The 43,730-nt window shown below is 53.8% G+C and carries 52 protein-coding genes (1 of these 52 running past the window's edge); 22 read left to right on the top strand and 30 right to left on the bottom strand.

Annotated features, from left to right (window positions below):
• The 3 genes from ABWV33_RS20985 to ABWV33_RS20975 all read right to left on the bottom strand — a co-directional run.
• Positions 1–183: GTP-binding protein (locus ABWV33_RS20985; RefSeq protein WP_353332348.1), on the bottom strand; the 183-nt coding region annotated here is incomplete at its 3' end.
• Between the two features lie 130 nt (positions 184–313).
• Positions 314–889, bottom strand: coding sequence for a hypothetical protein (locus ABWV33_RS20980; protein ID WP_353333559.1), 576 nt, complete (start codon positions 887–889; stop codon positions 314–316).
• Positions 890–990: 101 nt separating this feature from the next.
• On the bottom strand, positions 991–3,339 hold the full coding sequence (locus ABWV33_RS20975; RefSeq protein WP_113825713.1) for a DNA topoisomerase IV subunit A: 2,349 nt from the start codon (positions 3,337–3,339) through the stop codon (positions 991–993).
• A gap of 207 nt (positions 3,340–3,546) precedes the next feature.
• On the opposite strand from ABWV33_RS20975, the gene ABWV33_RS20970 reads away from it, so the two are divergent.
• The 6 genes from ABWV33_RS20970 to ABWV33_RS20945 all read left to right on the top strand — a co-directional run bounded on the left by ABWV33_RS20970 (position 3,547) and on the right by ABWV33_RS20945 (position 7,848).
• Entirely contained in the window at positions 3,547–4,182 is a 636-nt protein-coding gene (locus ABWV33_RS20970) for an SH3 domain-containing protein (RefSeq protein ID WP_353333557.1), read from the top strand.
• Between the two features lie 68 nt (positions 4,183–4,250).
• Positions 4,251–5,078 (top strand): SDR family NAD(P)-dependent oxidoreductase, encoded by an 828-nt coding sequence (locus ABWV33_RS20965; protein WP_113825711.1) that lies wholly within the window; start codon positions 4,251–4,253, stop codon positions 5,076–5,078.
• A 74-nt stretch (positions 5,079–5,152) separates the two neighbouring features.
• Entirely contained in the window at positions 5,153–5,359 is a 207-nt protein-coding gene (locus tag ABWV33_RS20960) for a twin transmembrane helix small protein (RefSeq protein WP_113825710.1), read from the top strand.
• Positions 5,359–5,931, top strand: coding sequence for a cob(I)yrinic acid a,c-diamide adenosyltransferase (locus ABWV33_RS20955; RefSeq protein WP_353333554.1), 573 nt, complete (start codon positions 5,359–5,361; stop codon positions 5,929–5,931). The genes ABWV33_RS20960 and ABWV33_RS20955 overlap by 1 nt, the downstream gene beginning before the upstream one ends.
• A gap of 229 nt (positions 5,932–6,160) precedes the next feature.
• On the top strand, positions 6,161–6,919 hold the full coding sequence (locus tag ABWV33_RS20950) for an electron transfer flavoprotein subunit beta/FixA family protein (RefSeq protein ID WP_164621698.1): 759 nt from the start codon (positions 6,161–6,163) through the stop codon (positions 6,917–6,919).
• Entirely contained in the window at positions 6,919–7,848 is a 930-nt protein-coding gene (locus tag ABWV33_RS20945) for an electron transfer flavoprotein subunit alpha/FixB family protein (RefSeq protein ID WP_113825707.1), read from the top strand. Before ABWV33_RS20950 ends, ABWV33_RS20945 begins: the two co-directional genes overlap by 1 nt.
• A 62-nt stretch (positions 7,849–7,910) precedes the next feature.
• Here ABWV33_RS20945 and ABWV33_RS20940 read toward each other — a convergent pair whose 3' ends face one another.
• Entirely contained in the window at positions 7,911–8,741 is an 831-nt protein-coding gene (locus tag ABWV33_RS20940; protein ID WP_113825723.1) for a DUF6473 family protein, read from the bottom strand.
• Positions 8,742–8,907: 166 nt separating this feature from the next.
• On the opposite strand from ABWV33_RS20940, the gene ABWV33_RS20935 reads away from it, so the two are divergent.
• The gene (locus ABWV33_RS20935; RefSeq protein ID WP_215193620.1) at positions 8,908–9,783 is read left to right on the top strand and encodes a 3-hydroxybutyryl-CoA dehydrogenase; all 876 of its coding nucleotides are present in this window, start codon (positions 8,908–8,910) and stop codon (positions 9,781–9,783) included.
• Positions 9,784–10,130: 347 nt separating this feature from the next.
• Here the strand turns inward: ABWV33_RS20935 and ABWV33_RS20930 are convergent, their stop codons facing one another.
• From ABWV33_RS20930 to ABWV33_RS20900, 7 genes are read right to left on the bottom strand one after another with little or no spacing between them, the layout of a single operon-like run.
• Positions 10,131–11,012 (bottom strand): lysophospholipid acyltransferase family protein, encoded by an 882-nt coding sequence (locus ABWV33_RS20930; protein ID WP_113825722.1) that lies wholly within the window; start codon positions 11,010–11,012, stop codon positions 10,131–10,133.
• A gap of 56 nt (positions 11,013–11,068) precedes the next feature.
• Complete coding sequence (locus tag ABWV33_RS20925) at positions 11,069–11,338, bottom strand: HPr family phosphocarrier protein (protein ID WP_113825705.1); 270 nt, start codon at positions 11,336–11,338, stop codon at positions 11,069–11,071.
• 14 nt (positions 11,339–11,352) lie between these two features.
• Entirely contained in the window at positions 11,353–11,745 is a 393-nt protein-coding gene (locus tag ABWV33_RS20920; RefSeq protein ID WP_113825704.1) for a PTS sugar transporter subunit IIA, read from the bottom strand.
• Complete coding sequence (rapZ, locus tag ABWV33_RS20915) at positions 11,742–12,632, bottom strand: RNase adapter RapZ (RefSeq protein WP_251134279.1); 891 nt, start codon at positions 12,630–12,632, stop codon at positions 11,742–11,744. Before rapZ ends, ABWV33_RS20920 begins: the two co-directional genes overlap by 4 nt.
• Positions 12,617–13,087 (bottom strand): HPr kinase/phosphorylase, encoded by a 471-nt coding sequence (locus ABWV33_RS20910; RefSeq protein ID WP_502930927.1) that lies wholly within the window; start codon positions 13,085–13,087, stop codon positions 12,617–12,619. Before ABWV33_RS20910 ends, rapZ begins: the two co-directional genes overlap by 16 nt.
• 7 nt (positions 13,088–13,094) lie before the next feature.
• Complete coding sequence (locus tag ABWV33_RS20905; protein ID WP_113825701.1) at positions 13,095–14,804, bottom strand: sensor histidine kinase; 1,710 nt, start codon at positions 14,802–14,804, stop codon at positions 13,095–13,097.
• Between the two features lie 33 nt (positions 14,805–14,837).
• On the bottom strand, positions 14,838–15,545 hold the full coding sequence (locus ABWV33_RS20900) for a response regulator transcription factor (RefSeq protein WP_113825700.1): 708 nt from the start codon (positions 15,543–15,545) through the stop codon (positions 14,838–14,840).
• Between the two features lie 339 nt (positions 15,546–15,884).
• Here ABWV33_RS20900 and ABWV33_RS20895 point away from each other — a divergent pair, with 339 nt between their 5' ends.
• The 4 genes from ABWV33_RS20895 to ABWV33_RS20880 all read left to right on the top strand — a co-directional run bounded on the left by ABWV33_RS20895 (position 15,885) and on the right by ABWV33_RS20880 (position 20,436).
• Positions 15,885–17,483 carry a phosphoenolpyruvate carboxykinase gene (locus tag ABWV33_RS20895; RefSeq protein ID WP_113825699.1) on the top strand — a complete coding sequence of 533 codons (1,599 nt, stop codon included), beginning with the start codon at positions 15,885–15,887 and terminating at the stop codon, positions 17,481–17,483.
• A gap of 405 nt (positions 17,484–17,888) precedes the next feature.
• A complete protein-coding gene (locus tag ABWV33_RS20890; protein ID WP_353333548.1) occupies positions 17,889–18,227 on the top strand; it encodes a hypothetical protein in 339 nt (112 codons plus the stop codon).
• Between the two features lie 31 nt (positions 18,228–18,258).
• Entirely contained in the window at positions 18,259–18,801 is a 543-nt protein-coding gene (locus ABWV33_RS20885) for a hypothetical protein (protein WP_353333546.1), read from the top strand.
• Between the two features lie 117 nt (positions 18,802–18,918).
• A complete protein-coding gene (locus ABWV33_RS20880) occupies positions 18,919–20,436 on the top strand; it encodes a trimethylamine methyltransferase family protein (protein WP_353333544.1) in 1,518 nt (505 codons plus the stop codon).
• 17 nt (positions 20,437–20,453) lie between these two features.
• On the opposite strand, the gene ABWV33_RS20875 is transcribed toward ABWV33_RS20880, so the two are convergent.
• A complete protein-coding gene (locus tag ABWV33_RS20875; RefSeq protein WP_353333542.1) occupies positions 20,454–21,221 on the bottom strand; it encodes a sulfite exporter TauE/SafE family protein in 768 nt (255 codons plus the stop codon).
• 143 nt (positions 21,222–21,364) lie between these two features.
• Between ABWV33_RS20875 and ABWV33_RS20870 the strand changes: the two genes are divergently transcribed.
• A complete protein-coding gene (locus tag ABWV33_RS20870; protein WP_353333540.1) occupies positions 21,365–23,056 on the top strand; it encodes an acyl-CoA dehydrogenase family protein in 1,692 nt (563 codons plus the stop codon).
• Positions 23,057–23,138: 82 nt separating this feature from the next.
• On the opposite strand, the gene ABWV33_RS20865 is transcribed toward ABWV33_RS20870, so the two are convergent.
• Positions 23,139–24,044 (bottom strand): AraC family transcriptional regulator, encoded by a 906-nt coding sequence (locus ABWV33_RS20865; protein ID WP_353333538.1) that lies wholly within the window; start codon positions 24,042–24,044, stop codon positions 23,139–23,141.
• 224 nt (positions 24,045–24,268) lie between these two features.
• Between ABWV33_RS20865 and ABWV33_RS20860 the strand changes: the two genes are divergently transcribed.
• From ABWV33_RS20860 to ABWV33_RS20845, 4 genes are read left to right on the top strand one after another with little or no spacing between them, the layout of a single operon-like run.
• The gene (locus ABWV33_RS20860) at positions 24,269–24,730 is read left to right on the top strand and encodes a cupin domain-containing protein (RefSeq protein ID WP_353333536.1); all 462 of its coding nucleotides are present in this window, start codon (positions 24,269–24,271) and stop codon (positions 24,728–24,730) included.
• A 10-nt stretch (positions 24,731–24,740) separates the two neighbouring features.
• Positions 24,741–26,228: a flavin-containing monooxygenase gene (locus ABWV33_RS20855; protein ID WP_353333534.1), complete on the top strand. Its 1,488-nt coding sequence runs from the start codon at positions 24,741–24,743 to the stop codon at positions 26,226–26,228.
• Between the two features lie 27 nt (positions 26,229–26,255).
• Positions 26,256–27,059 (top strand): hormone-sensitive lipase, encoded by an 804-nt coding sequence (locus tag ABWV33_RS20850; RefSeq protein ID WP_353333532.1) that lies wholly within the window; start codon positions 26,256–26,258, stop codon positions 27,057–27,059.
• A gap of 54 nt (positions 27,060–27,113) precedes the next feature.
• Positions 27,114–27,506 carry an META domain-containing protein gene (locus ABWV33_RS20845; protein ID WP_121998760.1) on the top strand — a complete coding sequence of 131 codons (393 nt, stop codon included), beginning with the start codon at positions 27,114–27,116 and terminating at the stop codon, positions 27,504–27,506.
• On the opposite strand, the gene recO is transcribed toward ABWV33_RS20845, so the two are convergent.
• The 12 genes from recO to folK all read right to left on the bottom strand — a co-directional run bounded on the left by recO (position 27,490) and on the right by folK (position 36,806).
• Entirely contained in the window at positions 27,490–28,215 is a 726-nt protein-coding gene (gene recO / locus ABWV33_RS20840; protein ID WP_353333530.1) for a DNA repair protein RecO, read from the bottom strand. The genes ABWV33_RS20845 and recO overlap by 17 nt on opposite strands.
• A gap of 92 nt (positions 28,216–28,307) precedes the next feature.
• A complete protein-coding gene (locus ABWV33_RS20835) occupies positions 28,308–28,637 on the bottom strand; it encodes a DUF1491 family protein (protein WP_121998140.1) in 330 nt (109 codons plus the stop codon).
• Complete coding sequence (gene era, locus ABWV33_RS20830; protein WP_113825689.1) at positions 28,634–29,542, bottom strand: GTPase Era; 909 nt, start codon at positions 29,540–29,542, stop codon at positions 28,634–28,636. The genes ABWV33_RS20835 and era overlap by 4 nt, the downstream gene beginning before the upstream one ends.
• Positions 29,539–30,225: a ribonuclease III gene (gene rnc, locus ABWV33_RS20825; protein ID WP_121998139.1), complete on the bottom strand. Its 687-nt coding sequence runs from the start codon at positions 30,223–30,225 to the stop codon at positions 29,539–29,541. The genes era and rnc overlap by 4 nt, the downstream gene beginning before the upstream one ends.
• Positions 30,225–31,058, bottom strand: a complete 834-nt coding sequence (gene lepB / locus ABWV33_RS20820; RefSeq protein WP_113825687.1) for a signal peptidase I — start codon at positions 31,056–31,058, stop codon at positions 30,225–30,227. Before lepB ends, rnc begins: the two co-directional genes overlap by 1 nt.
• Before the next feature lie 31 nt (positions 31,059–31,089).
• Positions 31,090–31,536: a holo-ACP synthase gene (acpS, locus tag ABWV33_RS20815; protein WP_353333526.1), complete on the bottom strand. Its 447-nt coding sequence runs from the start codon at positions 31,534–31,536 to the stop codon at positions 31,090–31,092.
• Positions 31,533–32,165 (bottom strand): LysE family translocator, encoded by a 633-nt coding sequence (locus ABWV33_RS20810; protein ID WP_353333524.1) that lies wholly within the window; start codon positions 32,163–32,165, stop codon positions 31,533–31,535. Before ABWV33_RS20810 ends, acpS begins: the two co-directional genes overlap by 4 nt.
• Positions 32,162–32,908 carry a pyridoxine 5'-phosphate synthase gene (locus tag ABWV33_RS20805; RefSeq protein ID WP_353333522.1) on the bottom strand — a complete coding sequence of 249 codons (747 nt, stop codon included), beginning with the start codon at positions 32,906–32,908 and terminating at the stop codon, positions 32,162–32,164. Before ABWV33_RS20805 ends, ABWV33_RS20810 begins: the two co-directional genes overlap by 4 nt.
• Before the next feature lie 33 nt (positions 32,909–32,941).
• Positions 32,942–33,595, bottom strand: a complete 654-nt coding sequence (locus ABWV33_RS20800) for a DUF2062 domain-containing protein (protein ID WP_113825683.1) — start codon at positions 33,593–33,595, stop codon at positions 32,942–32,944.
• 35 nt (positions 33,596–33,630) lie between these two features.
• Positions 33,631–35,763 (bottom strand): RelA/SpoT family protein, encoded by a 2,133-nt coding sequence (locus tag ABWV33_RS20795; RefSeq protein WP_353333520.1) that lies wholly within the window; start codon positions 35,761–35,763, stop codon positions 33,631–33,633.
• Between the two features lie 26 nt (positions 35,764–35,789).
• Complete coding sequence (rpoZ, locus tag ABWV33_RS20790; protein WP_113825681.1) at positions 35,790–36,143, bottom strand: DNA-directed RNA polymerase subunit omega; 354 nt, start codon at positions 36,141–36,143, stop codon at positions 35,790–35,792.
• A 93-nt stretch (positions 36,144–36,236) separates the two neighbouring features.
• A complete protein-coding gene (gene folK / locus ABWV33_RS20785; RefSeq protein WP_353333518.1) occupies positions 36,237–36,806 on the bottom strand; it encodes a 2-amino-4-hydroxy-6-hydroxymethyldihydropteridine diphosphokinase in 570 nt (189 codons plus the stop codon).
• Positions 36,807–36,939: 133 nt separating this feature from the next.
• On the opposite strand from folK, the gene ABWV33_RS20780 reads away from it, so the two are divergent.
• The 5 genes from ABWV33_RS20780 (at position 36,940) to ABWV33_RS20760 (ending at position 40,406) form a co-directional block, all read left to right on the top strand.
• Entirely contained in the window at positions 36,940–37,512 is a 573-nt protein-coding gene (locus tag ABWV33_RS20780) for a LabA-like NYN domain-containing protein (RefSeq protein ID WP_113825679.1), read from the top strand.
• A 208-nt stretch (positions 37,513–37,720) separates the two neighbouring features.
• The gene (gene ispH, locus ABWV33_RS20775; RefSeq protein ID WP_353333516.1) at positions 37,721–38,671 is read left to right on the top strand and encodes a 4-hydroxy-3-methylbut-2-enyl diphosphate reductase; all 951 of its coding nucleotides are present in this window, start codon (positions 37,721–37,723) and stop codon (positions 38,669–38,671) included.
• A 61-nt stretch (positions 38,672–38,732) separates the two neighbouring features.
• Complete coding sequence (locus ABWV33_RS20770) at positions 38,733–39,326, top strand: class I SAM-dependent methyltransferase (RefSeq protein WP_353333514.1); 594 nt, start codon at positions 38,733–38,735, stop codon at positions 39,324–39,326.
• The gene (rnhA, locus tag ABWV33_RS20765; protein ID WP_121998130.1) at positions 39,319–39,786 is read left to right on the top strand and encodes a ribonuclease HI; all 468 of its coding nucleotides are present in this window, start codon (positions 39,319–39,321) and stop codon (positions 39,784–39,786) included. The genes ABWV33_RS20770 and rnhA overlap by 8 nt, the downstream gene beginning before the upstream one ends.
• Complete coding sequence (locus ABWV33_RS20760; RefSeq protein ID WP_113825675.1) at positions 39,783–40,406, top strand: trimeric intracellular cation channel family protein; 624 nt, start codon at positions 39,783–39,785, stop codon at positions 40,404–40,406. Before rnhA ends, ABWV33_RS20760 begins: the two co-directional genes overlap by 4 nt.
• On the opposite strand, the gene ABWV33_RS20755 is transcribed toward ABWV33_RS20760, so the two are convergent.
• From ABWV33_RS20755 to def (ABWV33_RS20735), 5 genes are read right to left on the bottom strand one after another with little or no spacing between them, the layout of a single operon-like run.
• A complete protein-coding gene (locus tag ABWV33_RS20755) occupies positions 40,407–40,643 on the bottom strand; it encodes a hypothetical protein (RefSeq protein WP_113825674.1) in 237 nt (78 codons plus the stop codon).
• Between the two features lie 10 nt (positions 40,644–40,653).
• Complete coding sequence (fmt, locus tag ABWV33_RS20750; RefSeq protein ID WP_353333511.1) at positions 40,654–41,562, bottom strand: methionyl-tRNA formyltransferase; 909 nt, start codon at positions 41,560–41,562, stop codon at positions 40,654–40,656.
• Positions 41,563–41,573: 11 nt separating this feature from the next.
• Positions 41,574–42,071, bottom strand: coding sequence for a peptide deformylase (def, locus tag ABWV33_RS20745; protein ID WP_113825672.1), 498 nt, complete (start codon positions 42,069–42,071; stop codon positions 41,574–41,576).
• Positions 42,068–42,562, bottom strand: coding sequence for a peptide deformylase (gene def, locus ABWV33_RS20740; RefSeq protein ID WP_353333509.1), 495 nt, complete (start codon positions 42,560–42,562; stop codon positions 42,068–42,070). Before def (ABWV33_RS20740) ends, def (ABWV33_RS20745) begins: the two co-directional genes overlap by 4 nt.
• Positions 42,563–43,081 (bottom strand): peptide deformylase, encoded by a 519-nt coding sequence (gene def / locus ABWV33_RS20735; RefSeq protein WP_113825670.1) that lies wholly within the window; start codon positions 43,079–43,081, stop codon positions 42,563–42,565.
• A 109-nt stretch (positions 43,082–43,190) separates the two neighbouring features.
• Between def (ABWV33_RS20735) and ABWV33_RS20730 the strand changes: the two genes are divergently transcribed.
• Positions 43,191–43,730: the 5' portion of a MalY/PatB family protein gene (locus tag ABWV33_RS20730; RefSeq protein ID WP_353333506.1), read on the top strand. Its footprint extends 633 nt past the window's final position; 540 of the gene's 1,173 nt are visible here — the first part of the coding sequence; its start codon is at positions 43,191–43,193; the stop codon falls past the right edge of the window.

The following is a 43,730-nucleotide window of genomic DNA, read 5'->3' as shown; positions in this document are numbered from 1 at the left end:
GGCTGTTGAGATGGTGATGCCGCGGGCTTTTTCTTCGGGTGCGCCGTCGATCTGGTCGTAGGCTTTGAAGTCACCAAAGTATTTGGTGATCGCTGCGGTCAGCGTGGTCTTACCGTGGTCAACGTGGCCGATTGTGCCGATGTTGACGTGCGGTTTATTGCGTTCAAACTTTTCCTTAGCCATGCCTCAGGCACCCTTTTGCAATTTGGGGGACCTCGGGTCCCGGTTGTACGTCTGCGCGCGCGAGATATTTGGTTTGGAAACAAAAATCAAGAGCATCCTGCGCATTCTCTCGGCTCTGGGTTTGTTTCGCTTATTCAGCTGCGGCTTCCGCATCCAGAACGGTATCGGGTCGCTTGTCGAACCAGCCGTTTTCCTTGTGCTCTTCGGCCATCCATTCCTCGATCTTGTCGGCAATGTTCAGCGACAGGCCCGCGATCTGTTCTTCTTTGGTGCGACTATGGCCCGAGCCCAGAATCGCACTCTGGCCTGTGGTGTCCTCGTAGACCTCCATCTGCACCTTGCGGGCCAGATATTCTTTACGGGCCACATCATAGACAAATACATTCACAACCACGACGCTTTTGGGATTAACCAGAACTGGAATACCCGGAGGGGCTAGCAAGAAGCCCTCGAGCGAAACAGCCACATCATATTCCTGCGCACCATCATACCGTCGCAGGCGTGTTTCCATCGCGCGCTCCATCGGCGCGTTCCATTCTGACGCCTCTGCATCTCGCGACAGAGGCCATTTCAGCGCCTTGTCCGTAAAGACGTGCACGACCCGGGCACGAAAAGCGCCCATGTCTTCGGGTGCTTCGTTCAGTTGTGTTTCCCCACAAGCTGCCAGAAACAACGCAACCGTCAAGGTCGTAAGAATTCGGAACATGTATCAGATCTCGATAAGCTTCTTTGTTCCGGGGTGTATCCCAGCATCAACGCCGATGCCAAGAAGCATCGGCGCGTTTCAGTTCGATCGCGGCACATGTGTCACGCAAATTTATAATCCCGCGGGAAGCCATATGGTGGGCGTTTGCCGACTGTGGCGCGTTTTGCCAACCACGGCGACAGATCCGTCTCATGGCGGGTTTTATCCCCGCCCATGGGCCAGCTCAGTCCCTCTTCCCACTTAAAGGTCGTGATATCAGACAGACCGCCATCCAGCTCCAACGCACCCTGCTTACCCCGGGCCATGTTGTACTTCTGGATCTTCACGCCCTTACCGCGCCCCATCTCGGGGAGCTCTTCAACCGGGAACACAAGGAACTTACCGTTCTGCGAAACCACAGCCACGTGGTCGCCCGAAACCGGCTTACAGATCATTGCGCGTTCGTCACCTTTGACGTTGAGCACCTGTTTACCTGTGCGGGTTTGGGCCAGCACGTCATTTTCAGGCACCACGAACCCATTGCCCGTACTTGAGGCAACCAGAAGCTTGCGATCAGGAGCATGTATAAAGAGATCCACGATCTCCACATCGTTTGGCAGATCCACCATCAGACGCAGTGGTTCCCCCATCCCGCGTCCACCGGGTAGGGTCGAAGCACTCAAGGTATAGAAACGACCGTTGTTTCCGAAAACCAGCAGCCTGTCCGTGGTTTCCGCATGGAAAATAAAACGTGGTCCATCGCCATCTTTGAACTTCAGCTCGCGGTTCAGATCAATATGGCCCGTCATGGCCCGAATCCAACCCATTTGAGAACAGACAACCGTAATCGGTTCTCGATCGATCATCGCCTCCAAGGGCACCTCTTCGACTTCGCCAGCTTCGGCAAATCGGGTCCGACGAGCGCCGCCTTCGTAGTTCTTTCCGAATGTCTTTTTGGTATCTTTCAGCTGATCTGAGATTTTGGCCCACTGGAGTTCTGGATCTGAAATCAGGTCCTCCAACTCAGCCCGCTCCAACATCAGCGCATCACGCTCGCGGTTCAGCTCAATTTCTTCAAGGCGTCGCAAACTGCGCAGACGCATGTTCAAAATAGCATCAACCTGAACTTCGGACAGCTCCCCCTCGCCCGGTTTGGGCGAAACATAATCGGCCTCGTCCATGGCGCGCGGATGTGAGAGCCCCCAATCCTCGCGCATCAAAGCGGCTTTGGGATCTTCGTCATAGCGAATGATATCGATCACACGGTCCAAGTTCAGGAAGGCAATGATAAAGCCTTCGAGCACTTCGAGACGGTGATCAATTTTGCCCAGACGATGACGCGAGCGGCGCAACAACACCTCTTGGCGATGATCAAGAAAGGCGCGCAGCACCTCTTTCATCGAGCACACTTTGGGTGTCAGCCCATCAATCAACACATTCATGTTGAGCGAGAACCGCACCTCAAGGTCGGAACTGCGGTACAGCATGCTCATCAGAACTTCGGGTTCGACGTTCTTGGAACGCGGTTCCAGTACAATGCGTACGTCATCCGCGGATTCATCACGAATATCCCCCAGAATAGGGATCTTCTTGTTTTGGATCAGCTCGGCGATCTTTTCGATCAGTTTGGATTTCTGAACCTGATACGGGATCTCGGTGACAATGATCTGCCACTGCCCACGCCCAAGATCTTCGATCTCATATTTACAGCGCAACCGGAACGACCCACGCCCAGTGCGATAGGCCTGTGCGATGTTTTCCGGTGGTTCGACGATAATGCCGCCCGTCGGGAAATCAGGCCCCGGCACATAATTCAGCAACGTATCGTCGCGCGCGTCCGGCACTTTGATCAGATGGAGGCAGGCATCGCAAAGCTCAGCGATATTGTGCGGCGGAATGTTTGTCGCCATCCCAACCGCGATCCCGCTTGAGCCATTGGCCAGCAGGTTCGGGAATTGGGCTGGCAACACCACCGGTTCGGTCAGCGTTCCGTCATAGTTTTCACGAAAATCAACGGCATCTTCGTTCAACCCATCGAGCAAAGCTTCGGCAACGATGGTCATGCGCGCTTCGGTATATCGTGCCGCAGCCGGATTATCGCCGTCGATGTTGCCAAAATTCCCCTGACCATCAACCAGCGGGAAACGGACATTAAAGTCCTGCGCCAGACGCGCCATGGCATCATAAATCGCAGCGTCGCCGTGCGGGTGATAGTTACCCATCACATCGCCTGAGATCTTAGCCGACTTGCGGAATCCCCCTGTCGCACTCAAGCGGAGTTCGCGCATTGCATAGAGAATCCGCCTGTGTACTGGCTTCAAGCCATCACGTGCATCCGGCAGCGCCCGATGCATAATCGTTGATAGCGCGTAGGTCAGGTAACGCTCGCCAATGGCACGGCGCAGCGGCTCTGCTACTTCAGTACCCGGCTCTGGGGGCTTCATGTTGGGGTCATCGATGGTATCCGTCATAGATCATGTGATACGCCGCCCAGACGCTTGGGTAAAGCAAGCGAAGAAATTTTGCTGGGGGTAAGTCGCAGAAAGGCACCCCAGAAAGGGGGGCAATCGCGCGGACATTCCCCGTGTTTAGACAAAATTCAGAAAATATGATATGTTGAAATTGGCTAGTTTTCTGCCGATTCCATTTCACCACTGTGCTGTCCGGGGGGCGCTACAATGCGCTTTGTCTTACTTTCTTTTGCTGTGCTTAGTTTTGCTTTTTATGAGCTGAGCGGGGGTGCCGATTTCGAACCTCGTGGCGTTCGCCCCCCCAAACCCGAGCGAATCGCGCAACCTCAAAAGACCAACACCGATTCAATTTCCACCCAGATAGTCGCAACAACACTGGTGGCCAAACCAGCAATCGCCCGCCGCAAAGCCCCGGTTGTAAAGACCCCGGAGCCCAAACCGGAACTGACAGCCGAACAAGAAGCCGCTGGCCTTGCGCAGATCAGCGCCAGCCTTGCAACCAACGGCAACGTTATTCAACCGACGGCAACACAGACCTTTAGCCTTGCGTCTCTTGAACAGGGGGCTGCCTCGATCACAGCGGTCGAGCCCACCGAACCTGCCGCAGCGACGCCCGCTCCTGAATATGTAGAGCCAAAGCCAGATATCCGCGAGGTCATGGGCACGCGCGTCAACATGCGCGATGGGCCTGGCACCATTTACCCAGTTGTTGCCCGCCTCAACATTGGACATCAGGTCGAGGTGCTCAGTGAATCCGGAACCGGTTGGTTGCGCCTGAGAGTGTTGCCAGAAAGACAAACTGGCTGGGTCGCCGCGTCACTTATCACAAAAAAAACACGCTAAAGCTCACTCTGCGTTGCGCCCGGATTCGTCTGTTGGCATAGCTGTGCTCAGGTCAGTCAAAGGGCGTCATGCAAAAATCTATTTTGATCACCGGCTGCTCATCGGGCATCGGCCTTGATGCAGCCCACGGCATGCGCGCCAAGGGATGGCGTGTCTTTGCATCATGCCGGCAGCAACGCGATTGCGACCGCCTCAGGGCTCAAGGCTTTGAAAGCCCCCGCATTGACTATACCGATTCTGCCAGCATCACCTCTGGTTTGGGCGAAGTCCTAGCTGCGACCGGTGGCACCCTGGACGCCTTGTTCAACAATGGCGCACACGGGTTGCCCGGTGCCGTGGAAGATGTCTCGACTGATGGATTGCGCCACATCTTTGAGACCAATGTTTTTGGCTGGCACGAACTCACCCGACAGATCATCCCCGTGATGCGCGCACAAGGACATGGGCGCATTGTGCAATGCTCGTCCGTTCTTGGCCTAGTGTCGTTTCGTTGGCGCGGGGCGTATGTTGCGACAAAATTCGCGCTCGAAGGGCTGTCTGATACACTGCGCCTAGAACTTAGCGATACGGACATCCGCGTCGTTTTGATCGAACCCGGCCCAATCACATCCAAGTTGCGGGAAAAAGCGATCCCTCACTTTGAACAATTCGTTGATTGGAAAAACTCGGCTCTGCGCCCTTTGTACGAGACATCTTTGTTGAAACGTCTCTACGAAAACACAGGGACGGACACCTTTGAGCTGCCTGCTTCGGCAGTGACCGCTAGATTGGTCTCTGCTGTAACAGCTAAAAATCCACGCCCCCGCTATTACGTAACCACGCCGACCTATATCGCGGGTTATCTGCGTCGAATTCTGTCGACGCGGGCAATTGACCGCATCTTGCGTCGCCTCTGAGACAAAAAACCAGTTCGCTTTTTCGCATCGGCCCGCTAGATCAAATGTAGTCGAACCAAACCTGCGAGGCCCCCATGGGCGATATTGTTTATGTTGTAATGATACTAGCCATGGCAGCCGTTGTTGTTGTGCTGGCAATCGGCCTAGGCGGGTTTGCAGGCGGCGGAGCCTTTAACGCTAAGCACGGCAATAAGATGATGCGTCTTCGATTGCTGTTCCAGTTTATCGCCGTCGTTTTGATCGTGCTTTACGTCTATCTACGCGGCCAAGGAGGCCAGTAATGGTTGTTCTGAATAAAATTTACACCCGCACTGGTGATGGTGGAACAACGGCACTGGGCAATGGGGATCGCGTTGCAAAATATGCGGATCGCGTGGCCGCCTATGGCACCACAGACGAATTGAACTCATTTGTTGGAGTGGCAAGGCTGTCTGCAAAAGGCGATATCGATGCAGCCCTGTCCCGGATCCAGAATGATCTCTTCGATCTTGGCGCCGACCTATGTCGCCCTGACATGGAAAAGGATGCTGATTCTGAATACCCGCCGCTCCGGATCGCCACGGCACAGGTTGATCGTCTCGAAGCAGAGATTGATGTCATGAATGTAGATCTCGAACCGCTCCGCAGCTTTATCCTATCAGGCGGGTCGGCCCTTGCCGCCCAGCTGCATGTCTGCCGTACAGTGTCCCGTCGCGCAGAGCGGTTGACGGTTGAATTGGCAGGGGTCGAATCTGTGAACGGCGCAGCCATCAAATACCTTAATCGCCTTAGCGATTGGTTCTTTGTCGCTGCGCGTACCGCAAATAACGGCGGAAAAGACGACGTTCTTTGGGTTCCCGGCGCAAATCGCTAACAATCCTGATAAACCCCAGTTTTTTGGGTCATTTCCAACGCGCTCAGCACCATCGTCCACGAAATATTCTTGCGCGTAGTTAGGAAAAAAAGACAAAACGCGACGTCGATAGGGCATGACGTGACGATTTTGCCCTGTTCCACGCCGCACCGACTCGCTATCTACCCCGTGAGAGCATTGGTGGAGTCGCCTGGCGGCTTGCCGTTTTTGTTAAGGAGCATACGCAAAAATGAAGGTACTCGTGCCTGTCAAGCGCGTGATTGACTACAACGTAAAAGTTCGTGTGAAAGCGGATGGAAGCGGTGTTGATCTCGCCAATGTAAAAATGTCGATGAACCCCTTCGACGAGATTGCAGTAGAAGAGGCCATCCGCCTCAAAGAAGCCGGGAAGGCCGACGAAATCGTCGCCGTATCCATTGGCGTCAAGCAAAGCCAGGAAACCCTGCGCACAGCATTGGCCATGGGCGCAGACCGCGCGATCCTGGTTGTTGCTGCTGATGATGTTCACACAGACATCGAGCCTCTGGCCGTCGCCAAAATCTTGGCGAAAATTGTCGAAGAAGAGCAGCCCGGCATCGTTTTGGCCGGTAAGCAAGCCATCGACAACGACATGAATGCCACCGGTCAGATGCTGTCAGCACTGCTGGGTTGGTCTCAGGGTACGTTTGCTTCTGAGCTTGACGTTGATGGTGACAAAGCCGTTGTGACCCGCGAAGTAGACGGTGGTCTGCAGACCATCAACGTGAAGATGCCCGCCATCATCACCGTTGACTTGCGTCTGAACGAACCACGCTATGCGTCGCTGCCCAACATCATGAAGGCGAAGAAAAAGCCTCTGGATGAGAAAACCGCCGCCGACTATGGCGTCGACGTCACGCCGCGCCTCGAAGTCGTCAAGACCGAAGAGCCCGCAGCACGCGCCGCTGGTATCATCGTCGGTTCGGTTGACGAACTGGTCGAGAAACTCAAAGAAGCGGGGGCTGTGTAATGGCTGTTCTTCTCCTTGCCGAAGTGAACGGTGGCGAACTTGCGTTTGACGCAACTGCCAAAGCCGTAACCGCTGCAAAGCAACTGGGTGACGTGACCGCATTGTGCGCTGGTGCATCTGCTGCTGCCGCTGGCGAAGCTGCTGCAAAAATCGACGGCGTTTCCAAGGTGCTTGTTGCCGAAGACGCGTCGCTGGGTCACCGTCTGGCTGAAACCACTGCGGCCCTGATCGCCTCTCTGGCTGGCGACTATGAGCACATCGTTGCGCCCGCGACCACCGACGCCAAGAACGTGATGCCTCGCGTCGCGGCCTTGTTGGACGTTATGGTGATTTCGGATGCTTCCGGTGTTGTTGATGGTTCGACGTTCGAGCGCCCCATCTACGCAGGTAACGCAATCCAGACCGTTAAGTCGAATGACGCCAAGAAAGTCATCACCTTCCGGACGTCAACGTTCGACGCGGCAGGCGAAGGCGGATCCGCTTCGGTTGAAGCGATCTCGGCTGTTGAAAATGCTGGTCTATCTGAGTGGGTTGAAGACAAAGTTGCGGCAAGCGACCGTCCTGAACTGACGTCGGCTGGCGTTGTTGTTTCAGGTGGCCGCGGCGTTGGTTCTGAGGAAGACTTCAAACTGATCGAAGGTCTGGCAGACAAATTGGGCGCCGCCGTTGGTGCCTCTCGCGCTGCTGTTGACTCGGGCTATGCACCGAACGACTGGCAGGTTGGTCAGACAGGTAAAGTTGTTGCGCCTGAGCTTTATGTTGCCGTTGGTATCTCGGGTGCGATCCAGCACCTCGCCGGCATGAAAGACTCTAAGATCATCGTCGCAATCAACAAAGACGAAGAAGCACCTATTTTCCAGGTTGCTGACTTTGGTCTGGTTGCTGACCTCTTTGCGGCAGTTCCCGAACTGACCGAAAAGTTGGGCTAAGCCTACGAGGCAATCTTATCGCTAAAACTTGAAAGGCCCGCCAGATTGGCGGGCCTTTTTTGTTATTCATCCAAATCTCGTAATGCTCGATAGACTTTATCGGCAACAATCTGATGCGTCGCCGGGCCCATCATATGTTCGGCAGCTGGTTCCTGCATCGTTCCAAAGATCATGTCTTCAAGTTCATCTGACGCTCCGGCAGGCTGTACTGACACCTCGACGATCGTAGAGACGTCATTGCGCAGTTTTTCCACCATGTCGGACGTTATCAGCCAAGGGTCTGCCCCCATACCACTTTCTGCAACATCCTCTTCCTGGCCATCATAGCGCAACCAGAGCAAGGCGATGACCCCGTCCATCTGAGACACCAGCAAACGCATACGTGCCAGCCAAGCCTGTTGCAGTTCACGTTTCACCAGAGAGAAGCGATCCGCCCCAAATGCAAGCAAATGATTCAGCAGGTGCTTGTTGAAATGAAACTCCGTGAAATCCACCTCTGGATAAAGGCCTGCCAGTGTTTCAGAGGCCTGCAAGAACCGATCATTTCGTCTGGGATGAACCCGATACAATCTATTGGACAGATTGTGTGCCCCGGGCAGCTGCAGAATGCTGATGTCCGCCTTATGCGCCATCCTTAAAAGCTCGGGATCCTGTATCACCGTATCCAGCCCACCGTTAATACATCCCAGATTAACGCACACTTCGCCTAATCTACGTTCCAGCACCGCAGGAAATGGATCGGGCACAAAGCGCCCAAATGTTTCTGTACCACCAATACATGCCACGTAAGGGACATCCAGGGGCCGTTTCGGCCCACGGAAGTGCAATTTGGAAGCCCCATACTGACACGTTTGATCCCCTGGCGTGTCTACGCCCGGCCTTTCATAACTCATGTCACCCACCAATGTGTTTTCGTCACCCAAAACCACATTGCGGCCCAATTCGTAGCGATTCTCTTAACGCGCAAATTTGACGCGAATTGCACAGTCCCTCGCCTCTTGCTGTTCGCCCCATGGTGCAGATAAGGTTCTTGCAACACGCAATGAGAGGCACAATGGAATGAGCATTCAAACAGTAGGCGTGATTGGCGCAGGGCAAATGGGAAACGGGATTGCCCACGTTCTCGCCGTTGCCGGATATGACGTACTGATGACTGATATCAGTCAAGACGCGCTTGATGCTTCTCAAAAAATCATTGCGGCAAATCTTGGCCGTCAGGCCAGCCGTGGAAAAATCAGCGACGAAGATATGCACAGTGCCTTGGGGCGCATCACCACGACGCTAAAACTGCCAGATCTAGGGAACAGCGATCTTGTAATCGAAGCCGCAACCGAGCGGGAGCCGATCAAGCAAGCCATTTTCGATGAACTTCAACCTCATCTGGCGCCACATACCATTCTAACGTCCAACACCTCGTCAATCTCGATCACACGGCTTGCTAGCCGAACGGACCGCCCAGAACGATTCATGGGTTTTCATTTCATGAATCCCGTTCCTGTGATGCAGTTGGTAGAATTGATCCGAGGCATCGCCACGGATGAACCCACTTATGCCGCTTGCAAAGACGTGGTCGACAAACTGGGGAAAACTGCGGCCAGTGCAGAAGATTTCCCTGCATTTATCGTTAACAGAATTCTGATGCCGATGATCAACGAGGCTGTTTACACGCTGTATGAAGGCGTCGGAAATGTCCAATCCATTGACCAATCCATGAAACTTGGGGCCAATCACCCAATGGGTCCATTGGAACTGGCTGATTTCATTGGCTTGGATACCTGCTTGGCGATCATGAACGTCTTGCACGAAGGACTGGCAGATACAAAATACCGCCCTTGCCCCCTACTTACCAAATACGTCGAGGCCGGATGGTTAGGTCGAAAAACCAATCGTGGGTTCTATGATTATCGCGGCGATGCGCCCGTACCAACACGGTAGAAACAACGCGCCGCACAAACCGATCCTAGGCCTGTACATGTTGAAGCCTCGATCCATGTGATCGTGGCTTTTCATTCTAAGATCGATGTTGGTATATTCTTTAGATGACCCGTCTATTCGAATTTACTGAAAAGCTCTCTATCATGTAGAAACACGTGCACCCCGTCCTGTGAAGCAAAGAAGCCATGCTGCCTGGTCGCGCCCAAACGCCATCAAGCAGAGGAATATAGAATGAGTTCAAGCGGATGATTGGTCACATTTATAAACAACCACTGCTCTCATTCTAATATTTGCCGACAGAACTAGAAAAGAAGTCGGGTTCCTTTTGCACGCCTCAGCTTTCGAAGTTAACTTCGTTTCCCTAAAGCAAGCGTATGGTTTCGCAACCAGGCCATAAAGCCACGAGGGTCTTTTTCCAGCAGTTTCATATCCTGATCTGAAATGGGCTCCCCAATGACCGGAGCTTGGGGTTTGTTGCAGGAGCGCACAATTTCATGCAGCAGTAGGCCCTGCCGCAAAATCGGTGAGACCCGGTTTGCGATCTGATACCATCTTGAGTTGCAGCCCGGAAAGAAGATCGGGACCACTGTTGCTCCGGAGCGGCGGATCATTTTGGCCGTGAAAACATTCCACTCCTGCTCAATCGCAGGACCAAACATGCTGTCCGAAGACATAACGACCCCAGACGGGAACAAGGCCACGACGCCACCTTCCTTGAGATGGGTCATTGTTTTCGCACGCATTTCCATCATTTTCGCCTGCGCTTCAGGGTCATGAGGAAAGGGAACAGGGATCATGAAAGAGGTCGCAGCCTCATCCAGACCAGTTAAAACCGAGCGTGTGAGAATGCGGTAATCCTGACGAACACGTCCGATCAGATCAGCAAAAATCATACCATCAACCATGCCATGGGGATGGTTTGCCACAACAACCACTGGGCCGTCTTTAGGTATGCGCGCAATCTGCTCTTCTGGGGTTAAAAGGTCGACCCCCATCACATTCAGCGCGCCACGCCAGAATTTCTGCCCGCGATGCTGCTCGTTGATTTTTTCGAATTTCTTGACCATACGCAGGATCGTCAGCTTACCTGTGCACCACTCGACGATCTTGATCAGAGTAGATGTCCAGACGTCATCAAACGAGTTCGCATACGTCAGCGTACGGCGGTCATAGACCTCTCCCTCAGACGCATCCGTCTCAGGCGATTGAGAAATCTTGTCTTTTTGCACGGTGTTATCCGTCACCTTAAGATCTTTCCGTTCTACACGATGTCAGACGGGATTGATCAGAATCCTTCGCCAAACTTATCGGCTACCAAAGCTTCAAGCGCTTCTGCCAACGCCTCAGCATCCGGTCCAGACGTCTCGACGTCAATAGAGGTTCCGCGAGAGGCTGCCAACATCAAAAGGCCCATAATACTATCACCTCCAGCAGAAAGCCCGTCTTTGGACACTTCGGCAGAGGCATCGAAACCTTCGACAACCTCAACCAGCTTGGCTGAAGCGCGAGCGTGCAGGCCCTTTTCGTTAACAATTTTCAAGGTGCGTTGGGTCATACGGTTCCGCTTATTCACTCAATTGATACGTTTTGCGTGTTAATGTACTTTTTTCCCGCTTCCATTGCGTTGCGCACGGCATCGGCGATCGGCAGGTGACGACTTTTGGCAAGCTTGATTAACATAGGTAGGTTCGCACCGTACAAAATACGGCGGTCAGCCGGTGTACAAGCCTTCAGGCTGAGGTTCGAAGGGGATCCTCCAAAGAGGTCAGTAACCACGACAACGCCCTGTCCAGCATCAACTTTATCAGCCGCTGCACAAATCTCACGTTGCTTAAGATCGCGATCATGTTCAGCTTCTATAGCAATAGCAATCAAACCTACTTGCTGCCCGATTACATGCTGCATGGCTGCCAGATACTCTCTGGCCAGCCCACCATGCGCAACAATCACTATCCCGATCAAACTGGCCTCGCATCCTTGAAACGGCGCTCCATCACCCGGTGCCTAGTTGACACCTGCTGACCGTCAGCTGCAAGAGCATTTGCCATTGATTCCGCCAAAGTTACGGATCGATGTTGTCCCCCGGTACATCCAAACCCGATGGAGAGGTGCGTTTTCCCTTCGGCCTTAAACCCAGGAATGAGAAGTTGGATCAAATCGAGAACTCGCGAAAAAAACGGCTGATACTGAGCATCCGATTTCACATATTCGGAAACGGATTGATCCCGCCCGTCCAAATGCCGCAATGACGGCTTCCAATGAGGGTTCGCCAGAAAACGGCAATCAAACACCATATCCAAACCTCGGGGGACCCCCGTTTTATAGGAAAATGATTCTACCGAAATCGACAAGGCTCGACCCTCGCGAGGGGCAAACCATTTTTCCACCTCTCGCCGTAGCTGATGCACATTCAAATCAGAGGTATCGATATAAAAATCCGCCCTCTCCTTGATCATCGTCAGCAACTTTTTTTCATGCGCAATCCCCTCTTCAACACTTCGCGCCGCAGCTAGGTGATGACGTCGTCGCGTTTCGGAAAAACGGTGCAACAGAACATTGGCACTACAATCCAAATATAGAGTATGGCATTTGATTTCTTGGTTTTGCTTCAACTTGGAAACAAGCCCCAAGAACCCTTCGGTAGAAAAGTCCCGGTTTCTGGAGTCCAACCCCAACGCAAGCGGACCGTCTTTCGTTTCATTTTCCAAGAAGGTTTCCGAAAGACCCATGGGAAGATTGTCAATTGCTTCGAATTCAAGGTCTTCAAGAATGTTTATTGCCGTTGAGCGCCCTGCCCCAGAAGGCCCAGTAACCAACACTACCTGCTTCTTCGTCATCGGTGCACCCATTCAGAGCTAACCAGCCCCCTCTTTAAAAATTGAATGATCGCTGCACCAAAATGTGGGGTGGCGACGTTGTAAAACAAGGGAACGATCTGATTAAGCACCTGAACCTCGCGTGGTTCGGGCAAACGCTGTGTTTCTGTATTGCTCAGATCAACAACTGCAGCCAGCGATGCTTCTTGTGCAGCAGAAGCCCGGAGTATCCCCATACCACGTGCTTCGATAAGACCCGAAATAGCCTCTGGAGCGGAGACATTTGTTCTGCTCCCAGACGCCGCCAATATCACCTTGTCATCGGCAACCAATTCAGCCCCATAAGCCATCAATTGCAATGACAGGTTTGATTTCCCGGACCCCGACGGCCCAACGATAAGCACGGCTCGCCCTCCGATCGCGACACTGTTGGCGTGAATCACTGCCCTATCCTGTCCGAGCACTGACTCTAAGGCTTTTAGCGTCATCTATGACTTACACCGGCAAACCAACAACAAATCTTGCACCAAGAGGGTCAGACGTAATATCGGCCTCTGTTGGACGAATGTTTTCAGCCCAGACCACACCACCATGCGCCTCAACAATTTGCTTGGAGATTGCCAAGCCTAGGCCTGAGTTGTTGCCGAAATGCTCTTCTGGCCTTTGAGAATAGAACCGTTTGAAGATCTTTTGGAGCGCCTCTTCGGGAATACCCGGGCCCGTGTCCTCGACGACAACCAACACCCGATTTGACCGCCTCCGCGCCCACACACGAATGGCATCGCCATCTTCACAGAAAGACACTGCATTTGTTATGAGGTTCACAAAAACCTGAGCCAACCGCGCTTCAAGTCCATGAATAATAATAGGGTCTGGCGGTAGATCCGCAATATAATCGATACCCTTGCTTCGAGCATCTTCACCCAGATACTGGTTTAGGTTAGCCAGCATATTTAACAGATCAAAGCTCTCTTCTTCTTCTTTTACCAACTCTGCATCCAATCGGGACGCATTGGAAATATCACTGACGAGCCGATCCAGCCGCCGAACGTCATGCTCAATCACATCCATCAACTTATTTCGCTGATCATCTCTTTTGACCATACGCAGTGTTCCAACCGCCGATTGCAGGCTCGCAAGAGGGTTTTTGATTTCGTGCGCAACATCGGCCGCAAATTGTTCGTTCCCGTCAATCCGGTTATACAGCGCTGAAACCATTCCGCGGAGTGCACGGCTCAGGTGGCCAATTTCGTCGGGCCTTGCGGTCAGATCTGGGATCCGAATACGCCCTGGATTCACGCGACGCGTATGACGATCCCGGCCAAGTTCTGCGGCCTCAGCCAAGTCGGCCAACGGATTGGCTATTGTTGATGCGAGCACAAGGCTCAGGCCGACAGAAACCAACAAAGCGACAACAAAGACTTGCAGAACACTTTCGCGTTCACGGCGCGCCAGTGAGTCAATCTCGCCAGCGGGGCTGGCCATCGCGACAACCCCAATTGGGTTTCCATTCTGCAGGATTGGTGTTGCCGCCGCAAAGATGGTCCCGCCCGTCGAATCAACCACGGTTTCGACTCGCGCTCCTCCCGCCAAAGCGGCAGGCACGAGCCCCTTTACTTGGTCTTCGAGAACCGGGGGCACAACATTGGCGGGCGTGGCGAAAACCGAAGATACGGCAGACCACATCGCTGTTAGGCCGTCACTAATGACCGTTTTTCCAGCATCACCACCTTCGAGTGCAGCAATCGCATCACTTTGCTCACGCCCTTTGACTTGCCCGATCAGGTTTTCAGCCCCGTCAAAAACAAAAACTTCGACGCCAGATCTGAGACTTAGCCCCTCCAACGTTTCACTAACGTCAATACCATCCCCAGTTGCTAGATTTACTGGGGTACCTGATGACAACTGTGCCTCAAAAACGTCTGCAACGAGCTGTGATTCACCAACCAATGCGCCCGCTCGCTGAAGGACAAGACCATCGCGAGAGTCGTTGAGATACAGGATCCCAGAGACCAGAATAATTAAAGCAATCAAATTGAAGGTAACGATCTTGCGTGTCAGCGGAGACCCTCGCAAAGAGAACAGGCTGCGACGCGCGCGTTTGACCCGCAGTTCCTGCGACACGGTGCTTTGAGGGGCAACCCAATCGTCGCCCAGCACCACATCGCCACTCCGATCAGTCTGAGATGTACCGGTATCGCGCACGAAAGCCTCTTTTCGACTGCCTAAAATGGCAGATTACTCCTCGTTATACCTATACCCGATCCCATACAGCGTCTCAATCGCTGCAAAATCTGGATCTGCGCTGCGCATTTTCTTGCGGAGCCGCTTGATGTGACTGTCGATTGTCCGATCATCAACGTATACTTGATCATCGTAAGCCACATCCATCAGTTGGTCCCGGCTTTTTACAAACCCTGGGCGCTGTGCAAGCGCTTGTAGCAACAGAAACTCCGTCACTGTCAGCGAGACATCTTTGCCCCTCCAACTGACCGCGTGGCGCAGCGGGTCCATTCGCAAATCCCCGCGCTCCATCACCTTGGTTTCACCGCCATTAGTGGTACCGGCCTCATCTCCGGCGATCGCATCTTGGCGACGTAACAACGCCCTAATGCGTTCCACAAGCAGACGCTGCGAGAACGGCTTTTTAACATAGTCGTCAGCGCCCATCCGAAGACCAAGCACTTCGTCGATCTCATCATCCTTTGATGTCAGGAAGATAACCGGCATCTGTGTTTTCTGGCGCAGACGCTGCAACAGGTCCATTCCATCCATCCGCGGCATCTTGATGTCCAACACTGCCATATCGGGTAGCTTTTTGTTGAATGCGTCAAGCGCGGCCTGTCCATCGTTATACGTTTCGACCTCAAAACCTTCGGCTTCGAGAGTCATGGAAACCGACGTCAGGATATTCCTGTCGTCGTCCACCAAAGCAATCTTTGACATATGAATGCCCCTATGCTGCTCATTATTGCCTTATTTTTTTCTTATTCATCGCTGCTTTCCCCCCGCGAATCAATCGATAACTACGTCCCCGCGGTCCATTTCCTCTGATTAGAGGCAAAAATGCCTTACCGATGGTTAATTCGTAGCCGATAGGAACCGCTGGATTTTGATGGTTGCGCTAAACATCGCCTTGGTTGCGCTAACTGCGTTAAAGCGTCCTGTTCACGCCCCAAATCGTCATGCTAAGACCCGCCTCAACCGACATTTAGTCGGCTCAACGCCCCCCACGGTAAACGGGCGCCTTATTGGCGCTCAACGCCGCCACAGGAGAAGACACACATGACATCTGGACGGGTTAACCCGCAATTCCGCCTCGAAGATCAGGGCATCGAGGGTCTGGGCAATGTCTATTACAACTTTATGGAACCGGCGCTGATCGAAGCCGCGCTCAAGCGGAACGAAGGCACGCTCGGCAACGGCGGCGCGTTTCTGGTTACCACCGGCAAATTCACTGGCCGATCGCCCAAAGACAAACACGTCGTCAAAACTGACAGCGTGAAAGACACCATTTGGTGGGAAAACAACGCCGAGATGAGCCCAGAGGGTTTCGACGCGCTTCATGCCGATATGCTCGAGCATATGAAGGGTGGCGACTACTTTGTTCAGGATCTGGTAGGCGGTTCCGACCCAGCGCATTCAATCAATGTGCGTATGGTGACTGAACTCGCCTGGCATAACCTGTTTATTCGCCATCTGCTGCGTCGCCCAGCGCGCGACGAACTGAACGAGTTCATCGCGGATTTCACTGTGATCAACTGCCCCAGCTTCCAAGCAGATCCGGCGAAACACAATTGCCGCTCAGAAACCGTAATCGCGATGAACTTTGACAAAAAGATCATCTTGATTGGCGGTACAGAGTACGCGGGTGAAAACAAAAAATCAGTCTTCTCGCTGTTGAATTACCTGCTGCCCGAAAAAGGCATCATGCCGATGCACTGCTCGGCCAACCACGCGCACGGCAACCCTGTCGACTCAGCTGTGTTCTTTGGCTTGTCAGGCACTGGCAAAACAACGCTATCGGCAGACCCCTCGCGCACTTTGATTGGTGACGATGAACATGGCTGGTCAGATCAGGGCACCTTCAACTTCGAAGGGGGTTGCTATGCCAAAACCATCAACCTCAACCCTGAAGCTGAACCAGAAATCTATGCGACCACGTCCAAATTCGGCACTGTGATCGAGAACATGATCTTTGACGAAGAAACCAAAGAGTTGGACTTCGACGACGATTCCCTGACAGCCAACATGCGTTGCGCTTACCCGCTCGAATACATCTCGAACGCGTCAACTTCGGCCCGTGGTGGTCACCCAAAGAACATCATCATGCTGACTTGTGATGCATTTGGGGTTCTGCCTCCGATCGCACGCCTGACACCCGCTCAGGCCATGTATCACTTCCTGTCAGGCTTCACGTCTAAAGTGGCCGGAACAGAGCGCGGTGTGACAGAACCACAGCCCACCTTCTCGACCTGCTTTGGAGCGCCCTTTATGCCGCGTCGTCCCGAAGTTTATGGCAACCTGCTGCGCGACAAGATTGCTCAGCACGGCGCAACCTGCTGGCTGGTGAACACTGGCTGGACTGGTGGTGCTTATGGTGTTGGATCGCGGATGCCCATCCGTGCAACCCGTGCGCTGCTGACTGCAGCCCTTGATGGTTCCTTGGCCGAAGCAGAGTTCCGCAAAGACTCTAACTTTGGTTTTGATGTTCCTGTCTCTGTACCCGGAGTTGCCGAAGTTCTGCTGGACCCTCGTCGCACGTGGGATGATCAGGAAGCCTTTGATAAGCAAGCTGCAAAATTGGTTCAGATGTTCTCGGACAACTTCGAACAATACATCCCCTATATCGATGAAGACGTGAAAGCCGTCGCCATCGGTTAATCCGAGCACACATATGCAAAGGGGCTTTCAAAACCTCTTTCTAAAGCCCGGTGCATGTTTTGTGCCGGGCTTTTGCGTCAATAGGAGAGAGCACCTGATCGCCTATCCGCTGAAACGTCGAACGATTGGGTGCTTACACGAAAAAATTATGCCCGAAAGCAAATGCCTTACAGCAATTCGGAAACGCTTCACTCAAAAGCAATTGCTGAACAACACAGGATAAGATATGTATGATGCTATAAAGAATAGGTTCGACGCCAATTAGCGTCGAACCAGAGCGTTTAAAATGCTAGCAGCTACCACCACTCACTCAAGGGCAGCCTAAATATCCTGTAAGTTTATTAACTTGACCACTTGTGTCAATATGAGACAAATCAGGGCGCTGTGGCTTATTGACCCAGCGCGATGGCAAACAACTTTGGCAACAATCAGCTTGGGCAATTCGCAACGATGATGGAAATATCCAAATTAGCAGAACTCAGAAAACTAATGATGAGCATGGAGCGTTCCTTGGGGCTGCAGGACCTCTCCGCAGTTGAACGTGATATCTATTATGCTGCGAGCGAGCTTTCTCAAGAGGGTCAAGATGTCCGTACGGTCGGCCTTATCGAACACTCATTGCTCGAAAGCGTTTCACGACCAACCTTCTTCCGAGCGTTGAAATCTCTTGTGACAAAAGGCTATCTGTCCCAATGTCATTCGGTCAATCGTGGACGCTATCTCGTAAATGAGCCGCTTGACTAACAGAGACACTCGTCAGTCAAGGGTACCATTTTTGAGATCAGCCCTCCTTGAAACCCTAATAGCTTCGGCTGCATACCTGCTGGCGTTCTTGGTAACATTTGAAGTGGTCATGCCACTGCAAAACGCCTTTTTTCCTGAATACCCCAGCCACGCCAGCTTGCTATTCCTACCACATGGTATTCGCGTTTTGACTGCTTGGTTGCTGGGATGGCGTGCGATCTACGCCCTACTTCCAGCGGTTTTATTGGTTTTTGTGTATTTGGGCGGGATGGACGCCTTTTTGCCGAGCAGACTGGCTGCGATTGGCATCGCTGTCATCACTGTTCCCCTCACATTCTACACTCTAAAAGTCTTAGGATGGGATCTGTTTCCCAAACCTGACGCAGCACCATGCTGGCCCTGTGTAATGGGGGTCGGCATCGTCACATCACTTTTGATTTCTGGGCTAACGAACCTCGCATTCGGAAGCGCAACGGTTGAATTTTTTGCCTATCTCATCGGAGATGTGGCAGGCTTGTTTTTCCTGATGCTGGGGTTGCTATTGGTTTTCCGCGTAACACGCCGCCGGGCTTGAGACTTTTTTGTTTTTTCGAATGTCATTTTTAAGTTTCAGCAAAGTCACCCAGCCCCTTGAGCGAATTGAAATCAATCGTGTCTAGTCAGGTGAAACTTGACCATAGATTGGGCCTTTATGACATCCTCGAAACGCCCCGCCCGTTCTGGCCGCAAAGGTCGCATCGCTCAGCGCGCTGCACCACCAAAGATTCATCCTTGCCCCCCTGGGCAAATCGGGGGACGCTACAGGCCACTGTCCGATTCCGAATTGCACGCGATCTACCAGACTGCGCTGCGCCTGCTCGCCGAGCTTGGGATGGGAGAGACGCCAGAGCGCTTGGCTGGACCACTCTTGGAAGCCGGTGCGATAAACCAAAATGGCCGACTGCTCTTTACCAGAGACATGGTGTGCTCTGCGCTCGCGGCCGCGCCGAAGACATTTGTCCTGCATGGACGCGACCCAGCTCGAGATATAGAAGTTGGGGGAAACCGGGTTTTTTTTGGCACCGGCGGTGCAGCGGTCCAGACGTTAGACATAGACACAGGTCAATACCGCCCATCGACCCTTGCAGATCTTCGCAATTTCACCAGGTTGCAGGACAAGCTGACCAACGTAAGCTGGTTCACCCGATGCTGCATCGCAACAGATGTACCCGACAATTTCGAACTGGACACAAACACGGCCTACACTCTGCTGCGCCACACAACCAAGCCAACTGCGACGGCCTTTACTTTGGCAGAACACGTTTCGCCGATTGTTCGGATGCTTGATATCGCCGCCGGTGGAGACGGTGCGTTTGCACAGCGTCCATTTATGAAGGCGCATATTTCTCCGGTGATTTCCCCGATGCGCTATGCCGAAGATGCCGTGGACGTTGTTTTTGAATGTTTAAAACATAACATCCCGGTATCCTGCATCACGGCAGCACAGGCAGGCGCTACAGCTCCGGCGACTTTGGCTGGGTTTCTGGCCCAATCCTTGGCGGAAACCCTCGCTAGTCTGATCATGGTTCAGGTTCTCAAACCTGGCCACCCCATGGTGTTTTCCAACTGGCCCTTGGTTATTGATTTACGTACGGGGGCATTTGCCGGCGGAGGCGGTGAAATTGCAGTCTTAAATGCGGCTTCTGCTCAGCTTTCCAACTGGCTCGGCCTGCCCTCTGGTGTTGCGGCATCGATGACTGACGCCAAAGCGCTGGACGCGCAGTACGGCGCCGAGAAAGCCATGACTTCCCTTGCCGCGGCTTTGGCCGGTGGGAATCTGATCTATGAAAGCTCCGGCATGACAGCATCCCTCTTGGGTGTCAGTTTTGAGGGGTTTGTGCTGGACGACGAAATGCATGCGCACACTTACCGGGCTCTGCGCGGTGTAGAGGTTACCCCGGAAAACCTTGGGTTCGACGCCATCTGTGATGCTGTCTTGGGCGAAGGGCATTTTCTGGGCGGCGCGCATACCCTTTCGGCCATGGAACGGGACTATTTCTATCCGTCTTTAGCGGACCGTGATTCGCCCAAAGTATGGCAAGACAAGGGAGCACCTGATGCTTGGTCCATAGCCCGGGACAAAGCCCGTCTTATCCTTGACGAACACCACCCCGATTACCTGTCCGAGGACCAAGACAAAGCCATTCGCGATATTCTGCCGCTCTTATAGGCACGACAAGAGCGGCTCTATCCAAGCAGAGCACGACGCAAGAGATTCAGCCCAGCAACCAACAAAACCAACAAGGTCAGCTTGCGAAACATAGCTTGGTCGATTTTGCCTTGGAACTGGCCGCCAAGCCACATTCCAATAGTCACTGGCAACACGAGTAGGATTGAAAACGGCAAGGTTTCCATCCGCAGAACACCCGACCCTACGTGCGCGATGGCAAGCGCAACGGCGCCCAACCCATAAACCACGCCCTGAACGCGCATCTGGTCCTGCTTTGGGGTATCCAGGGCGGTCAAATAGGCGACAGTTGGTGGGCCCCAAACCCCCGACATCCCTCCAATGAACCCAGCGATTGCGCCGACAAAGGCGTCTAGCCGTGCGGATTGGCGATGCGCTCTGAAGCGGACCCCCAACAGTTGCATCAGCACAAAGGCAACAACGGGAACCGCGATCATCAACATAAACGTATCTGGCTCAACACGCGTCACCAGTTGAGCACTGGATAGCAGAAAAACCAATCCAACCAGCAAGAAAACCCGAAACCGCAAAACCGAAGCGATCGCCGCCGCCTTACCAGAATGCAGTGCCTGCATCCCGTTTGCCACCACAGCCGGGAGTATCACCCCAGCAAGGGCCCAGTCAGGCGGCACGATCATAGTCAAACCCGCGATCAAGACCATTGGCATGGCGAATCCGACCAGCCCCTTGATCAGCCCCCCCAATGTGGCAATCAAAAATATCAGCGCTAGTTCTGACGGAGAGGTAATGGAGAAAATCGATGTCATTCTTACCTCATACACCCCTTGTTCATGCTGCACCGCAAAAAAATGTCACGTAATTATAGAACCAAACAAAAGCAAATAACGTATTTATGTTGCGCTGCATGTGCAAAGTGATATGACCAAGCGACCCAAGAAGGATGTGATTCATGGCCCATGATGGACAGGATATTTCGACGATGACAAACTCCGTGATTTTGCCCGAACTTCTGAGCCTCACCGGCGCGGCGATTGCCCCGGTCAATGCAGTTTTCGAAGCAGCGCGCGAATCTGTGCGCGCCTTGGTTAGTGCTGATGGCAAGATTTCCGGCGCTTTGATCGAAGCCAACCAAACAGCGGCACACGGCTTATCTTGGCTCGCAACCTATCAGCAATCTCTGCAACAAATGCATCGCTGGGCCGAAACGCTGAACGGCGAAGGCAAGTTTGGGGAAATCGAACAACTGCTGCTTCAGATCGCCTTTGGTGAGTATCTGCACCAAATCGCAGGTGGCATTCCCATGAACCAAGGCGAAGTCGTTCGCCTGCAAGATATGGGTCTTGGTTGGGACGCGCTCGCAGGCTTCCAAGCTGCTGAAGTCCAATCCTTGATGACATCAGGGAACTCACAGGCCGCCCGGTCTCGTTTGGTTGAGTTGATGGAGGAGCAAGCAGGTTCAACCATGTACGGCACCTCGGGTCTGGATGAAGAACTCGAAATGATCCGCGACCAGTTCCGTCGCTATTCGGACGAAAAAGTCGAACCCTATGCCCATGAATGGCATCTCAAAGATGAATTGATCCCAATCGAGATTATCAATGAGCTGGCTGAGATGGGCGTCTTTGGCCTGACAATCCCCGAAGAATTCGGAGGCTTTGGCCTGTCCAAGGCATCCATGTGCGTTGTCTCCGAAGAGTTGTCACGCGGATACATTGGTGTTGGTTCACTTGGCACCCGCTCCGAGATTGCGGCTGAACTGATCATCGCTGGCGGCACTGATGAGCAGAAAGCCAACTGGCTGCCGAAAATCGCCAGCGCAGAAATTCTGCCAACCGCAGTATTCACAGAGCCGAACACCGGGTCTGACCTTGGTTCCTTGCGCACACGTGCTGTCAAGAATGCCGATGGCGATTATGAAATCACTGGCAACAAGACCTGGATCACACACGCCGCACGCACCCACGTAATGACGTTGCTGGCGCGCACCGACCCCAGCAACGACAACCACCGCGGCCTGTCGATGTTCTTGGCTGAAAAGACTCCAGGCGATGACGCCAACCCCTTCCCCACCGAAGGCATGACAGGCGGAGAAATCGAAGTCCTCGGCTATCGCGGCATGAAGGAATACGAACTGGGTTTTGACGGCTTCAAGGTCAAAGGTGAAAACCTGCTTGGCGGTGAAGAAGGCAAAGGCTTCAAGCAGCTGATGGAAACCTTTGAATCCGCCCGGATTCAAACCGCTGCCCGTGCCATCGGTGTTGCACAATGTGCGCTAGATATCGGCATGCAGTATGCGCAGGATCGTAAACAGTTCGGCAAATCCCTGATCAACTTCCCCCGCGTTTCCAGCAAGCTGGCGATGATGGCTGTTGAAATCATGATTGCACGTCAGTTGACCTATTTCTCTGCTTGGGAAAAAGACAACGGGCATCGCTGCGATCTAGAGGCAGGTATGGCTAAACTGTTGGGGGCCCGCGTGGCATGGGCCGCTGCAGACAATGCGCTTCAAATCCACGGCGGCAATGGCTTTGCGTTGGAATATAAGATTTCGCGCGTTCTTTGCGATGCCCGGATCCTAAACATCTTTGAAGGTGCTGGCGAAATTCAGGCACAGGTTATCGCGCGTCGCTTGCTGGGCTAATTCTCTGCCTAATGTATCTTACCAAAAGACCCGGCCAATGCGCCGGGTCTTTTGCATTCAACCCCACGCCAATTGCGCTTTTTCAGTGTAGCAAAGATAGGCTTGGGGATTGGCCGTATGCCTCTTTATAGGCGATGGAAAACCGGCCCAAATGCGCAAATCCGGTATCATAGGCCACCGTGCTTACCAATGTTCCTGGCGGTGCGGTTTGTAGCAAATAGTGCGCAAGCTTTAACCGCTGGCGGTTCAGATATTGTTTGGGGGTACAACCCAAACTTGACTGGAATCCAGTTTGCAAGCTGCGCACCGAGCAATTCGCTTGCCCTGCAATATCCCGCATTGTGATCGGGTCTGACAGGTTTGCCCGGATGTATTCGGTTGCTGATCGCACCGCACGCGCTGGCAATGCGACCGGGGGATCTTTCAAAAAATGCGTAATGGCATTGGGCTGGCTCTGCAGCAAAGAGGTCATCAAATCCTCTTCGATGACAGATTGGAAACGGTACGCGCTGTTTCCAAAGGCCGCCCCGTTTTGCGCCGCTTGCACACAGGCCCACACTTGATCCACCCAGCGTTGCAACGCGGCCGTTTGCAACTGCATCTCGGGGTTAAAGACCAGCGCGTGGGGCAGATGGTGCCCGGTCAGCGTTTCAGCCAAATCATGCAACGCCCCCCGGTCAATCTGCACCAACAGCTTTTCACACCCGGCTTGCCACGTCATACGAGTCGCTTCGGTCGGGTTCAGAATACTGGCCGTTTGGTTCGACGCTTCGACCTCGTGCGCACCAGTTTTGACAACGGCACGACCACGCAGCGGAATCTGCACCAAATAAAAATTTGTAAGCTCGCCGGGGTCAATCGCAACCTCTGAACTGTAGCGCAGGAAGTTCAGCGACAAAGACCGCCCTGAGGCACGGTTATGACAGGTTTCAAACGCTTCTGACGTATCACCGGGAATCAGCTTGTGATCGCAAAACTTTGCTGACACGACTTGTCGAGCCTCATCTATATCGCGCGTGCGAAACAAATGATGCGTATTAAGCGGGTCCACCGAAATATTATGGTTCTGGCAAGCCATTGGAACTAATTACATTATTTTAAGCTTAAACAAAAGAGGGATGTACCCCTCACGATTTCTGCGCATTTTGGACAAAGCTTGACGCAACTTCCGGCTAGCGTTTTCATGACACACTGTCGAACAGGGAGGAAATCATGAAAGAAACGCTTGGTATTACCAGCGCGCCGGATGGGATCAACACCGCCGTTTGGAATGTCGTAGGGCACACGTACAAGCCCAAATTGCACAGCGACAATGCCTTTATCTGGCATGCCGACATCCCGGCGGAAACCTTTGTGCCACCGCATATCCACCCCACTCAAGACGAATGGATCTATATGCTAGAGGGTAACCTTGAGGTCGAATTTGGCCATGACCAAGGCCCCCCAAGCGTCCACAAGGCAGGTCCCGGCGATACCGTCAGGATGCCAATGGGCGTAGCGCACGGAATTTTCAATCGCTCCGGGGCAACTGCAAAATGCGTCTTTGGTGTCGCACCTGCTCGCAAACTCTATGATCTGTTTGTTGCACTTGACGGTGTGACCAACCCCGAAGAGTTGGTGCGCCTGTCCGCCCAGCACGAGGTTGATTTCCTGCCGCCCCCACCCGAAGCGTGAGGGCACCCAAATGGTAAAACGTAAAACGGTCGCCGTCATCGGCGGCGGGGTCAGTGGGCTGGCCGCAGCTAAGGCATTTGATGAAAAAGGGCACCGGGTCATCGGGTTCGAACGCAGCCACGACTTTGGTGGCGTGTGGGAGTTGTCCCGTTCTTACCCCGATGTGCAAACCCAGTCGCCCAAGGATCTGTATTGCTACACGGACCATCCAATGCCGGCGGAATATCCCGAATGGCCAAAGGGACCACAGGTCCATGCCTATCTGCATTCCTATGCAGATAAACATAAACTGAGCCGTTTGTTCCGTCTGAACACCAATATCTTTTCAATGGATCGTCGTGCGGATGGGAAACCCGGTTGGACCCTAACCATCGAAGAGGCCGGTCAAACCCGAACCGAAGATTTCGATTTCGTGTCGGTCTGTACAGGGCAATTCTCGGATAAGAATATCATCTCACATCCGGGTCAGGACGACTTCGTCGCTCAGGGCGGCGAAGTTATCCACTCTTCAGACTACACTGACCCCTCGATGATGAAGGGAAAGCGTGTGGTTGTTTTGGGCGGTTCCAAGTCCGCTACCGACATCGCCGTCAACGCCGCCAAGAATGGCGCGGCTCAAGTCACGATGGTGTATCGTGAAAACGTCTGGCGCGTGCCCTACTTTGTCGGCGGGATCAACTTCAAGCGACTGCTTTACATGCGGGCGCAAGAACAGCAGTTCAATCAGTGGGGCAAAAACGGACTTCAGCGCGCTGTTGCGGCGGTTCTGAAACCTTTGGTCTGGGCAAATTTCCGCGGTCTAGAAACCTTGCTCAAGTTTCAGCTGGGTTTGAAAAAGTGGAACATGGTGCCCGATACACCCATCGAAAAGGAAGCCTCCTGCTCGCTGCCCATCGTTACCCCGGGGTTGTTCGAAAGCTTTAATGCCGGAACAGTGAAACCTATCCAAGGGACCATTGACCACTACGAAGGGGACGAAGTCATCTTAACCACAGGTGACCGGGTTGGATGTGATGTCGTGGTGCTCGCAGTTGGTTGGAAATTGGGTATCCCGTATCTGTCAAAAGAGTATCGTGACAAACTGATAGAATCTGATGGCCAATACCGTACCTTCCGATTGTCGGTGAATCCAGATTTGCCAGACATGGGGTTTGTTGGCTTTAATTCGAGCTTTTGTACGATTCTGTCCGCTGAAATGGTCGCCAATTGGTTGGTGCGGTTTGCCGATGGCCAATTGGCCCAGCAACCCAGCCGCGATGATATGAACCGGAACATCGAAATGATGTTGGATTGGCGGCGCAAGGAACGCCCAGCTGCACAGGTTTATGGTGGATTGTGTTCGGCCCCGTTCCACTTCAAGCACTTTGATGAACTGCTTGCAGACATGGGGGCGACAACAGCCAAACGCAGCAACCCGATTGCGGAACAGTTTTCATACCCCAACGCCCCGGCCTATGGCACATACCTTGCCTCGGCCCCACAATACCAAGCGCAATAGCGCTACCAAAAACAGGAGATTGCTTTCATGCGGGATTGGGACGACGCATTTGCCAATATGGCGCATGTTGCAGGATCAGACGCGCTGCCCGGGTTCTGGGCAGCGCGTGCGGCTGACTATCGCGCCTCTTCTGCGCGCATTGACACCGATATTTCCTATGGCAGTACGGAACGGGAAAGCCTTGATATAATTTGGCCGGACACACACCCCAAAGGTTTGGCAGTTTTCGTTCATGGGGGGTACTGGATGCGGCTCGACAAATCCTACTGGAGCGACCTGGCCGAAGGCGCGCGTACGCGCGGCTGGGCGGTCTGCATTCCCAGCTATACCCTAACGCCCCATGCCCGGATCAGCGACATAACTCGCCAAATTGGCGCTGCCATCACCAAGGCTGCTGCCCTCGTGAACGGCCCCATCCATCTGTCCGGTCATTCGGCAGGGGGCCATCTTGTGGCCCGTATGCTGTGCGAAAATGCGCCACTGGAATATTCCGTCCGTGACCGGATTGCTCATACCCTTGCCATAAGCGGATTATTTGATCTCCGCCCGCTTGTGCACACAGCGATGAACAATACTTTGCATCTGGACCCATCAGAAGCCGCGGCAGAAAGCCCCGCACTTCTCCCAGCCCAAACTCAATCAACATTAACCTTATGGGTTGGCGACAACGAGCGGCCAGAATTCATTCGCCAGTCGCGCCTGATGGCGTTGATCTGGGATGTCTTTGATGTAGAGACCAAGGTGCATTTAGATCAAGGGCACAACCACTTCACCATTTTAGAAGGGTTGAAGTCACCGGAAGCAGCGATCACACAGGCTTGGGTCGGATAACGCGCGCTCTTTCACGCTCCAACGATCCAGATGATGTTAACAGCCGGAGTTGCCATGCTGCGTATGACACTTGCCCTCGCGATCTTATCCCTGCCGCACTGTGGCAAGGATGAAACCCTAGCGTCCTACGGGGCCTCAGGGGCAACTTGGCAACTGCATAGCATCAATGATCAGCCTCTCGGTGCGCCAGTAACATTACAGATCGACGGAGACGGTAAGCTCAGCGGCATTGCGCCCTGTAATTCCTACACCGCAACAGTCAGCGTGCCCTACCCTTGGTTTGAAATCAAAGACCTGACTGCGACCCGTGCCAGTTGCGCTTTGTTGGAAGCGGAAGGTACCTATTTCGCCGCCCTTCTCGCCATGACCCAATCCGAAGTGTCCGGGAACACATTGATCCTACGTACGGATGCAGGGAGTGAGATGGTTTTCAAAGCTGTCGAGTAAACGTTTCGATAAACCGGGCACGTGTCGTGGGCAATGGCTTGTGACCCAACGCAGGCGCCAAACGGTTTTCTAGGAAAAACCCGGTCGTATTCAACGCTAATGCAATTTCGTCATCTGGGGCATCCCCCTCTCCGCGCAGGCATGGCGGCAAAGGCAGCATTCGATCAGCCCATTCTCCAGCCCCCGATTTTGACACAGCACGTCCAGATTTAGGCGAAACAAAAACCAAGTCTTCGGTCGCGCCAGTGACCGCGCAACACGACAAATCCAAACCAAACCCAAGCTCTTCGAGCAGCGCCATTTCCCAGTTGAGATAGGCAAGTGGCCAGATCGTGTCTTGTCCCAACAAATCCATGAGTTGTTCGGTTTGTTTATAAAGGGTGGGGTATGCTTCACGTTCGGGCAACCCAAAGTTCACCAAACTGGTGACCGCATTCAAGCCAGCCAAAGCCAATCGACCCGAAAATGCGGCAACCGTGCGCGACCGTATGGGTTCAACTTGATAGCTCCCTAACTGATCTTCCAACCGGGCACGCCACACCAGATCCAACTGTGATCCGGGTTGCAGGATCGGGGCAACCTTTCGGCTGACGCCGCCACGCACAACCCCTGAGTGACGTCCGTGCTCCTGCGTAAAAACATCAATGATGACTGATGTTTCCCCATGGCGACGTGCCGATAACAAAACCCCTTGGTCTCGCCACTCCAATTCTATCTCTCCCCTGCTGTCCCGCTGACAAACTCCAATTTCGTCGGGTGTGCACACCATAGCCAAACCTGAACAGGATGGCTGGAAAAGCGTTATTCCAGCCCGTCTTCGCCTAACAAATGACGCCCTTGGCGGTCTTCGACCTCAATCACCCAAAGGTCGGGGTCAAAACCGCGCTGCCGTTGAATAGCGTCATCCACAGCACGTTCTTCACCGGACGCGAGATCAGCCCATGTCCGATCACCGCTCAACAGGTCATAACTGCGGTGAAAGGCAATGGCCTGCCCATCCAGCGTGTTCAGTTTCACCAAAACAGCACCGGCTGTGTCGTCACCATGGGCCACGACAAAGGCCGGTATTTCTTGAAACCTAAGACGTGCCAGATAGGCCTGAACCCAAAATTCAGCCGTAAGCCGCGTCATACGTTCCCGTCTTTGAATTCCAGCCCCATTTCGGAATACCGCTCGGCCTCATCCAACCAGTTTGGACGCACTTTAACCTGCAGGAACAAATGCACCTTACGGCCCAGAAACTCCTCAAGCTCGGCACGGGCCGCTTGACCAACGGCTTTGATGGTCTCGCCCTTCTTGCCCAGCAGGATACCCTTGTGGCCATCCCGAACGACGTAAACGATTTGGTCAATCTTGGCCGATCCGTCTTTGCGATCTTCCCAATTCTCGGTTTCTACCGTCAACTGATAGGGAAGTTCCTGATGCAAACGCAGTGTCAGTTTTTCACGGGTCATTTCGGCTGCAATCATCCGCATAGGAAGATCAGCAATCTGATCTTCGGGATAGAGCCAAGGGCCTTCTGGGACTTTCTCAGCCAGCCAAGTCCGCAGGTCATCAACCCCGTGCCCCCGCTCCGCTGAAATCATAAAGGTTTCTGCAAAATTGTAGCGCGTGTTCAGGTCTTGGGTCAGGCTCAGAAGAACTTCGCTTTGTACCCGGTCAATCTTGTTGATGGCCAAAGCGACGGTGCGCCCTTCGCCAATCTCTGCCAGACCTTCAAGGATCCGTTCAACACCTTCGGTAATCCCGCGATGGGCCTCAATCATCAGCACAACGACATCTGCATCCGCAGCCCCGCCCCATGCCGCAGCAACCATTGCACGATCCAACCGGCGACGCGGCTGGAACAGGCCCGGTGTGTCAACAAAGACCAACTGCGAGTCGCCCTCCATCGCAACACCGCGGATTCGCGCGCGTGTCGTTTGCACTTTGTGCGTTACAATCGATACCTTTGCTCCAACCATACGGTTCAACAAGGTCGATTTTCCTGCGTTGGGTTCGCCGATCAAGGCGATAAATCCGGCACGCGTTTTCATGCGTTTTGCTCCAATTGGGCCAGCAGAGCAGCAGCAGCGGCTTGTTCAGCCTGCCGTTTCGCCCCTGCGGTAGATTGCGCCTCGGTCCCGTCCTGCAAACGCGCGGCGATGGTAAACACCGGCGCGTGATCAGGGCCACTACGCGACAGTTGTACATAAGTTGGTGGTTTTTGGCCACGGGCCTGCGCCCACTCTTGCAACGCCGTTTTGGCATCGCGCGCATCATCTTCGACTTTGGTAACCCGATCACCCCACAGACGCAGGATCAGCGCCTGGGCAACCTCAAATCCTCCATCGCGGTAAACAGCGGCGATGACCGCTTCCATAGCGTCACCCAACAGGGCTTGCTTACGCCGCCCGCCTGACATCATTTCAGATCGGCCAAGTTTCAGCACAACGCCCAGATCAATCTGGCGCGCGACATCGGCACAGGCTTCCTTGCGCACTAGAGCGTTGAATCGAGGTGCCAAAAGACCCTCAGACGCGCCTTTGTCATGGTCTAGCAAGGCCTCGGCCATCACCAACCCAAGCACGCGATCACCCAAGAATTCCAATCGCTGATTGTCACCACGCGTCGGCGACGAAATTGAGCCATGCGTCAGGGCACGAACCAACAAATCGGGCTGAGAAAACTCATACCCGATCCGTGTTTGGAACGCTTTTAGATCTGCTGAAACTTTCACTAGACCCCCTTAAAGAATCGATCGCTGCGCCATGTCCAGAAAAACAGCATGGAACGCCCTGCGGACGAGAACATGACACGATCCGCACGACCGATCAGATTCTCATACGGCACAAACCCAACACCACCCGCGGATTGCGGCAAGCGGCTGTCACTAGAGTTGTCACGGTTATCGCCCATAAAGAAGTAATGCCCAGCCGGGACCGAATAGATCCCAGTATGATCCGAGGACTGATTGCCGATATTCAGAATGCTGTGCGATACGCCGTTCGGCAGCGTTTCGATCTGGCGGGATTTCTCACAAATACCACCCAGACCAACCGGACCATTTTCACACCGCGGAGGTGATCCTTGCGGGCCCTGCGGCTCAGCAATTTCTTCGAACACACCGTCTGGCTTCAATTCGACCGGTGTTCCATTGATGATAACCACCCCATTTTTTACTTGGATCTTATCACCGGGAAGCCCAATCAAGCGCTTGATGTAGTCGCGGCCTGAAACCGGATGACGAAAGACAACCACATCCCCGCGTTCAGGATCACCGCCCCAAATACGATCGTTGTCACCCTTGGCCCATCCACACACATCCTCGGCATCCACGTTGATACCGATACCCGGCAACATCAGACTGGGGCACGACGCATAGGAATAGCCATAGGCCATCTTGTTGACGAACAGAAAGTCACCAATCAACAAGGTCTCTTTCATTGATCCTGAAGGGATCCAAAAGGGTTGAAAAAACAATGTTCGAAAAACACCCGCGATCAGCAAGGCGTAGACGACAGTTTTAACGGTCTCCCAGATGGCATTTCCGGCTTTGGCTTCGGTGGCCATTCGGTTCTCTCCAGTGCTTTCGATTTGACCGCTACATGCGGGGCGCTTGGGGGTAAGTCAAGGTAGCGGGGGCTTCATCAGCGATCGGGCGCGCCTCAATCACAACAAAGGCCTGCGCCCAAGGGTGATCATCGGTCAAAGTGACGTGAATGATTGCCTCGTGTCCGGCCGGGGTCATGTCGCGCAATCGCTCCCGCGCCCATCCCGTCACTTCCATAACGGGTTGTCCGGTTTTGAGGTTGGTCACAGCCATGTCTTTCCAGGCGATCCCCATGCGCAAGCCGGTTCCCAGCGCTTTGGAACACGCCTCTTTCGCGGCCCACCGCTTGGCATACGTTCCAGCAGTATCGCGGCGCGCATCTGCTTTGCGCTGCTCTATCTCCGTAAAGACACGGTTGCGAAACCTGTCCCCAAACCGATCAAGCGTGCCTTGGATTCTCTCGATATTGGCCAGATCGGTACCTATCCCTAAAATCATGAAGAGGTCTCCAACCGAGCGGTTAGGATTTTGAGGCTAGCAAAGCCAAAAAAACCTGCGAACGTGAACTCGAATCCCCGCCGCAGCCGCAAGTAATAGGCAACCACTCGAGGTGTAGAAAACAAAATGGCATACCCCATAAAAACCAAGATGGAACCACTATAGAGAAAAGCAAACAGGCCAAAAACCTGTTCAGGGCCCGCCGACACGGGCAGCACGAGTGAATACACCGAAGCCCAAGACAGAATCGCCTTTGGGTTCATCAGGTGGATCAGCGCCCCACGACTAAAGATGTGCAACGCGCTGCCATTATAGGCCCGCTGGGTAATAGTGACATCTGCTGATAAAGCCGAACGCAAAGATTTAAGTGCTAGCCAGAAGAGGTAAGCCGCACCACCATAGCGCAACATTTCAAACAGCCAGACATTTGCAAGCATCACCGCGCTCATTCCGGCTGCAGCTGCCAGTCCCCACGCTGCCGAACCAAACAAAATCCCGCCGGCAAAAATCAAACCTGCCTGACGACCGGTATTCATCGATGTTCCGGCAATAGACAACGTTGCGGGGCCTGGGCTACCGCCAGCGACGATCCAAGCCAACCACAACGCAACCCATTCCGGGCCAATCACTTGCGCGCCTCGTCCATCAGGCGACGCATCTCTGCAATTGCAGGGGTGAGCCCCCGAAAGATGGATTCACCGATCAAAAAGTGGCCAATGTTCAATTCCAAAACCTCAGGCAAGGCAGCAATTGGCTGAACTGTTTCATAAGTCAGCCCGTGGCCAGCATGTACTTCTAATCCCAAGGAATGCGCAAAGGATGACATCTCGCGCAGTGCTTCCAGCTCACGATCCCGCTCGTCGAACTGCCCTTCGGCATGAGCATCACAATAGGCCCCAGTATGCAGTTCAATCACCTCGGCCCCGATCCGGTGTGCCGCTTCGATCTGACGTCGGTCCGCTGCGATGAAAATCGAAACCCGGCAGCCCACATCCCGCAAAGGCGCAATGAAATGTGCCAGCTTATTCTCTTCGCGCGCAACCTCCAGCCCGCCTTCGGTGGTCCGTTCCTCGCGTTTTTCAGGCACGATACAAACAGCATGTGGCTTGTGACGCAGCGCAATAGCCTGCATTTCGTCAGTTGCCGCCATCTCAAAATTCAACGGGATCGTCAGAGCGTCCATCAATCCGTCGATATCTGCGTCCAGAATATGGCGGCGATCCTCGCGCAAATGCGCTGTAATGCCATCTGCTCCGGCTTCTTGAGCCACTTTGGCCGCTAAAACAGGATCAGGATAGGCCCCACCCCGCGCATTTCGAATGGTGGCAACATGGTCAATGTTCACGCCCAACCGCAAAAATTTGTCAGACATCATTCGGTTCCTTTTCCTACCGTTGCGCAGACCTTAGTCGGCTTTTAAGACACGGTCAGCCTCTGCTTCAGCTTTTTTCTTAATCGCGTCAAACTTGGCTTTGATCTTAGATCGACGGCGATGTTGATAGGCTCTTATCAGCGGTAAACTCAAGGCATACATGATCGTAGCGCAGATCATCCCGGGGATAATCCCACCCACTAAATAAGGCAGGAATACCTCGTTATAAAAGACCTCTAACCCATGCCAATCTGCGACGTCATCGTTAAAGAACGATTTTATATTGTGCCAAAAATCTGCACCGGCTTGCTTGAACTTCTCGGACAGGGACGCATCATGTTTTTCGAACTCTGTGCCCAGAATGAAATGCCCTGTTCGCATAGAAACAGCCGCAATCAGAAAAAAGGACGGCGGGTTTCCAAAAAAAGTCGCCATCAGTGCAGCAAAAAAGTTGCCCCGCAAGACATAGGCGATAAAGGCCGCAACAAAGAAATGAAAACCAAATAACGGTGTGAAGCTGGTGAATACCCCAGCCCAGATCCCACGCGCGATCCGTTCAGGAGAATCCGGCAACCGGCGAACCCGATGTTTAACGTAGTGGAAAGCCCGGGTCCAACCGCCGCGCGGATAGACGAGCTCTGAGGCGACCCGTACAGGTGAGCGACGATCTCGGCGCTTAAAAACCACCCGTGTTTCCTTTCCGTGCCTAGCTTAGCCCATTATCAACTGGCGTCTGGATCTGCTGCATTCTGGTTTCGATGACGTTCAATAGTTGCAACGTCACTCTCAGCCTCTAGCATCAACATCAGTGAATGCAACTGTTCCAAATCACGCAGTTCGACATTTATCAGCAGCCTGAAAAAATCTGGTTTACGATCTAAGAATTTCAAATCAGAAATATTGGCTTTGTGTTCCCCGATCAGGGTACAAATCCGCCCCAAAACACCCGCATCATTGCCAATCGTGACATCCAGCGTGGTACTGTAAACCGCTGGATGATTGCCAGAATGCCAGTGCAGATCAACCCATCGGTCCGGTTGGTCATCAAACGCAGTCATCGCGGCGCAATCCATCGCGTGCACGACAACCCCTCTGCCGCGATATGTGATACCAACAATGCGCTCACCCGGAAGCGGCTGGCAGCAAGGGGCGCGTTCAAACGATTGCCCCGGCTCCAATCCAACGACGGCCCGACGCAACGGGATCTGCTCACCCTCGGTGTCGGCCAAATCAGGATAAACGGCTTGCACAACATCGTTGGCGGTCAGCTCGGCGCTGCCAAGATTTGCCAGAAGTTCATGGCGATCCTTCAACCGCAATGCCTTCGCAGCAGTATCCAATGCTTTGTCTGTTGCTTTGCGACCCACGTGCTCAAACGCAAAGCGCGCAAGCTCATGCCCCAACTTGATAAACCGCCCTTTATCCACATCTCGCAGTGCACGCCGAATGGCTGTGCGCGCTTTGCCTGTGGTTGCAATATCCAACCAGCTGACTTGCGGTGTTTGCCCTTCGGCTGTGATGATTTCCACCGATTGCCCATTCTTAAGGCGGGTCCACAGAGGCACGCGGATTCCATCCACTTTGGCCCCGACACATGCATGACCAATCCTGGTATGGATGGCATATCCATAATCAATCGGGGTGGCCCCACGCGGCAGTTTGACCACATCCCCTGTAGGCGTAAAACAGAACACTTGATCCGAATACATCTCAAGCTTAACAGCTTCGAGGAAATCCTCGTGGTCTTCCTCGCTGTCAAACTGCTCGGTCAGGTTTGCGATCCATTTGGCAGGATCCACTGCAAAGGGGTTTTGCGTACGAACCCCATCCCGGTAGGACCAATGCGCAGCCACGCCAGTCTCAGCAACATCGTGCATCTGACGGGTCCGAATCTGAACCTCGACCCGCTTCCCATCCCGGCCCGACACTGTGGTATGAATCGACCGATAACCGTTTGACTTCGGCTGACTGATATAATCTTTGAACCGCCCCGGCACCGCGCGCCAACGCTGATGGATCGCGCCGAGCGTGCGATAACAATCCTCTTCGCTTTGGGTGATGATGCGGAAACCATAAATGTCGGATAGGCGTGAAAACCCCTGATCCTTTTCCTGCATCTTACGCCAAATCGAATAGGGCTTCTTTGCACGCCCAAAGACCTCGGCCTCAATGTCAACCTTGTCCAGTTCGTGACGCATATCACCCGTGATCCGATGGATCACATCGCCGGTTTCGCGCTGCAACGTAATGAATCGCCGAATGATCGATTGGCGCCCTTCGGGGTTCAGCACACGGAATGCCAGATCTTCCAGCTCTTCCCGCATCCACTGCATACCCATACGACCTGCAAGCGGCGCATAGATGTCCATGGTTTCACGCGCCTTGACCACCTGCTTGTCCGGACGCATGGCCTTGATCGTACGCATATTGTGCAAACGGTCAGCCAATTTGACCAGAATAACCCGCAAATCCTTAGACATCGCCATGAACAGTTTGCGAAAGTTTTCGGCTTGTTTGGTTTCACGGCTTGAAAGCTGGAGATTGGTCAACTTGGTGACGCCATCGACCAGCATTGCGACTTCTTCGCCGAACAATTCGGACACCTGACCGTAGGAGGCTTTGGTATCCTCGATCGTGTCGTGCAACAGGGCAGTAACAATGGTTGCGTCATCCAACCGCTGTTCGGTCAAAATCGCAGCAACAGCAACAGGATGGGTAAAATAGGGCTCGCCGGAATGCCGGGTTTGCCCTTCATGCATCTGATTCCCGAAATCATAGGCTTCGGTCAGGCGCTTTTCATTTGTCTTTGGATTGTAATTGCGGACCAGCGCAATCAGATCTTCAGCTGCAATCATCCGGTCCGCATCCTTTCGCGGCTGGTTCAGCCCTGCCCTTGTGCTTCCATCAGCGCGCGCAGCAGTTTTTCTTCAGACATGTCGTCTTCGGCAGGCTTGTCCGAATCAGCACCCATCAGCAGAGCCATCGAGTCTTCTTCAGGCTCATCCACTTCGATCTGAGTCTGGTTGCTTTCAATCAGGCGCTCACGCAGTGAGTCTGCGCCTTGGGTTTCATCAGCGATCTCACGCAGGGAAACAACGGGGTTCTTGTCGTTGTCACGCTCAACAGTGATCGGCGCACCGGCTGAAATTTCGCGTGCCCGATGGGCCGCGAGCATCACCAGCTCAAAGCGGTTAGGAACTTTGTCTACGCAGTCTTCAACCGTCACGCGGGCCATATGGGGTTCTCCAAAGTGAAACCTTGTCCAGAAGGCATGTATTTAAGCCCGTCACGAGCCGTTGACAAGCCCGAAATGCCGCTCTGCCGCATTCTATAACGGGGTGACTGACGCAATGTCGTCTGCAGGCAGGGCATGCAACATGTCTGACACCGTGCGACCGGACACTGGATGACGCCATTTGGGGGCAATATCGGCCAGCGGAACCAAGACAAAAGCACGATCCTGAAGGCGTGGATGTGGTAAAATCATTTGTTCAGGCGTAACTTCGATCTGTTGCTCAGGCGGGAGGTCAGCCCAATGTCTGTAGACAATCAAATCCGGCAGCACTTGGTCATCATAACTCAGCACATCCAAATCCAGGGTTCGCATTCCCCATCTCTGTAGCCGCGCGCGGCCGTACTCATGCTCGACAGCATGTAGACGATCCAACAAATCTGTCGGGGAAAGAGACGTTGCCAGTTCGATCGCTGCATTCACATAGTCCGGCCCTGCCCCTGGCGGGAAGCAAGGTGTTGAAAAAAAGCGACTGACAGACCGAATCACCACATCAGGTCCGGAGAGCGTCGCGATAGCTTGACTAAGCGTCATTTCAAGAGAAAATTCGGCGTGGGGCAGATTTGCGCCAAGCGCCACATGCGCTTTTGACAATATTTCGTTCACATTGCCCTCTTTTCCTCGTGATGTATACTTGCGGTGTATGACAATACGCTTAAATTAAGTACACCATTTCGCCAAAATTAAATTACTCACTCACGAACATGACGGCGAGTGGCTCACACCGGAAGGAACAATTATGTTTTACAAGGACGAACGGCTAGCGCTGTTCATCGACGGTTCGAATCTGTACGCTGCCGCCAAAGCTTTGGGTTTTGACATCGACTATAAGTTGTTGCGTCAAGAATTCATGCGTCGCGGTAAGATGCTTCGTGCGTTCTACTACACAGCGCTTCTAGAGAATGACGAATACTCTCCGATCCGACCTCTTGTTGATTGGCTACACTACAATGGCTTCACCATGGTGACCAAGCCAGCCAAAGAATATACCGACAGCATGGGGCGTCGTAAGGTTAAGGGCAACATGGACATTGAACTGACGGTTGATGCGATGGAGCTTGCTCCACGTGTTGATCACGTCGTTCTGTTTTCCGGAGATGGGGATTTCCGGCCATTGATTGCAAGCCTTCAGCGTCAAGGTGTTCGGGTGTCTGTGGTATCAACCATACGCAGCCAACCTCCTATGATTTCTGATGAATTGCGCCGGCAAGCCGACAATTTCATTGAATTGGAAGAGCTGAAGGACGTGATCGGGCGCCCCCCGCGCGAAATCCCCATGGAACCACGCCCAGTGGCCGTGGCTGAACGCTAAGGTATCCGTCCGCTCTAATTTGAGTGGGACTACCTCATCGTAAAAATGCGTTTGGGCCGAACAAAAAGGCCCAAACGCCTATTCGTTAAAATAATCTGCTGTGAAACACTGCTTACATAGCAACCCCATATGTCGCTTTCATGACATCTCCCCCCACTGGACGATTGGCGCACAAAGCCTTACCTCTCTGAGCTAAGGAGACGCCAAAATGACCAAACAGCCTTTGACCCTTTTTCTTGCCGCACCTCGGGGCTTCTGCGCCGGGGTGGATCGTGCCATTAAAATCGTCGAAATGGCGCTCGATAAATGGGGGGCGCCTGTCTATGTGCGCCATGAAATCGTGCACAATAAATTCGTCGTGGATGGCCTGCGCGACAAAGGCGCGGTGTTTGTCGAAGAACTAGAAGATTGCCCCGATGACCGCCCGGTGATCTTTTCCGCACACGGTGTCGCCAAATCGGTTCCCGCCGAGGCGAACCGCCGCAACATGATTTATGTCGATGCGACCTGCCCACTGGTGTCCAAGGTCCATGTCGAAGCACAGCGCCATTCCGAGGCGGGCCTGCAAATGATCATGATTGGCCACAAGGGTCACCCCGAAACTGTTGGGACAATGGGGCAGCTCCCTGACGGAGAGGTTCTGCTGGTTGAGACAGTCGCAGATGTTGCGACGGTCCCTGTTCGGGACCCTGAACATATCGCTTATGTTACACAAACCACGCTCAGCGTGGATGACACAAAAGATATCGTTGCCGCATTGCAGGTCCGGTTTCCGCAGATCGTCGGGCCCCACAAAGAAGACATCTGTTACGCCACTACCAACCGGCAAGAGGCCGTCAAAGCGATTGCACCCAAAGCAGACGCTATGCTGGTGGTTGGTGCGCCCAACTCATCCAACTCTCGCCGTTTGGTCGAAGTTGGCGCAAAGGCCGGGTGCAACTATGCCCAATTGGTGCAGCGGGCTGACAATATCGACTGGCGCGCCCTTGAAGGGATCAAAAGCGTCGGCATCACAGCCGGGGCTTCAGCCCCCGAGCTTTTGGTTAACGAAGTCATTCAAGCCTTCAAAGACCGCTATAACGTGACCGTTGAAACCGTTGAAACGGCTGTCGAGAACGTGGAATTCAAAGTGCCCCGCGTTCTGCGGACAGATGCATGACATCCAGCCGACCGCGACCCCGAATGCTCTATGACAACTTCAGTTGACGTGAGGACTTATTATGACCCGCTCTGAAACCATCCGGATCTACGACGAACGCGCTGCTGAATATGCAAAAATGACCAATGCGGACGCGGATGCCGGAAAACAGTTGCGCCTGTTCATGACCCACCTTCCCGACGGCGGACGAGTTTTGGATCTTGGCTGTGGACCTGGGGCTGCTGCTGCAGCCATGGCAAAGGCAGGTTTTATCGCCGAAGCCACCGATGCATCCGGCGAAATGGTTGCCTTGGCCAATAAACACCCCGGCGTCAGCGCGCGGCAAGCACTGTTTGATGATATTTCTGGCGAGGGGATCTATGATGGAATCTGGGCCAGCTTCAGCCTGCTCCATGCTCCCCGCGCAGATTTTCCAACTTATCTCAGCGCACTACACAAGGCGTTGAAACCCGGTGGCACCTTCTATATCGGCATGAAACTCGGCACTGGCGAAGGGCCAGATAGGCTGGGCCGGTTTTATACCTACTATTCCCAAGAGGAGCTTGAGGACCACATGACACACACAGGGTTCACAATCACCAACCGCACGCTTGGTGCCGGTGTTGGACTAGACGGCAGCACCTCTGACTGGATTGCGGTGATCGCACATGCCTAACTTGATTGCCTACACAGACGGCGCCTGCTCGGGCAATCCCGGCCCCGGCGGCTGGGGTGCATTGTTGCAAGCCAAAGATGGCGAAACCGTTGTCAAAGAGCGCGAGCTTAAGGGTGGCGAATCCGACACCACAAACAACCGGATGGAACTGCTGGCCGCGATCAATGCGTTAGAGGCCTTGGAGCGCCCATCAACCATCACAATCGTGACCGACAGCGCGTATGTTAAGAACGGGATTTCCGGTTGGATTTTTGGCTGGAAAAAGAACGGTTGGAAAACTGCCGCCAAGAAACCAGTCAAAAACGTCGATCTCTGGCAACGCATTGACGAGGCCCAGCAGCGTCATGCGGTGACATGGGAATGGGTCAAAGGCCACGCCGGACATCCCGAAAACGAACGTGCCGATGAATTGGCGCGCGCTGGCATGGCCCCCTTCAAGCCTAAGAAAACCAAAGCATGAGCTTTCTGGCGCTGCTGGATTACACATCGGTTCTGGTCTTTGCCCTGACCGGGGCACTTGTAGCCAGTCGTGCCCAATTGGATCTGGTTGGGTTTGCCTTTGTGGCCTGTCTGACGGCGGTTGGCGGCGGCACTGTTCGCGACCTTCTTTTAGATCGCCATCCAATCTTTTGGGTGGGCCAGCCAGACTATATCCTGATTGCGACTGCTGCGGCGGTGTTTGTGTTCTTTACCGCCCATCGGGTCGAAAGCCGCTACAATCTTTTGGTCTGGCTCGACAGTTTTGCTTTGGCGATTGCCGTTGCAGCAGGGACTGGCGTGGCTCTGACCTTGGGCCAGCCTCCTGTTATCGTTGTCCTGATGGGAATGAGTACAGGGTGCCTTGGCGGGTTGATGCGAGATGTCGTCTGTAACGAGGTGCCGTTGGTCTTGAAGCAAGGGGAACTCTACGTGTCCTGTGCACTTGCAGGGGCCGCAGTGACAGTTCTGGCCGTCTCGCAGGGCTTGCCGCAACTTCCCGCGCTTGCGCTTGGCGCTTTGGCCTGTTGGTGCTTGCGGGCCGGGTCTCTTTGGTTTGGCTGGCAATTGCCGGTCTACAAAAGCCGTCCACCCCGCCAATGATCACCGCCGCCAGTGAAACGGTACGATGACCAATGCTCCGATCGATGAAACGATGGCATTCATTCCCGGCGAACTAAATCCGATGCCAAACATGACACGCACAAAATAGAACAGGAACGCCCCGCCTACGCAGATGATGATCGATTGCAAATATCCATTGTGCGTGAACCCAGACTTTTCCGACAGATAGCCGACAATCCCAGCGATCACGACAGTTCCCATCAGGATCATGAACATAGCGGTCTCCTTATGCGAGGTGCGTCCCTTTGGGCACCGGGCGTCCCCTCTGAAAGACCTCTTTATCCTGCGCGCCTTTGCCAGCACGTTGCAAGCGCAACAACTCGACAGCCCCCGTGCCACACGCCACGACCAAGGCATCATCTAACACCTCACCCGGCTCACCTTGACCGGCCGCAAGCCGCGAGGCCAGTAGCTTTACGCGCTGCCCCTCAATTTCCGTCCATGCTCCGGGAAACGGGGATAACCCCCTGATCTGGCGATCAACGTCAGTTGCGGACTGCGTCCAATCCACACGCGCTTCGGCCTTGTCGATCTTATGAGCATAGGTCACGCCTTCGTCAGGCTGCACCTCAGGGGTCAGTTGCGGCAACGCCCCCAAAGCTTTGACAATCAGCGCCGCACCATTTTCAGACAATCGGTCATGCAAATCAGCGGTGGTTTCTTCGTCCTGAATCGCAAGGGTTGATCGCATCAGGACGGGGCCTGTATCCAATCCGGCCTCCATCTGCATGATGCAAATGCCCGTTTCCGCATCCCCGGCCATAATCGCACGATGAATCGGAGCCGCCCCCCGCCAACGCGGCAGCAGGCTGGCGTGAATGTTCAGGCATCCCAGCTTGGGTGCATCAAGAACTGCTTGCGGCAACAAAAGCCCATAGGCCACAACCACCGCAACATCCGCATTCAGATCGGCAAAATCTTTCTGCGCGTCCGCTGCCTTAAGAGAAATCGGATGACGAACCTCCAAGCCCAGCGCCTCGGCACGGGCATTGACCGGCGTTGGCCTGTCTTTCTTCCCACGCCCAGCAGGGCGCGGAGGTTGGCAATATACGGCTGCAACATCATGCCCTGCTTCAATCAACGCATCCAAGACAGACACGGAAAATTCAGGCGTTCCCATAAAAACAACACGCATTGGCCTGTTCCTTACCCGTTCAGCTTTTTGGCTTTGCGCAGCAACATATCGCGCTTCACTTTGCTCAACTGATCAAAATAGAGCCGCCCATTCAGGTGATCGATCTGGTGTTGCACACTCGTTGCTTCGATACCGACAAAATCACGCCGGTCTATCTGTCCTTGCTCATTCATGAACCGAACTGTTACGGCACGTGGGCGTTTGATCTTTGCCGACACACCCGGCAAGTTCGGGCTGGCCTCATCATGTTCGCGCAATTCAACGGACTCGTGCAAAATTTCTGGGTTAGCCAACCGTACCGCTTTGCCACGCTCGGACGAGCCATCAACAACCGCCAAGCGCAGCATCACACCAATCTGATTGGCCGCCAAGCCAACACCTGGCATTGCCTCCATCGTGTCGATCATATCGTCCCAAATCGCCCGGATGTCCTCGGTAATTTCCGCTACCGGCTCTGCTTTGGAGCGCAGGCGATTATCCGGCCACGGCACGCACTTACGAACAGTCATTTCGTATACTCCTGATACTGCGCCTCGGCGATGCGGCGGGCACCGACGTCAAGACGATCAAAGGTCACCACCCCGTTCAGGTGGTCAAATTCATGCTGGATACAGCGGGCTTCGAACCCATCAAAATCCGCCATATGAATGTCGCCCTCGGGCGCTGTCCATTGCACGGTCACCGCTTTGGGGCGCGTCACCGACACCAGAACACCGGGGATCGAAAGACAGCCTTCGTCGCCAGCCTCATAGATACGCTCAGCCGCCATAATCACGGGGTTAATCATCGCCATGGGGGACGGTGCGCCCTCTTTCCAACCACAATCCATAACAAACACACGCTGCATCACCCCGATTTGCGGGGCTGCCAATCCACGCCCTTGCGTGGCGTACATGGTATCAAACATATCGGCGATCAACGCATCCACATCGCCTGTCAACGTCTCACAGCGTGTACTTAGCCGCGGATCAGGCCACTTTAGGATCGGTCGAACCGCCATTCAGCCGCGCGCCATCTCGCGCTTAAGCTTTTGCATCTTGCGCGTGATCATCTGCCGTTTCAGTGGTTTCAGGTAATCAATGAACAACTTGCCATCCAAGTGGTCGATTTCGTGTTGCGCGCACGTGGCCCACAGGCCATCAAACACCTCGCGCTGTGCATTTCCATCCCGGTCCATCCAAGCGACTTCAACTTCTTTCGGACGAGTCACCTCGGCGTATTGCTCGGGAATGGACAGACACCCCTCTTCGTAAACATTCGTTTCATCCGAAGAGGAAATAATCTCGGGATTAAACATCACCAGGGGGCGAGGCTTCTCTCCATCTTCCTTAACGCAATCCAGCACGACCAGACGCTCCATCACGCCAATTTGCGGCGCGGCCAGACCAACGCCCGGCGCATCATACATCGTTTCCAGCATATCATCAGCCAAAGCGCGCATCGCGTCCGAGACGTCAGGCACAACAGCACAAACCTTTTTCAGGCGGGGATCGGGATGGATCAGAATAGTACGTTTCATATGGGTGATTTATGTCATTGCCCGCCACATCGCAACGCCCCCCTTGCACATGGCGCAATTCACAGTAGCCTGCCCCGCGATCCAATGGTCAGATCTGACGGAGAACCCAATGAATTTTGACGACCCTATCGACCGCCGCGGCACCAACAGCACCAAATGGGACATGATGGAACCCCTCTATGGCGTCCCAGCCGACACCGGCCTGTCCATGTGGGTTGCTGATACTGATTTTCAGGCCCCCGCGCCGGTTCTGAATAAACTGCGCGAAATGACCGACCACGGCGTGTTCGGCTACACCAATCTGGATGCAACCTACAAAGGCGCAATCCAATGGTGGATGCAGACACGTCATAATTGGACCATCGAACAGGATGCGATTTTCACCACTACCGGTCTGGTGAATGGGGTGGGCCTGTGCCTAGACACCTTTACGCAACCCGGCGACGGCGTCGTTCTGTTCACACCCGTCTATCACGCCTTTGCAAAGGTTATTCGCGCCTCTGGTCGTGAAGTTGTTGAATGCCAGCTGACCAATACCGATGGGCGCTATGAAATGGACTTCGACGCCTATGATGCGATGATGACTGGATCTGAAAAGATGGTCATCCTGTGCTCACCTCATAACCCAGGTGGCCGCGTCTGGACCCGG

The sequence above is a fragment of the Phaeobacter sp. NW0010-22 genome (assembly GCF_040365955.1).
Lineage (GTDB): Bacteria > Pseudomonadota > Alphaproteobacteria > Rhodobacterales > Rhodobacteraceae > OMPR01.
The sequence above is the reverse complement of the archived record's forward strand: the minus strand, read 5'-3'. Positions and strand labels throughout refer to the sequence as shown.

Bases quoted from the DNA above. Each gene is read 5' to 3' on its own strand.
- ABWV33_RS20980 (WP_353333559.1), bottom strand. From the start codon at position 889: ATGTTCCGAATTCTTACGACCTTGACGGTTGCGTTGTTTCTGGCAGCT.
- ABWV33_RS20975 (WP_113825713.1), bottom strand. From the start codon at position 3,339: ATGACGGATACCATCGATGACCCCAACATGAAGCCCCCAGAGCCGGGT.
- ABWV33_RS20970 (WP_353333557.1), top strand. From the start codon at position 3,547: ATGCGCTTTGTCTTACTTTCTTTTGCTGTGCTTAGTTTTGCTTTTTAT.
- ABWV33_RS20965 (WP_113825711.1), top strand. From the start codon at position 4,251: ATGCAAAAATCTATTTTGATCACCGGCTGCTCATCGGGCATCGGCCTT.
- ABWV33_RS20960 (WP_113825710.1), top strand. From the start codon at position 5,153: ATGGGCGATATTGTTTATGTTGTAATGATACTAGCCATGGCAGCCGTT.
- ABWV33_RS20955 (WP_353333554.1), top strand. From the start codon at position 5,359: ATGGTTGTTCTGAATAAAATTTACACCCGCACTGGTGATGGTGGAACA.
- ABWV33_RS20950 (WP_164621698.1), top strand. From the start codon at position 6,161: ATGAAGGTACTCGTGCCTGTCAAGCGCGTGATTGACTACAACGTAAAA.
- ABWV33_RS20945 (WP_113825707.1), top strand. From the start codon at position 6,919: ATGGCTGTTCTTCTCCTTGCCGAAGTGAACGGTGGCGAACTTGCGTTT.
- ABWV33_RS20940 (WP_113825723.1), bottom strand. From the start codon at position 8,741: ATGAGTTATGAAAGGCCGGGCGTAGACACGCCAGGGGATCAAACGTGT.
- ABWV33_RS20935 (WP_215193620.1), top strand. From the start codon at position 8,908: ATGAGCATTCAAACAGTAGGCGTGATTGGCGCAGGGCAAATGGGAAAC.
- ABWV33_RS20925 (WP_113825705.1), bottom strand. From the start codon at position 11,338: ATGACCCAACGCACCTTGAAAATTGTTAACGAAAAGGGCCTGCACGCT.
- rapZ (WP_251134279.1), bottom strand. From the start codon at position 12,632: ATGGGTGCACCGATGACGAAGAAGCAGGTAGTGTTGGTTACTGGGCCT.
- ABWV33_RS20910 (WP_502930927.1), bottom strand. From the start codon at position 13,087: ATGACGCTAAAAGCCTTAGAGTCAGTGCTCGGACAGGATAGGGCAGTG.
- ABWV33_RS20900 (WP_113825700.1), bottom strand. From the start codon at position 15,545: ATGTCAAAGATTGCTTTGGTGGACGACGACAGGAATATCCTGACGTCG.
- ABWV33_RS20895 (WP_113825699.1), top strand. From the start codon at position 15,885: ATGACATCTGGACGGGTTAACCCGCAATTCCGCCTCGAAGATCAGGGC.
- ABWV33_RS20890 (WP_353333548.1), top strand. From the start codon at position 17,889: ATGGCAAACAACTTTGGCAACAATCAGCTTGGGCAATTCGCAACGATG.
- ABWV33_RS20880 (WP_353333544.1), top strand. From the start codon at position 18,919: ATGACATCCTCGAAACGCCCCGCCCGTTCTGGCCGCAAAGGTCGCATC.
- ABWV33_RS20875 (WP_353333542.1), bottom strand. From the start codon at position 21,221: ATGACATCGATTTTCTCCATTACCTCTCCGTCAGAACTAGCGCTGATA.
- ABWV33_RS20870 (WP_353333540.1), top strand. From the start codon at position 21,365: ATGGCCCATGATGGACAGGATATTTCGACGATGACAAACTCCGTGATT.
- ABWV33_RS20860 (WP_353333536.1), top strand. From the start codon at position 24,269: ATGAAAGAAACGCTTGGTATTACCAGCGCGCCGGATGGGATCAACACC.
- ABWV33_RS20855 (WP_353333534.1), top strand. From the start codon at position 24,741: ATGGTAAAACGTAAAACGGTCGCCGTCATCGGCGGCGGGGTCAGTGGG.
- ABWV33_RS20850 (WP_353333532.1), top strand. From the start codon at position 26,256: ATGCGGGATTGGGACGACGCATTTGCCAATATGGCGCATGTTGCAGGA.
- ABWV33_RS20845 (WP_121998760.1), top strand. From the start codon at position 27,114: ATGCTGCGTATGACACTTGCCCTCGCGATCTTATCCCTGCCGCACTGT.
- ABWV33_RS20835 (WP_121998140.1), bottom strand. From the start codon at position 28,637: ATGACGCGGCTTACGGCTGAATTTTGGGTTCAGGCCTATCTGGCACGT.
- era (WP_113825689.1), bottom strand. From the start codon at position 29,542: ATGAAAACGCGTGCCGGATTTATCGCCTTGATCGGCGAACCCAACGCA.
- lepB (WP_113825687.1), bottom strand. From the start codon at position 31,058: ATGGCCACCGAAGCCAAAGCCGGAAATGCCATCTGGGAGACCGTTAAA.
- acpS (WP_353333526.1), bottom strand. From the start codon at position 31,536: ATGATTTTAGGGATAGGTACCGATCTGGCCAATATCGAGAGAATCCAA.
- ABWV33_RS20805 (WP_353333522.1), bottom strand. From the start codon at position 32,908: ATGTCTGACAAATTTTTGCGGTTGGGCGTGAACATTGACCATGTTGCC.
- ABWV33_RS20795 (WP_353333520.1), bottom strand. From the start codon at position 35,763: ATGATTGCAGCTGAAGATCTGATTGCGCTGGTCCGCAATTACAATCCA.
- rpoZ (WP_113825681.1), bottom strand. From the start codon at position 36,143: ATGGCCCGCGTGACGGTTGAAGACTGCGTAGACAAAGTTCCTAACCGC.
- ABWV33_RS20780 (WP_113825679.1), top strand. From the start codon at position 36,940: ATGTTTTACAAGGACGAACGGCTAGCGCTGTTCATCGACGGTTCGAAT.
- ispH (WP_353333516.1), top strand. From the start codon at position 37,721: ATGACCAAACAGCCTTTGACCCTTTTTCTTGCCGCACCTCGGGGCTTC.
- ABWV33_RS20770 (WP_353333514.1), top strand. From the start codon at position 38,733: ATGACCCGCTCTGAAACCATCCGGATCTACGACGAACGCGCTGCTGAA.
- rnhA (WP_121998130.1), top strand. From the start codon at position 39,319: ATGCCTAACTTGATTGCCTACACAGACGGCGCCTGCTCGGGCAATCCC.
- ABWV33_RS20760 (WP_113825675.1), top strand. From the start codon at position 39,783: ATGAGCTTTCTGGCGCTGCTGGATTACACATCGGTTCTGGTCTTTGCC.
- ABWV33_RS20755 (WP_113825674.1), bottom strand. From the start codon at position 40,643: ATGTTCATGATCCTGATGGGAACTGTCGTGATCGCTGGGATTGTCGGC.
- fmt (WP_353333511.1), bottom strand. From the start codon at position 41,562: ATGCGTGTTGTTTTTATGGGAACGCCTGAATTTTCCGTGTCTGTCTTG.
- def (WP_113825672.1), bottom strand. From the start codon at position 42,071: ATGACTGTTCGTAAGTGCGTGCCGTGGCCGGATAATCGCCTGCGCTCC.
- def (WP_353333509.1), bottom strand. From the start codon at position 42,562: ATGGCGGTTCGACCGATCCTAAAGTGGCCTGATCCGCGGCTAAGTACA.
- def (WP_113825670.1), bottom strand. From the start codon at position 43,081: ATGAAACGTACTATTCTGATCCATCCCGATCCCCGCCTGAAAAAGGTT.